Annotated in this window: 42 protein-coding genes; 14 read left to right on the top strand and 28 right to left on the bottom strand. The window is 58.9% G+C overall.

Features of this window, described 5'->3' with window-relative positions; genetic code table 11:
• On the bottom strand, positions 1 to 241 hold a 241-nt coding region (locus ABSG47_RS11915), incomplete at its 3' end, for a hypothetical protein (RefSeq protein WP_424169912.1).
• Positions 242 to 481: 240 nt separating this feature from the next.
• Here ABSG47_RS11915 and ABSG47_RS11910 point away from each other — a divergent pair.
• Positions 482 to 1246 (top strand): hypothetical protein, encoded by a 765-nt coding sequence (locus ABSG47_RS11910; protein WP_424169911.1) that lies wholly within the window; start codon positions 482 to 484, stop codon positions 1244 to 1246.
• Between the two features lie 563 nt (positions 1247 to 1809).
• Here ABSG47_RS11910 and kdsA read toward each other — a convergent pair.
• On the bottom strand, positions 1810 to 2637 hold the full coding sequence (gene kdsA / locus ABSG47_RS11905) for a 3-deoxy-8-phosphooctulonate synthase (RefSeq protein WP_424169910.1): 828 nt from the start codon (positions 2635 to 2637) through the stop codon (positions 1810 to 1812).
• 91 nt (positions 2638 to 2728) lie between these two features.
• Between kdsA and ABSG47_RS11900 the strand changes: the two genes are divergently transcribed.
• Both ABSG47_RS11900 and ABSG47_RS11895 read left to right on the top strand, forming a co-directional pair.
• Entirely contained in the window at positions 2729 to 2959 is a 231-nt protein-coding gene (locus ABSG47_RS11900; protein WP_424169909.1) for a hypothetical protein, read from the top strand.
• Entirely contained in the window at positions 2940 to 3368 is a 429-nt protein-coding gene (locus ABSG47_RS11895; RefSeq protein ID WP_424169908.1) for a TA system VapC family ribonuclease toxin, read from the top strand. The genes ABSG47_RS11900 and ABSG47_RS11895 overlap by 20 nt, the downstream gene beginning before the upstream one ends.
• 15 nt (positions 3369 to 3383) lie before the next feature.
• Here the strand turns inward: ABSG47_RS11895 and pyrG are convergent, their stop codons facing one another.
• The 14 genes from pyrG to ruvX all read right to left on the bottom strand — a co-directional run bounded on the left by pyrG (position 3384) and on the right by ruvX (position 16415).
• Positions 3384 to 5048, bottom strand: coding sequence for a CTP synthase (gene pyrG / locus ABSG47_RS11890; protein WP_424169907.1), 1665 nt, complete (start codon positions 5046 to 5048; stop codon positions 3384 to 3386).
• A gap of 254 nt (positions 5049 to 5302) precedes the next feature.
• A complete protein-coding gene (locus ABSG47_RS11885) occupies positions 5303 to 6139 on the bottom strand; it encodes a tetratricopeptide repeat protein (protein ID WP_424169906.1) in 837 nt (278 codons plus the stop codon).
• Positions 6140 to 6258: 119 nt separating this feature from the next.
• Positions 6259 to 6687, bottom strand: coding sequence for an ExbD/TolR family protein (locus ABSG47_RS11880; RefSeq protein ID WP_424169905.1), 429 nt, complete (start codon positions 6685 to 6687; stop codon positions 6259 to 6261).
• Positions 6688 to 6744: 57 nt separating this feature from the next.
• Positions 6745 to 7188, bottom strand: a complete 444-nt coding sequence (locus tag ABSG47_RS11875) for a biopolymer transporter ExbD (RefSeq protein ID WP_424169904.1) — start codon at positions 7186 to 7188, stop codon at positions 6745 to 6747.
• A 145-nt stretch (positions 7189 to 7333) separates the two neighbouring features.
• Positions 7334 to 8077 carry a MotA/TolQ/ExbB proton channel family protein gene (locus tag ABSG47_RS11870; RefSeq protein ID WP_424169903.1) on the bottom strand — a complete coding sequence of 248 codons (744 nt, stop codon included), beginning with the start codon at positions 8075 to 8077 and terminating at the stop codon, positions 7334 to 7336.
• Positions 8078 to 8302: 225 nt separating this feature from the next.
• A complete protein-coding gene (locus ABSG47_RS11865) occupies positions 8303 to 9028 on the bottom strand; it encodes an energy transducer TonB (protein ID WP_424169902.1) in 726 nt (241 codons plus the stop codon).
• Between the two features lie 205 nt (positions 9029 to 9233).
• Positions 9234 to 10205 (bottom strand): protein translocase subunit SecF, encoded by a 972-nt coding sequence (gene secF, locus ABSG47_RS11860; RefSeq protein ID WP_424169901.1) that lies wholly within the window; start codon positions 10203 to 10205, stop codon positions 9234 to 9236.
• 157 nt (positions 10206 to 10362) lie between these two features.
• Positions 10363 to 11973: a protein translocase subunit SecD gene (gene secD / locus ABSG47_RS11855; protein ID WP_424169900.1), complete on the bottom strand. Its 1611-nt coding sequence runs from the start codon at positions 11971 to 11973 to the stop codon at positions 10363 to 10365.
• Positions 11974 to 12013: 40 nt separating this feature from the next.
• The gene (gene yajC / locus ABSG47_RS11850) at positions 12014 to 12271 is read right to left on the bottom strand and encodes a preprotein translocase subunit YajC (RefSeq protein WP_424169899.1); all 258 of its coding nucleotides are present in this window, start codon (positions 12269 to 12271) and stop codon (positions 12014 to 12016) included.
• A 630-nt stretch (positions 12272 to 12901) separates the two neighbouring features.
• Entirely contained in the window at positions 12902 to 13624 is a 723-nt protein-coding gene (locus ABSG47_RS11845; RefSeq protein WP_424169898.1) for a hypothetical protein, read from the bottom strand.
• 114 nt (positions 13625 to 13738) lie between these two features.
• Entirely contained in the window at positions 13739 to 13906 is a 168-nt protein-coding gene (locus tag ABSG47_RS11840; protein ID WP_424169897.1) for a type II toxin-antitoxin system HicB family antitoxin, read from the bottom strand.
• Positions 13907 to 14034: 128 nt separating this feature from the next.
• A complete protein-coding gene (gene gatA, locus ABSG47_RS11835; protein WP_424169896.1) occupies positions 14035 to 15492 on the bottom strand; it encodes an Asp-tRNA(Asn)/Glu-tRNA(Gln) amidotransferase subunit GatA in 1458 nt (485 codons plus the stop codon).
• A 118-nt stretch (positions 15493 to 15610) separates the two neighbouring features.
• The gene (gene gatC / locus ABSG47_RS11830) at positions 15611 to 15922 is read right to left on the bottom strand and encodes an Asp-tRNA(Asn)/Glu-tRNA(Gln) amidotransferase subunit GatC (RefSeq protein WP_424169895.1); all 312 of its coding nucleotides are present in this window, start codon (positions 15920 to 15922) and stop codon (positions 15611 to 15613) included.
• A gap of 43 nt (positions 15923 to 15965) precedes the next feature.
• Entirely contained in the window at positions 15966 to 16415 is a 450-nt protein-coding gene (gene ruvX, locus ABSG47_RS11825) for a Holliday junction resolvase RuvX (protein ID WP_424169894.1), read from the bottom strand.
• Positions 16416 to 16546: 131 nt separating this feature from the next.
• Here ruvX and mltG point away from each other — a divergent pair, with 131 nt between their 5' ends.
• The 9 genes from mltG (at position 16547) to ABSG47_RS11780 (ending at position 26626) form a co-directional block, all read left to right on the top strand.
• The gene (mltG, locus tag ABSG47_RS11820) at positions 16547 to 17608 is read left to right on the top strand and encodes an endolytic transglycosylase MltG (protein ID WP_424169893.1); all 1062 of its coding nucleotides are present in this window, start codon (positions 16547 to 16549) and stop codon (positions 17606 to 17608) included.
• Complete coding sequence (locus tag ABSG47_RS11815; protein WP_424169892.1) at positions 17605 to 18453, top strand: hypothetical protein; 849 nt, start codon at positions 17605 to 17607, stop codon at positions 18451 to 18453. Before mltG ends, ABSG47_RS11815 begins: the two co-directional genes overlap by 4 nt.
• 415 nt (positions 18454 to 18868) lie before the next feature.
• Positions 18869 to 19924: a DUF7847 domain-containing protein gene (locus tag ABSG47_RS11810; protein ID WP_424169891.1), complete on the top strand. Its 1056-nt coding sequence runs from the start codon at positions 18869 to 18871 to the stop codon at positions 19922 to 19924.
• Complete coding sequence (locus ABSG47_RS11805) at positions 19921 to 20919, top strand: hypothetical protein (RefSeq protein WP_424169890.1); 999 nt, start codon at positions 19921 to 19923, stop codon at positions 20917 to 20919. Before ABSG47_RS11810 ends, ABSG47_RS11805 begins: the two co-directional genes overlap by 4 nt.
• Positions 20916 to 21911, top strand: a complete 996-nt coding sequence (locus ABSG47_RS11800; protein WP_424169889.1) for a hypothetical protein — start codon at positions 20916 to 20918, stop codon at positions 21909 to 21911. Before ABSG47_RS11805 ends, ABSG47_RS11800 begins: the two co-directional genes overlap by 4 nt.
• Positions 21911 to 23017, top strand: a complete 1107-nt coding sequence (locus ABSG47_RS11795) for a DUF4129 domain-containing protein (protein WP_424169888.1) — start codon at positions 21911 to 21913, stop codon at positions 23015 to 23017. Before ABSG47_RS11800 ends, ABSG47_RS11795 begins: the two co-directional genes overlap by 1 nt.
• Complete coding sequence (locus tag ABSG47_RS11790; protein ID WP_424169887.1) at positions 23014 to 24255, top strand: DUF4350 domain-containing protein; 1242 nt, start codon at positions 23014 to 23016, stop codon at positions 24253 to 24255. The genes ABSG47_RS11795 and ABSG47_RS11790 overlap by 4 nt, the downstream gene beginning before the upstream one ends.
• Positions 24252 to 25247 carry an AAA family ATPase gene (locus ABSG47_RS11785; RefSeq protein ID WP_424169886.1) on the top strand — a complete coding sequence of 332 codons (996 nt, stop codon included), beginning with the start codon at positions 24252 to 24254 and terminating at the stop codon, positions 25245 to 25247. Before ABSG47_RS11790 ends, ABSG47_RS11785 begins: the two co-directional genes overlap by 4 nt.
• On the top strand, positions 25247 to 26626 hold the full coding sequence (locus ABSG47_RS11780; RefSeq protein ID WP_424169885.1) for a DUF58 domain-containing protein: 1380 nt from the start codon (positions 25247 to 25249) through the stop codon (positions 26624 to 26626). Before ABSG47_RS11785 ends, ABSG47_RS11780 begins: the two co-directional genes overlap by 1 nt.
• 10 nt (positions 26627 to 26636) lie before the next feature.
• Here ABSG47_RS11780 and obgE read toward each other — a convergent pair whose 3' ends face one another.
• Complete coding sequence (obgE, locus tag ABSG47_RS11775) at positions 26637 to 27686, bottom strand: GTPase ObgE (RefSeq protein ID WP_424169884.1); 1050 nt, start codon at positions 27684 to 27686, stop codon at positions 26637 to 26639.
• A gap of 202 nt (positions 27687 to 27888) precedes the next feature.
• Between obgE and ABSG47_RS11770 the strand changes: the two genes are divergently transcribed.
• Positions 27889 to 31851, top strand: coding sequence for a carboxypeptidase-like regulatory domain-containing protein (locus ABSG47_RS11770; protein WP_424169883.1), 3963 nt, complete (start codon positions 27889 to 27891; stop codon positions 31849 to 31851).
• Here the strand turns inward: ABSG47_RS11770 and ABSG47_RS11765 are convergent.
• The 11 genes from ABSG47_RS11765 to ABSG47_RS11715 all read right to left on the bottom strand — a co-directional run bounded on the left by ABSG47_RS11765 (position 31848) and on the right by ABSG47_RS11715 (position 45175).
• On the bottom strand, positions 31848 to 34568 hold the full coding sequence (locus ABSG47_RS11765; protein WP_424169882.1) for a ComEC/Rec2 family competence protein: 2721 nt from the start codon (positions 34566 to 34568) through the stop codon (positions 31848 to 31850). The genes ABSG47_RS11770 and ABSG47_RS11765 overlap by 4 nt on opposite strands.
• Before the next feature lie 35 nt (positions 34569 to 34603).
• Positions 34604 to 35896, bottom strand: a complete 1293-nt coding sequence (gene rlmD / locus ABSG47_RS11760; protein ID WP_424169881.1) for a 23S rRNA (uracil(1939)-C(5))-methyltransferase RlmD — start codon at positions 35894 to 35896, stop codon at positions 34604 to 34606.
• A 2-nt stretch (positions 35897 to 35898) separates the two neighbouring features.
• Positions 35899 to 36600: a hypothetical protein gene (locus ABSG47_RS11755; RefSeq protein WP_424169880.1), complete on the bottom strand. Its 702-nt coding sequence runs from the start codon at positions 36598 to 36600 to the stop codon at positions 35899 to 35901.
• 10 nt (positions 36601 to 36610) lie between these two features.
• Entirely contained in the window at positions 36611 to 37417 is an 807-nt protein-coding gene (locus ABSG47_RS11750; RefSeq protein ID WP_424169879.1) for a type III pantothenate kinase, read from the bottom strand.
• A gap of 29 nt (positions 37418 to 37446) precedes the next feature.
• A complete protein-coding gene (locus ABSG47_RS11745) occupies positions 37447 to 38247 on the bottom strand; it encodes a biotin--[acetyl-CoA-carboxylase] ligase (RefSeq protein WP_424169878.1) in 801 nt (266 codons plus the stop codon).
• A gap of 23 nt (positions 38248 to 38270) precedes the next feature.
• Entirely contained in the window at positions 38271 to 39155 is an 885-nt protein-coding gene (nadC, locus tag ABSG47_RS11740) for a carboxylating nicotinate-nucleotide diphosphorylase (RefSeq protein WP_424169877.1), read from the bottom strand.
• Positions 39156 to 39253: 98 nt separating this feature from the next.
• A complete protein-coding gene (gene bamD, locus ABSG47_RS11735) occupies positions 39254 to 40738 on the bottom strand; it encodes an outer membrane protein assembly factor BamD (protein WP_424169876.1) in 1485 nt (494 codons plus the stop codon).
• Between the two features lie 82 nt (positions 40739 to 40820).
• Positions 40821 to 41489: a ribulose-phosphate 3-epimerase gene (gene rpe, locus ABSG47_RS11730; RefSeq protein WP_424169875.1), complete on the bottom strand. Its 669-nt coding sequence runs from the start codon at positions 41487 to 41489 to the stop codon at positions 40821 to 40823.
• 381 nt (positions 41490 to 41870) lie between these two features.
• Positions 41871 to 42470 (bottom strand): DUF4126 domain-containing protein, encoded by a 600-nt coding sequence (locus ABSG47_RS11725; protein WP_424169874.1) that lies wholly within the window; start codon positions 42468 to 42470, stop codon positions 41871 to 41873.
• 39 nt (positions 42471 to 42509) lie between these two features.
• Complete coding sequence (locus tag ABSG47_RS11720) at positions 42510 to 43763, bottom strand: excinuclease ABC subunit UvrC (protein WP_424169873.1); 1254 nt, start codon at positions 43761 to 43763, stop codon at positions 42510 to 42512.
• A gap of 14 nt (positions 43764 to 43777) precedes the next feature.
• Positions 43778 to 45175 (bottom strand): TldD/PmbA family protein, encoded by a 1398-nt coding sequence (locus tag ABSG47_RS11715; protein WP_424169872.1) that lies wholly within the window; start codon positions 45173 to 45175, stop codon positions 43778 to 43780.
• A 760-nt stretch (positions 45176 to 45935) separates the two neighbouring features.
• Between ABSG47_RS11715 and ABSG47_RS11710 the strand changes: the two genes are divergently transcribed.
• Positions 45936 to 46489: hypothetical protein (locus ABSG47_RS11710; RefSeq protein WP_424169871.1), on the top strand; the 554-nt coding region annotated here is incomplete at its 3' end.

Raw genomic sequence — 46489 nt, 5'->3', positions numbered from 1 at the left:
GTTCATTGAAAGCCTTGCAGCAATTAGCGAACTCGGCAAGCAGACCATCCCAAATTACTGGCATTTGTTCCGCAACAATGTTGCGGTTCATAGCTACTCTTTCCATTGCCCTGTTGGATTCGGCATGTTTGGCGTCTATGCTGGCCTTTAATGAACGCGCCCACTCTTCAGCACTGCCCATAACTCCTCCACGATCCAAAGAGACCGTTACAAACATGATACCGTTGTTTGTGATTTGCAACTACGCACACTCCATGCGATGATTCGCTTGAGTGCATCGAACCGACCCCGCTGGCAGGCGGGGTTTCCTCTATTTGTCAGTCATCTTATCAAGCTTCTTCAAAATGAGTTTTACGCCTTGAAGGATTGCCTGTAGGAAACCGACCACAATGATGAGAGCGACAACGCACACCCACCATTCAGCGTTTCTCATTGACCGTGATACCTCCGCTCCCAGCCTACTGTAAAGTAGTTCCGTCCAATGACCAAACCATTTCACGGCGCACGGCTAAAGATCAAGCGGGCCAACAAGCACATCAATGACCTCGCAACGGAGATTCGGAAGATCGGGAATAGTGACCCGTACAACATCACGGTTGAGGATGACTTGCATACGGGAAACAGCTTTCTTCACTTCAGCATGAAGCAGGCTGTTGATGACGACTTGTTGACCATCGTTGGCGATGCTCTCCACAACCTCAGAAGCGCACTTGACCATGCTATTAGCGACATTGAGTTTGACACTACGGGTAAAAGGGAAGACAAGACTTCCTTCCTCATGCGTGCTACCAGGGAGGGCCTTATAGGTGCCGTCAACGGAGGATTCAAAGAGAAAGCCCCCGAAGAGGTCCGCGACTTCATCGTGGATGAGATTCAGCCTTACGCTGGAGGGAATGGCGATGCACTCTGGAATTTGCACCGACTGGACATCGAGGACAAACACGTAATCCTGCTCGCTAAAAAAGAGCTGACGTACATTCGGAACATTCGCTGTGAGGATGGCAGAGGCGAACAATTCACCATTAATGAATGGGCCGTCAACTACCCCACTGGCAACACCTTTGTCTGCGATAGGAAAAAAGTGAAGGTCACAGACAAGGGACACGCGACCGTCGGTGTAGTTTTTGGCAACGGTTTGCCTTTCTACGGTCATAACGTCATTCCAACGCTTCGCGGCTTGTCGAATTTCGTTAGCCGCACTCTCGACAGCATCGAGCGCGTTTGGCTTGCATCGCGCAAGTCGTAGTTGCTGCCCTGTCACGGCAACTCCAACGCTACCGGAATGGAATTGGTTAGTCAAGTATATTTATACCCAGTTAAGGACCTGGGATACCACAAAGGCCAGCCTTGTCAGCCTGGCCGTAGCAGCTTTTGAGACAGAACAAAAGACCTGCTTTTCCAGCCCGCAATCCCTCGTCCCGCCACTGTGGAAAATCTTGTCAAGCCCTTTTCCAAAAAATATTTTCTAACCCGCTGATTCTAAAGCGCAAAAAACTTCTCCGACTTTGCACATTATTTCTCTCAACCTGTCATACTCATAATCAGCAGAAGAAACATCACGGCCCGAAATCCCCAAATGGATTCGGGCCGTAGATGTTTTGAGGGACGGTACGGTACCCCTCCCCCATCCCCGCTGCACCAAAACTTGTGCAAATGGCCGCATTTCCCCATGGAGCAGTTGCACAGTTGCGAAATGAAGATCGCATAAAGATTTCTGTAAGGACTGTGGAACCATCCGCAACTTGCACAAAATAAAACAACTTAGAAATCAGCCCCGCACAGGATAACTCCCAGAATTGCAAACCTGTGCTACTTCGCCGCAGACCTGTTTGCCGCAGAATGGATAGCCAGCAGCGTCTCCAGCAGCGGCTTCAACAGATCAAGCTTAAGCGCATTCGCCCCATCCGACTTGGCATTCGCCGGATCGTCATGGACCTCAAGAAAAAGTCCATCCACACCCGCAGCAACCGCCGCTCGAGCCAGCAGCGGAATAAACTCCGGCTGCCCACCAGAAACGCCATTAGCCGCCGAAGGCTGCTGAACGGAATGAGTGCCATCGAACACAACCGGCGCAAGCCGCCGCATCACCGGCAGCGACCGGTAATCGACAACCAGCGTGTTGTACCCAAAGCTAGCTCCACGCTCCGTAAGAAACACCCGCTCATTCCCCGTAGAGCGAACCTTCTCAACCGGATGGTTCATATCCCACGGCGCAACAAACTGGCCCTTCTTGATATTCACAGCACGGCCAGTCTTGCCCGCCGCCACCAGCAGATCAGTCTGCCGGCAAAGAAACGCCGGAATCTGCAGAACATCCACATGCTCCGCAGCAACCTCGCAATGCCTAGGCTCATGAACATCCGTAAGAACCGGAAGACCCGTATCCTTAGCAAGACGCCCCAGAATAGCCGCACCCTCAACAAGCCCCGGCCCCCGAAAGCTTTTCACACTGGTACGGTTAGCCTTGTCATAGCTCGCCTTGAAGATATAAGAAACACCAAGGTCAGCAGTAACGCGCTGAATCTGCTCCGCCATAAAGCGCACATGGCGCTCAGACTCAATAACGCAAGGACCAGCAATAAGAAACAGCTTGCCCGCGCCGATGTGAACGGGTCCGACTTCAAAGGAATGGGTCACATTATTGATTGTAAAGGCTCAGTAAGTTTTTGAGCCTTTCGTTGAGTTAATGCATATTTTCATAAATACATAAATATGCCATACTGAGCCTATGCGAGCGACTATAGACATTCCGGATGAGACCTTCCGCAGACTCAAGGTGAAGGCTGCGCACGAGGGCGTAGCATACCGCCAAATTGTGTTGCGAGCCATCGACCATGAGTTGTCGCCAGTAGAAACCAAAATCGCGCGACGCTTCATTGTGCCCGTCATTCCTTCGCGTAACCCAGGTTCGATCAACCCAACACAGGAACAGCTTGACGATGCGTTTTATTCTTCCTGACATCAATGTATGGCTTGCTCTCTCAGCCGCCGACCACGCGCACTTTAAGCCAGCGTGGGTCTGGTATCAAGCGCTTGAAAACGAGGAAATTCTTTGCTTTTGCCGCCAAACCCAACTTGGCCTCCTGCGCTTGCTGACAACCAGGAGTGTGATGGGGGAAAACACACAGACCCAGCAGGATGCCTGGCAAATTTACGAGATGTGGCGGGAGCAGGAAAGCGCCGGTTTTCTAGATGAGCCGGGCGAAATGGACGCCCTCTTGCGTGCAAGAGCTCTGACAACAGAAACCTCACCCAAGCTGTGGAACGATGCCTATCTATCAGCATTCGCGGAGGCAGCCAGTTTGACTCTCATCACATTTGACCGGTCATTGGCGGGAAAATCAAAAGGAGCAGTACTGCTACAGTAAACATCTGCTCTTGATCTACTTTGCCGCTGAAACTTCTTTTCCAACACTCGTCTGTTCTGCCGTCTGCCTGTTCTTGTAGCTGGCAGCGATGAACGAATGGAAGAGTGGGTGCGGCTCGAGTGGCTTCGACTTAAATTCAGGGTGGAACTGGCACCCGATGAAGAATGGATGACTAGGATTCTCCACGATTTCAACGTACGTTGCGTCGGGCGTAGTCCCGCTGATGCGCAGTCCCGCGCCCGTAAGAAGCGCCTCATATTCGCGGTTAAACTCATAGCGATGCCGATGGCGTTCGCTGATCTCGGTTTCGTTGTTGTAAATCTTTGACGCTAGAGTCTCCGGCGTGAGGATGCAAGCCCATGCGCCGAGACGCATCGTGCCGCCCATCTCTTCAATGCCGAGCAGCTCGCGAAGCTTGTAGATGACGCGGTGTGGCGTGGCGGGGTCGAACTCGCTGGAGTTGGCGTCCTTAAGGCCGCAGACATTGCGCGCGAACTCGATGCAGGCGGTCTGCATGCCGAGGCAAATGCCGAAGTATGGCACATGCTTCTCGCGAGCGTAGCGGATGGCGTTGAGCATGCCTTCAATGCCGCGCTTGCCGAAGCCGCCAGGAACGAGGATGCCGTCGAAGCCTTCGAGCTGCGACTCGTAGGAGCGGTCGTCGGTAGATTCACTTTCGAGACCCTCGGACTCGATCCAGGTAATGTTGAGCTTCAGGTTTTCGGCGAGCGCGCCGTGGGTGAGAGCTTCCTTGAGGGATTTGTAGCTGTCCTCATATTCCACGTACTTGCCGACAATGCCGATTTTGACTTCATCCTTCGGGTTGGCGTAGCGATGAGCAAGATCCTTCCACCGGGTGAGGTCGGCCTCGGGAGCTTCCCGGTGGAGGTATTTCAGGATGAGGCCATCGAGGCCTTCTTCAGCAAAGTTGAGCGGGACCTGGTAGATGGATGGGACCGTTGTGGCACCGATAACGGCGCGCTCTTCGACGTTACAGAAGGCAGCGATTTTCTGCTTGATGTCGCGCGAGAGATTGACGTCTGCGCGGCAGAGAAGAATGTCGGCCTGGATGCCGATGCTGAGCAGTTCCTTGACGGAGTGCTGAGTGGGCTTTGTTTTGAGCTCCTGCGCGGCAGCGATCCAGGGAACGAGTGTGAGGTGAACGAAAACGGTATTTTCGCGGCCGAGTTCCTGGCGCATCTGGCGGATAGCTTCAAGGAATGGGAGCGATTCAATGTCGCCAACGGTGCCGCCGATCTCAACGATGGTCACGTCAGCGCCGTTCGAGGAGACCTTGCGCATGGCGTTCTTGATCTCGTTGGTGACGTGCGGGATGACCTGGACGGTTTTGCCCAGGTAATCTCCGCGGCGTTCCTTGAGAATGATCTGCTCATAAATACGGCCGGTGGTGAGATTGTTGTCGCGAGAGAGCGGGGCGTGGGTGAAGCGCTCGTAATGGCCTAGATCGAGGTCCGTTTCCGCGCCGTCATCGGTAACGAAGACTTCACCGTGCTGGAAGGGCGACATGGTGCCGGGGTCAACGTTCAGGTAGGGATCAAACTTCATGAGGTTGACGCGAAGGCCGCGGCTTTCGAGCAGACAGCCGATGGAGGCGGCGGCAAGACCCTTGCCGAGGCTGGACACGACTCCGCCCGTCACAAAGACATACTTTGCAGACATTGATGCGACCTCTTGATTTGAATGTATGGATTGGACGTACCTGGTGGGCACAATCAAGTATGCCAAGAATTTGCCATTCGGGCAACCGCGCCTTCGGCGCATTTCGTGCAGGAAGGTGTTTCGGCGGTAACCCCAGCCTTGCAGCAGAAAAGGCCCTAACGGAAGTTGTGGCGGATGGCCGCAGCTAATAACAACACGGCCTCCGCCGAAGCGGAGGCCGTGGAAGTGCCGGACCGGAATGAGCCCGAGGGTTGTTACTTCATGTTGCCGCTGGAATCCATGACAATGCCGCCGGGACCCGCGTTCTTCTTCTCTTCGTTGGCCTTGCGGGCGCCTAGCGCCTTGCTGGCCCAGTCCTTGGCGGTAGCGACGTCCGTCTTTACCGCGTTCGGATCCTGGAAGTCCAGGTCAGCCTTGCGGCGATAGACGAGGTTGATGTAGACCATCGCGTCATCGTAGTTGGCGCGATTCTGGATGGCCTGGTTGAGGAACTGAAGGCCTTCGTCGACCAACGCCTGGTTCTTATCCTTGATGTCCTGGAGGACCTTCTTGCCGGCCTTGACGTTGCCTTCGCCATCGTCGGTCTGGCCCGCGGCTGAAAGAGCGTCCTTGGCGTTCTTGTAAGCGACTGTGTAGTCGATCACGCCGATGGTGTAAGCAGCCTCCGCGTCCTTGGGATCGATGGCAAGAACCTTCTTCTGCCAGTCCTTGGCTTTGTCGAACTCATTCAGGCTGAAGTAGATGGCAGCGATCTGCTTGGCGCTGTTCACGTCCGAGGGGTCCTTGTCGAGGACTTCCTGGAAGAGCGAGATCGAGTGATCTGCGTTCGCCAGATTTTCCTTGGAGGTGAGCCCGGGAACTACGTTCTGTGCGAGCGCCGTGGCCAAATAGGTCTTTGCCATGGGAAGACTGGGATCAAGCTGTGTGGCCTGCTGGAAGTGGTTGATGGCCTCTTCGTAGTGCGCGCTCTTGAATGCTTCCACGCCTTTGTTGAGGTGGTCACGTGCGGCAAGCCGATTGCAGCCGCCTAACGTAAGCACCATTCCGCCCAGGGCAACCGCGAGCGCCATTATACGTGCGGATCGAATCATGTCTCTGTTCTTCTCCTTGCAGGGCGTACCTGGCGGTTGCGCGCCTGGAACCTCATAACGGCTGGCCGCGGAAAGGTTATTCCGCGAGCCAGCGTAAAATTTGTGACTCGAACGCGACGTTACTGACCAGCGAGGATCTTCGGCGTCATAAGGCCGATGTGATCCGCGTTGGCAGCGTGCCCCATGTCGATGATCTCCGCGATGTACGAGAAGTTCACGTCATCGTCGCCCTTGACAAACATGACGCGCTCGGCGCGGTTGGCATAGATGTCGGTCAACTTCTGCAGCAGCTCAGACTTGGCATAGGGCGCCTGGTTGATCTTGTAGATCGGAGCGCCGCCCTTGTTGGAGTTGACCTCCACGACGATGGTGCGGTCATTGGGCGGCTGCTGCTGTGGGTTCTTGGGCGGCTGCGGCACGAGTGCATCCAGACCCTTGGGGGTTACCGGAACAATCACCATGAAGATGATGAGCAGCACCAGCAGAACGTCGATCATCGGGGTGACATTGATGTCGCCCATCGCGCCACCCTTACCACCGGTTGTCATTGCCATGGCTTCAAACTCCTCGTTTTATGAAAAACGTATACAAAAATTACCGAAGGACTACTCGCCGCCAGCGCCGCCGGCGCCTTCCTTCTTGTTGGTCAACAGTCCAACTTCCTCCACTCCAGCGGTGCGCACAGCGTCAATTGCGTTTTCCACGTCAATGTACTTAGCGCGCGCGTCGGCGCGGAAGAAGACCATCTTGCCAGGCTTGTCCGCCAGCTTCGACTGGACGGTAGAGCCGAGTTCACTGAGGGCGATCTTGTTCTGGCCGAGATACACGCTGCCGTCGCGGGTGATGCCCACCACAATGGCGTCTTCCTTGTCGGCGTCCGGCATATTGGTCGGGTTCTCGACCGTGGCCATATCCAACTGCACCTTGTTGTTGAGCATCGGCGTGATGACCATGAAGATGATGAGCAGCACCAACATGACATCGACCATAGGGGTGACGTTGATGTTGGAACTGACATTGGCTGCTTCGTTACGAACTGCAACTCCCATCGCGGGGCTCCATCTTTTGGATTTCTTGAACCGTACTTAATACCGGTTCGGGTGCGCTTCAGGGAACCATTCAAAACTGGCAGCGGGGAAGGGAGACGATCCGCTCCCCGCGCCAAAATATCCCGCTCAGCTCAGGCAGATCCGGTTACTTCTTGTGGCTCTGCTTGATGAAGTAGTCGACGAGCTCGCTCGACGAGTTGTCCATCTCAACGTCGAACGACTCAACGCGGCCAGTGAAGTAGTTGAAGGCCATAACAGCCGGGATAGCCACGAGCAGACCGAATGCCGTGGTCACCAGAGCTTCCGAGATGCCACCGGCGACTGCGCCGATGCCGGAGGTCTTCTGGGTGGCAATCTGCTGGAAGGCGTTCAGGATACCGATGACGGTGCCGAAGAGGCCGACGAACGGAGCCGTTGCGCCGATGGTGGCGAGCACCGAGAGGCCGCGCTTCAGCTTGGCATGTACGATGGCCTCGGCACGCTCAAGAGCGCGCTCAGAGCTGGCAATCGTCTCTTCGGTCGGATTGCCACCGGAGACGCGGAACTCCTGCAGGCCGGCGGTGACGACCTCCGCAAGGTGCGACTTCTTGTTGCGGTCGGCAATCTTGATGGCCTCCTCGAGCTTGCCGTCCTTGAGAGCGCCGGCGACCTTGGGAGCGAACTCGCGGGACTGCTTGCGGGCTGCCGAGAAGTACAGGTAGCGGTCGATCATGACAGCCAGCGACCAGACGGATTCGATGAAGAGAATGATGGCCACACACTTGGCCATCCATCCCATGTTTCCCCAGAGGCCGAGGAGGCTGAAACTTACCGTGCCGCCCCCTTCCTGAAAGAAGGCCAGGCTGTTGACCGAGTGCGAAGCAAAATGTGCGAGCTGAGCGAGAATCACTGAATCGTTCCTCCTAGGGAGTTTGCTTTTTAGTACGAGGGTTACAAAGTTTATAAGCGCGTCTACAAGGGACTCCAACAGTTTGACGCCAGAAATGGTTTCCAGTGCCGCTGCTGCCGATAAAACCGATTGTAGCTGCAGTAAGGATGAGGTCCTATATGCCGATCCTCATCCGGCTGAAAAAACATGCGGCCCTTTCCCTATCGGAAAAGGGCCGCGGAAACTTCATCCACCGAGACTGAAGATCACGTTGACGGTGGTATCGACTTCGACCGGCTCATTATTGAGCAGGTAAGGGCGATAACGCCAGCTTCGAACGGCGTCCAGAGCCGACTGACGCAGCATGGGAGGACCGTCGACTACCTGGAGGTTCTCGATGGTGCCGCTTTTGGAGATGGTGGCGCGGAGCACGACAGTGCCGGAGACGCGGGCGGCCTTCGCAATAGCCGGATAGATCGGCGACGGACGGCTGATCGCCAGACCCTGGGCAACGCCCATAGAGATGGTGACCTTCTTCGGGGCTTCCTGCTTGACCTTGGGTGCGGGAGCGCCGGAGAAGAGACCGCCGATAACGCCGCCAGGCGCGCCGTTGCCGAGGCCTTCCATGCCGGCCACGCCGAAGCTCTGCGGCGGGGCTTCCTGCTCCTTGACGTTCTTGATGTCCTTAGGAATCTTGGTGGGAGCAACGAGCTGGTTGTTCATCATCTCCGACTGCACGTGAACAACATGCACGGGCGCTGCCGGTGGCGGCGGAGGTGGCGGCGGAGGAGGTGGCGGCGGCGCAACTAGAAGCGTCTGCATCATTGCCTTGGGCAGCGCCTCGGGATAGATCAGCGGAATCAAGATGATGACCGTGATGATCGACAAGCAAAATGGAAGCGTAACCATCATCCAGAATTTTGCTTTGCTCTTGATCTTGCCGCCTGATTCAAATGTGGAATCTTCAAACATAGCCAGCCTCGAATTGGGTGTTGGTTTCCTCTATTTAGACACCGCGGAAACCTTGAATGTTCCCGGAGCATCCCGCCAACTGCAATCAGCGTGCTCAACCTATATCAGACCGAACATACAGGTTGCAAAACGCTGCCTCAAAACCGGTGCAACTTTATACCAACTTCATGCGTGGCCAAAAAATCGATTTGCCGACTACACATGCCTAACGAGCGCGACGAGCAGCCGGAAGCACTGCCGCCTTGCCGTTCTTTCCCCGCCACTGCTGATATGCCACCAGCATGGGCGCGGCTACAGCGATGGATGAGTAGGTGCCGATCAGAATGCCGATCACCAGAGCGAACGAAAATCCATGTAAAACCTGACCACCGAAAATATACAACGAAAGCACAGTAAGGAAAGTTAATCCTGAGGTGAGGACGGTTCGGCTTAACGTCTGGTTGATGCTGCGATTGACGACGTCAACGAGTTCCTCACGGCGGTTCATGCGCAGATTCTCACGAATGCGGTCGAAGACAACGATGGTGTCGTTCATGGAGTAACCGACGAGGGTGAGAATGGCCGCGATGACGGTAAGGGAGATTTCCTTGCCCGTGAGCGCGAAAGCGCCGATGGTGATAAGCGTGTCATGGAAGCAGGCGATGACGGCGGCCACACCATAGATAAGCTGGAAGCGGAACCAGAGGTAGATGAGCATGCCGAGCAGCGAGTAGAGCGTGGCCATAATGGCCTTGTTCTGGAGCTGCTTGCCGACGGTGGGGCCCACCACATCGACCTTGACGCCTTTGGCCTCATCGAAGGGGTTGTTGTAGTGCGTCTTGAGGGCGCTGACGATGGTCTGGCGCCCCTGATCGAGTGAAGTCTCATTCTTCTGCTCCGGCAGGCTGATGAGAACCTCGTTGCGGCTGACGTCGCCGCCATACGATTGGATCTTGGCGTCGGTGATACCAGCAGAGCTGACGGCCGAACGGATCGCACCAATGTCCGGCGGGTTGGCAAACTGAATCTGTAGCTCTGTGCCGCCGCGGAAATCCACGCCCAGAGGTACCGGGCTGCCCGTTTGCGCGAGATGGATGCCCATGGAGATGAGGCCAGCGACGCTGAAGATCAACGAGAAGGCGAGGAAGTACCACTTCTTTCCAAGCCAGTCGATGTTGACACCGTGAAAAAGTTCCACTGATTGCTTCCCTCAGGGGCTAAAGCCCCGAAATCTTTTTGCTACTCGTTCCGGAGCCGGGGATAAATCCCCGGCCTACCAACCGTGCCCTGTTACAAAATTTCTCAACCTTGCGGCACGGATGAAACCATGCCGTTTCAAAACCAGTTCCGTGCCGTTAGATTGAGACCATCTGCCCGGACTTGAGCTTGTTCAAGTGCGCGTCAAAGATGGTGCGAGAGACAAAGACTGCGGTGAATAGGTTGGCCAGCAAGCCGAAGGTCAGCGTGGTAGCGAAGCCCTTGACCGGGCCGGTGCCGAAGAGGAACAGGATGGCTGCCGAGACGATGGTGGTGACGTGCGTGTCCACGATGGTGATCCAGGCGTGGCCGAATCCCTGTTCAATTGCAGCGGCTGCGGATTTGCCTTCGCGGATTTCTTCGCGGATACGCTCGAAGATCAGCACGTTCGAATCGACGCCCATACCGATGGTGAGGATGACGCCGGCGATGCCGGGCAGCGTAAGGGTGGCCGTGGAGAAGCCCATGAAGCCGAGCAGAATGAGAAGGTTTAGCAGGAGCGCGAGGTCCGCGTTGATGCCCGATCCCTTGTAGTAGACAAGCATGAAGAGCATGACGACGAGCACGCCGACGACGGCTGCCGTAACGCCTTCCTTGATGGAGTCCGCGCCGAGGGATGCGCCTACAGTGCGGGTCTCAATCTCCTCCAGCGAAGCGGGCAGAGCGCCGGTGCGGAGGAGCTTGGAGAGTGAGGCCACCTCATCTTCGCTGAAGGAGCCTGAGATATCGCCCTGATCACGGATGCCGCTCTGAATGTTGGCGACTTCGCGGATGGTGCTGCCCATGACGATGGCCATGGCTGAGCCGACGTTGTGGCTGGTGTACTCGTAGAAGGTATCGCCGGCATCCGTGGTCAGCGTGAAGCGAACCATGCGCTGGCCGGTATCGGGGTTGGTGGCCGACTCGGCGGAGCGGAAGTCATTGCCCTTGACCACTGCTGCACGCTGGAGGATGTAGACGCTGTCAGCCTCCGAGCGGGTGCCAATGGCGCCGGGGGCGTGGAGCATGACCTGGTCGGGCGGAATGACGCCGCCGGGAGATGCTGCGAGAGCAGCCTGCTCGGTTTGGTACGGGCCGCCGACGACAGCGTGAATCTCAAGACGCGCCGTTTCCTGCAGAAGCCGCTTGATACCCTCAAGGTCCGATACGCCGGGCAGTTCGACGAGGATCTGATCGGCGCCGAGGTTGTACTCCTGAATCACAGGCTCGCTGACACCGAGCGTGTCGACGCGATCCCGGATGGTCTCGATGGATTGCTGGAGGGTACGCTTCTCAAGGTCGGCCAGGTAAGTCGGCTTCATGGTGAGCGTGTAAGTGCCGTTTTCGCTCGAGTAGTCGTACTCTATGCCGTATTTTGTGTCCAGCGTGGTGCGAAGCTGGCTGGCGCTCGCGGCGGGCACGCCGTCGATGGTGATGACGGTGGGCTTATTTGGATCGAGCTTATGCGGCTGGCCGGCGATGTTGGCCTTCTTCAAGTCCTGCTGGAGTTGCGCGACGGTGTTGTCGGTCTCAGCGGAGACGGCTTCCTGCACCTTCACGCGGAGGATGAGATGCGCGCCGCCCTTGAGGTCGAGGCCCAGGTGAATGTTCTTGGTGAGTGCGTCACGCAGCGCTGAGCCGCTCAAACCTTTAGGAATGCCAAGGATGCCGTAAATGCAAACCAGAAGGACAGCGACAATCAGCAAAACTCTGTTTCTAACGTTTTTCATTTCAGTTCTCTAGTCCAAAGAATAAAAGCGCGGAGCGCCCTTAAGATGCCTTGTCTTCCGTGGTGACGGAGCCGATGGCGCTCTTGGCTATTTCCATCTTGATCCCGTCGGGAGCCACCTTGATGATGATGCCGTCGTCCTTGATGGACAGAATGGTGCCGCGGATACCGCCGGAGGTGGTGATCCTGTCGCCGGGCTTGATGTCGGCGAGCATCTGCTGCCACTGCTTTTGCCGCTTCTGCTGCGGACGGATCATTGCGAAGTACATGATCGGGATCAGGAGCAGAATGGGGAGCATTCCAAGAAGGCCTCCACCAGCCGGCGCCGGACCTGCATAAAGTGCCAAAGCGATTGCCACACTCATCCTTTACTGCCCTGCCTCTGGGAGGCACGGGGCTTCCGGCGTATCAGCCGGACTCGAACGCGAAATTTGTCTCCGGGAACATTTCCTCACCGGGCAGGCGGATGGCGCACCCGGGTTCAGACTCGGCAGATTCGGGCGCAAATTACGTCCCGCTCGCCGTCGGCTTCCTGTTCGACACGGCTTGCTCTGAGGAGACTTGTGGCCAGCAAGCGCGGTTCGCGCAGGCGAAAAGCTAAAGTTCTCCCGAAAGATTGCCTAGCACGATAAGAAACGGCAAGACGCTGGCGTGTCAAGGTGCTGAGAGCGCCGCTTTGCAAAAGCCTTATGGAAGCATTGGCGCGGGTTTACGGCGTGGGAGTTCTTCTTGAGACACCATGTTGTTGCATTTGGCCGCAGCGATGTTTTCCATGCCGTCGGAATTATGGTTGCTTCTACTGATTCCATTCGTGCTGGCAGAGGCAGCGATGTTGTGGATTCTGTGGCATCTGTGGCAGGACGGGCATAAGCGACGATAGGCAAATGATTCCCTGCTGAGACGAGAAACTGTGGGCATTGTGGACGGATTCAGTTGGATGGCGCTGAAGCAGCGGGCGTTTCCGGCTCGTCGCCGGAGTCTTCGACAAGAACAGCTGAGCCGGGGACGATCTCGTACATGAAGTCGCCTTTGCCCACCTGATGAAAGGTGATGCGTAAAGGGTCGCGCTGCCAGTCGGGCGGAATGCAGGCCGGATCGGAATGCGCTGCTGGATCGGAATCATAGGCGTCAAGCTTCTTGACGAGAATGGGTTTGCGGGCGGCTAACTGAGCCACGACCGCGTAGAGGCCTTTGCCGCTGGAGGTGAGGCCGCAGTAAGCTCCGTAGTCGCGAAACCATGTGACCTGGCTGACGCCGGGCTCATAGTCAGGGAGCCTGAGGGCGGTAACGCGGCCCGTGAGGCGGTCAATCATGAGCCAGGGGCCGCGCTGCCAGACCCAGTGCTCTTTCTGCGCGCCGGGCTTGTCACTCGGCAAGGCGTCATTGAGGCGCACGGCGCGGCGGACTACAAAGGTGCGGTCGGTGACGTCGTGAGAGTCGCCGGCAGTCCATTCCTTGATCTGGTCATCGACGACGAGAGGGCGGATTTTCAGCCACTCTTCGCCGGGGAGCGCGCCGGATGGATCTCCGGCTTTGGAATAAGAAACCTTTTTGGGTGCGCCGAGCGCGATGACATGCTGCTTGCGGGGCGCGGCAAATAAGCAGGGGCTAAAGATAACGGCGAACAAGGCTAATCGGATCCCAAGGCGCATGACTGCACGCTCCGGTTGCGGAGATTGCGCAGGAATCTGGGAAAAAATACTTGCTAAGACTGTGTTTTGTTGTTTGCGAGGAGTGTAGCAGAGAGGGTTAGTTTCAGGAAGAGGCTAACTTGCTTTCTGGCCTTCGGCCCAGAGCCAGCCCGTGATGGCTTCGCGAATATTTGAAATGGCCTCTCTTTCATTGCGGCCCTGGGAGACACATCCGGGCAGTGCTGGACACTCGACTACAATCCAGCCGTCCTCATCTTTTTCGAGAGTCACGTGGAAGATCATGTTGAAGTTTGAAAAGCAATTATCTCAGAGGCTAAAGTGTCAAATGTTTTTGCCGCTGGTTGCGGGAATAAATCCCCGGCCTGCCAATCGCGCCGTATCACGAAATCATTCAAATTAACTCACTACCCTCAACCCTGCGCGGTTTCTACAGCGCGTGCTACGCGGAAGGCGGTGCTCTCGCCGAGGTGCGTGGCGAGTACCTGCATTCCCACCGGCAGGCCGGACGAAGTGGCACCGCATGGCACCGTAACGCCGCAGATGCCGGCGAGCGAGGCCGTGACGGTGTAGATGTCGGCGAGGTACATGGAGAGCGGGTCGCCGGATTTTTCGCCTAGCTTGAATGCCGGCACGGGCGAAGTGGGCGTAACGATGGCGTCGACTTCTGCGAAGGCGCGGAGGAATTCTTCGGCCAGGAGGCGGCGAACCTGCTGCGCTTTGCCGTAGTAGGCGTCATAGTATCCTGCGCTGAGCGCGTAGGTGCCTAGGAGGATGCGGCGCTTGACCTCGGGGCCGAAGCCCTCGTCGCGGGAATGACGGTACATGGCGGCCAGGTTCTCGCTGGCTGGTGAGCGGAAGCCGTAGCGGACGCCGTCGAAACGGGCGAGGTTGGCGCTGGCTTCGGCGGTGGCGACGAGGTAGTAGACCGGAATGGCGTACTTTGTGTGCGGCAGCGAGATGGGCTTGATGGTGCAGCCGGCGGCCTTGAGTTCTTCGATTCCCTTTTCGATGGCGGCGCGGACCTCGGGATCGAGGCCTTCCGCGAAGTACTCGGCGGGGACGCCGATGCGAAGACCTGAAACGCCCTTGTCGCTTTCGGCGGCGTAATCGGGGACAGGAGCGGGAGAGCTGGTGGCGTCTTTCGGATCGTGGCCGGCAAGAACGGTGAGCAGCGTGGCGGCATCGCGGACGTTGGCCGCGAAGGGGCCGATGCGATCGAGCGACGAAGCAAAGGCGATGAGGCCGTAGCGCGAGACGCGGCCCCAGGTGGGCAGCACTCCGACAACGCCGCAAAAGCTGGCGGGCTGGCGGATGGAGCCGCCGGTGTCCGTGCCTAGCGAGGCGACGGCGAGATTGGCGGCTACTGCTGCCGCTGAACCGCCCGAGGAACCGCCGGGAACGCGCTCTGGATCGACGGGGTTTCGGACTGGACCGTAAGCGGAGTTCTCATTCGAGGAGCCCATGGCGAATTCATCGCAGTTGAGCTTGCCGAGAAGGACGGCCCCGGCGGATTCGAGCTTTGTGACGGCGGTGGCGTCGTAGGGCGGTTCGTAGCCTTTGAGGATTTTGGAGCCGGCTGTGGCGGGCGCGCCCTTCATGACGAGGACGTCCTTGATGCCGATGGGAATTCCAGCGAGGGCCGGCAGCGCGTCGCCTTTGGCGGCGAGCGAATCGATGCGGGCGGCCTGCTCGATGGCGCGGTCTTTGGTGAGGCTCAGGTAGACGTTCAGCGCTGGGTTTACGGCCTCGATGCGGTCGTAGTACGCGGTGGCGAGATCGGCGGCTTTGGTAGCGCCGGATGCGATTTCGCTCTTGAGAGCCGCCAAGGTCTTCGGCTTTTCGACGTATGATCCTGCTGAATTCGTCATTTCTAATCTTGCCTCAGGGGCTAAAGCCCCGAAAATCTTTTTCTCGTCTGCGGTTGCCTACCAGTCGTGCCCTGTTACAAAACTTTTCAGGCTCATGCACAGACGAAGCTGCGCCCTTTCAGCGTTCGATCACTTTGGGCACTTTGAAGAAGCGGCCGTCGGACTCAGGCGCCTCCGGCATGACGACGGCGCGGTCAAGTGAGGGCTGAACCGCATCTTCGCGCAGCGAGGCAGAGCCGCCCGCGCCAGGAAGCTCACTGATCTGGGCCAATGGAGCAATGCCGGTGGTGTCGAGCTCATTCAACTCGGCGATGTAGTCCAGGATGGCATTGAGATTGCCGACCATGCCGGGGATTTCCTCGGGGGTCAGCTCCAGGCTGGCCAGCTCAGCTACGCGGGCTACTTCTTCAGTGGTTACTTTGGCGGTCATGTGTTTTTGCCGAAGCTCCAGTATAGAGGGTGAGACGGAGGGACTATGGGACTGAGGGACTATGGGGACTTGGCCTGAGCCGATCATCCAGAAAGGACTGGAGGATGAGAGTGGCGGCGACCTGATCGACGATGGGCGCATGCTGCTGGCGGGCATGGCCAGCCTCATAGAGAATTCTGTGGGCTTCTTCCGTGGTCAAACGTTCATCCCAGAGATGGATGGGCAGGCCAGTCAGCTCGCCAAGCTCAGCGGCGAAGGCCTGGACTTTCGCGGCCCGAGCGCTCTGATCGCCTGAGAGGTGAAGCGGGTTGCCGACGACGATGCCGATGACGGAGAACTTGCGCGCCAGCCGGGCGATGGAGCGGAGATCATCCCGGCGATTTCGGCGCACTTCAAGCGTGAGCACCGGTTGTGCGGTCAGGCCGAGCTCATCGGAGACAGCGATACCGATGCGCTTTGTGCCGACATCGAGAGCAAGATAGCGGGTAGGCATAGATCAAAGATAAGGGACGAGGGATAAGGAACAAGGGATAAAGGAGGGCTTTGCGCCCGATACAATAAGACAATTCAGAAGCATCTCCCGGCTGTCCGGCGCGTCTGATGAAAGAAGGCTACGGAGGCAGATTGGGCAGCAGGCAAAATACGAGCAGAAATGGCGGCAAAAAAAGAAGCCGGTTTGGCCGGTTCGTCGGCTGGATGCTGCTTCTGCTGCTTTTGTGCGGAGCCGGCGCGGCGGCTTTTGTCTGGCTGGCGCCGTACGGGCCCGCGCAGGAGACGTTTGTGGAGATCGTCCCCGGCTCGCCTACACTGGAGATCGGCAAACAATTGCAGCAGGCCGGCGTGATTCCGAGCCAGTATGCCTTTGATGCGCTGCGCATCCTGAAGGTCGGAGTGCTCAAGGCAGGCACGTACCGCTTTGCGGGGCCGGATACTACGGCAAATATCTATGAACGAATTCATCGCGGCGACGTATACACCATTGCAGTGACGATTCCGGAAGGCTCAACGGTGTTTGAAATTGCGGCGCGGCTGCAGGGAGCGAAGCTGGGTCAGGCGGCGGATTTTCTGACAGCCACGAAGACCGAGACGGAGTTGATCAAGGATCTGGACTCCCAGGCCACGAGCCTGGAAGGGTATCTATTTCCCGACACGTATCGCTTTGCCCCGAAAACAAAGCCGATTGAGATTGCGGCGTTGATGGTGAAGCGCTTTCGTACCGCGGCCACGCAGCTTGGGCTTCATGGAAATGTTCACGATGTGGTGACGATGGCCTCGCTGGTGGAACGGGAGACGGCGGTTGACAAGGAGCGGCCACTCGTCGCCAGCGTGTTCGAGAACCGGCTTGAAAAGAATATGCCGCTGATGACGGATCCTTCGGTCATCTACGGGCTGCAACTGGCGGGTGCGTGGCGCGGAACTATCCGTGCCAGCGATCTGCAGCGCGATACGCCGTACAACACTTATCTGCATCAGGGTCTGCCGCCGGGGCCGGTGGCAAATCCGGGAATGAAATCGCTAAAGGCGGCGATGGAGCCGGCGGAGACAAATTATCTTTACTTTGTTGCGGCGGGGTCGAATGCCCAGGGCCAGAGCCTTTTTGCCGAGACGCTGGAGGAGCATAACCGGAACGTGAGCGAGTATCGCAACGCAGTGAAAAAAGCGGGTGCGCGATGGCGATGGCGATGACGATTCTTCCGCTCTCCGGATGCCTTTTCAGTACGCGAAAGCTGCCGGTGCCAACGGCGCCGGCTGTAACTCAGACAGCGTCTGCGGAAGACCTGGTGAAGAAGCTGAATGAACACTGGAACGGACTGAACACGCTGTACGCAAATGTGGACGTGCAGTTGACTACCACCAAATCCAAGGAAGGCGTGGCGAAGGACTACAGCACCTTTCCGGGGATCATCATGATGCGGAAGCCGGAGATGCTGCGGGTGTATGGACGCGTTCCGGTGATTAAGTCTCCTATGTTCGACATGGCGAGCGATGGAAAGACGTTTACGCTCTATGTGAATTCAAAGGACATGGCTTACAAGGGACCGAATGTTGTGACGCACAAATCGCCCAACGTGATTGAGAACATCCGTCCGGGATTCTTTCTGGATGCGCTGATTGTGCGCGGACTGGCTCAGAATGACGAATACATGCTGACGGCGGATACGGATACCGTGGAAGATCCCAAGCGGAAACATCTGCTGCTGACTCCCGAATATATTTTGAGCGTAATGGAGCACAAGCCGGGAAGCCAGGAACTGCGGCCTATGCGGGTGATTCACTTCCATCGAGATGACCTGCTGCCATACGAGCAGGATATTTACGACGAGCAGGGGAGCCTGGAAACAGAGGTGACCTACGGCAGGTATGCAGACTTTGGCGGCAGCAAATACCCGAGTACAGTGACGATTAAGCGGCCGCTGGAGGAGTTCCAGATTGTGCTGACTGTGAATACAGTAAAGGAGAACATGGACCTGAAGGATAACCAATTCCAGATCCAGATTCCGCCTGAAGTGAAGATTCAAACTCTGCAATAGCGGCTGCCAGAGCAGCTTCCAGCTTTCTAGTTGCGGGTGATATCGTCTTCCAACCGCCGGGTGGCAAGCACCAGGAAGGCAATGGAAAGCGAGACAACCAGCCAGCGTTTATAGTGTTTTTGCATCGCCTTTATGAACCTCTCTCATCTTCTATCGATATAGGCGCTGCTGTCCGCGTATAGTGCGTCCGGAGCGGCGGCTGCCTGCAACGGTTAGATGCATCTGAGACACCAAACGAATTCTGCTGCAACGGCAGAAGATACGGGTGTTAACCACATCTGGGCCCGTAAAAACTACGCGCGGCGAGAAAAATGCGCGCTCACGCGGAAGGCCAGATTTATGTAGCCGGATCTATGTGCTAGTATCCGGCCAAGTACGCGATTCCTGATTCCATTCTGCTTCGAAGGACGCCTTCATGGACACCCAGATGCGGCCAATGTCGCTCGGCGAAATTCTTGACCGCACGGCGCAGCTTTATCGCACGAATTTCCTGCTCTTTGCGGGGATCGCGGCAGTGTACGCCGGCGCGCTGATGGTACTGGGACTGGTGCGCATCGGGCTGGACGCGCTATTGGGCGCGATGCACTGGGCGCAACTGGTTCTATGGCTGAATATCGGCACGGTGCTGTTGCAGTGGGCGGTTATCTTTCTCATTGGCGGGTTGGCAATAGCTGCCAACAACCGCGCCGTAGCGTGGGTGCATCTGGGCCAGCGGGCCACCATCCGCGGCGCCTATATGAGCGTAGTGCCGCGGCTGGGGCGCATTCTGTGGCTGATGACGATCATTACGTTTGTGGTGTGGACGCCGCTGGCGCTTTGCTATGGGGGCTTCGCATCCCTGGCGTTCTTCTGGTACAAGCCACTGGCCAAGGCCGGCGGTGGGCAGGCGAACCAACAGGCGACCATTTTGTTCGGGATAATGGCGCTGATTTTCTTTGCGGTGGCATTTTTAGCGCTTGTGTATGCCGTATTGATGGGGCTGCGCTATGCACTGGCAATTCCGGTGTGTGTGGTGGAAGACTTGAAGGCGCGGACGGCTCTGAGGCGCAGCATCGATCTCAGCCTGGGATCGCGCGGGCGCATCTTTGTGCTGGGACTGCTGGTGGCTGTGATTGAGATTGCGCTGGTGGGCATTACGCAGTCGTTTTTCATCTTTCTCGCATTCAAAAATCATCTGGTGCTGCCCACGTGGGCGGCGGTGGCGCAGCAGATTGTGAGCTTTGCAACGACCTCTTTCATTGCACCGATGTTTTCAACGGGACTGACGCTCTTCTACTATGACCAGCGCGTGCGTATGGAAGGCTACGACATCGAGTGGATGATGCAGGCGGCGGGCATGAATGCCGGTCTTTACGCGGCTGCCGCGCCATTGGAACCGCTCGTGAGTGCCGCACCGGTAGAGAGCGTTGCGGAGACATTGCCGATTGAAGCAAACGGAGCAGAGCGGCAGGCACACGGAGAGCAACCGTGATCGATGCACTGCGCCCCATGCACCTGGGCGAGATTCTGGACCGGACGGCGCAGATCTACCGTCGGCAGTTTCTGCTCTTTGCCGGGATTGCGGCGGGACCGTCCGTGGTGGTGCTGGGATGCTTTGCGGCGGGGTTTCTGCTGTTTCTTTTTGCGCACGGTGAGGGTACGGCTGCAAACGTGATCCTGGGGTTGGGATTTCTGGTTCTGCTGGCAGCGGGGCTGCCGCTTTACATTGTGGCCAGCGCATTTGGCTTTGCGGCGCTGAGCGAGGCGGCGAAGAAGCGATTCTTCGGCGAGCAAGTGACGATTCGCGGCATGTACCGCGAGGCATGGCCGCATGGCTGGCGCTATCTTGGGCTGTTTGCGCTGGACTTTGCGATTCTGGGTGTGGCTCCGTTCACATTGCTGTTTTTCGGAGTTCTTGGATATGGCATGTTGTCGGTAGCTATGGGCCGCTCGGCCGGCGGTGCGGGCATGATTGCGGGTTTTGCTGTGCTGGTCTTCTTTGCGCTGCTGATGGTTTACGAGCTGTGGATGCTGCCGCGGTTGAGCATGTCGTTTGCTGTGTGTGTGGCGGAGAAAGCGGGCGTGGCGGAGTCATTGAAGCGCGGATGGTCGCTGAGCGGTGGAACGCGCTGGAGGATTCTGCTGCTGTTTGTCATGGGCGCGGTGTGCGGCTGGATGCTGACGTGGCTGGTGACGCTGCCGGTGATCATCGCGGTATCGCTGATTCCGGGCATGAACTCGCCGCAGCATGCGCAGATGATGGGGTCCATCATGCTGTTTGGCATATACGCGGCGGGATTTGCGGTGCAGGCGCTCGTGCGGCCGGTGTATGGCATCGCACTGGTGCTGTTTTATTACGATCAGCGGATTCGCAACGAGGGTTATGACATTGAGTGGATGATGGAGCGGGCCGGGTTGACGGCTGATGCGGCGGCTGCGAATCAGCCACTGCCAAATTCCGAGATTCTGCCGGGGGCGCAGGCATGAGCACATATCCTTACGGAGCGTTTGTTTCGACGACGCCGTTTCCGATCAGCATGGGCGAGGTACTGGACAAACTGTGGAAGACGCTGCGCGGCAACTGGAAGCTGTACTTATGGCTCGGCGCGCCGCTTGCGGCAGTTGGCATTCTGTTTATGGCGGCCTACTTCGGGGCTCTCTTTGCCAGTGGGGTCTTTCCGTTGCATCCGGGAGTAGCGCCTGACCCGACGCGCTTGTCTCCGTGGCTCTTCGGCGTCATGCTCATCGGATATGTTCCAAATCTGATCGTCTTTGCCTTGTATCAGGCGGCTACAGCATTTGCCACGCTCAGGGAAGCCAGCGGGCAAAAGACCACCGTGCGCGAGGCCTATGCTGCGGCATGGCGTAAGGCAGGCCGCAACTGCTGGCTGATGATTTTGCAGTACCTGTGCGTTGCGGGACCGATCCTGGTCTTCGCAGTAATTGCCAGCATCCTGACGATGGTATTTGGTTCCGGCGGTACTCCAAACCCGGCGGCAATGTTTGTGATCGTTCCGCTGATTTTTCTGCTCGTTTTGGGTGCATTTGCGTATGCCATCTGGATGGCGCTGTGCCTGGGAATGGCCTTTCCGGCCTCGGTGGCCGAGGATCTGCCCGCTATCGCGGCGCTCAAGCGCAGCTCGCGGCTCAGTTGCGGAGTCAAGGGCAAGCTGTTTCTGGCGCTGCTGGTGGTCCTTGCCATCAGCTATGCGGCTATCTTCGCGCTGGAAATCGGCGGTGGGGGCATCATTGCAGTGGGTGCACTGCTCTTCCAGTTGCTGCACCTGAGCGTAGCGCTGGGCATCGCATTAGGAGTGATTGCAGCTCTGGCTTTCCTCGTGCTCATGTTTGCATGCACATCCCTCATCTGGGCGGCGTACTCCATTAGTTTCACGATTGTGTACTGCGATCAGCGGGTAAGGCTGGATGGGCCTATCGGCGGATTCAGCCAGATTCAACCGGAGGCTCCGCTGGCATAATGCGAAGCAGGATGCAGGCGCGGATCACAATCTTTGTAACGTTGCTGGCTGTAACCGGCACGGCTCGATGTTTTGCGGCTGTGCCACAGCCGGTGCAGGCTGCGGCGCAAGGCAACACGGCTAATTCCTCGTTCGAAGACTACAGCAAACATCTTGAGGGGCTGATTTCGCTGACGCAGAAGTGCGCGAAGGGGCGCAACGAAGAGAGCTGTAATCCGCAGAGCATCGGGGCGGATGAGCACGTACGGCTTGGTTCCGAACAACGCGTCATGAGCTATGAGTGGCTACGGGTGTTGTTTGCTCACGCGCAGGAACCGGATAAGGCGCAACAGGCTGCGGGCGTGATGGGAAATGCTCAACTGCAGAATGATTCGTCTCTGCCGAAGCCGAGGACTACCACGCAACTGCTTGAAGCGGCGCAGATGCGGCTGGCGGATGATCTGCGACAGGCGGGTGGGCAGGTTTCGGCAGTTGCCGGACATCCCGCTGAGAGCGATGCGATGCAGAAGGTTCTCTCGGAGCGCGAGTTTCGCAGGCTCAAGGGGCGGAGCGCTACCGATTCGATCCTGGAGCATGTCAACGACTGGATCAACTCGGTATTTGGTGGAATCAGCCGCTTGACGCAAGGGGCAAAGTGGCTGGGGCGCGCGCTGGTATGGGGCTTTGTTCTTTCGGTGGCGATTGGATTGGCGTGGGCTTTGCTGCAACTGGAGCGGCGCTGGAGGGTACGCCTGGTTCCGGAGGCGGAAGCGCCGGCTCCCGAAGCGGCCTCCGCGCGAGACTGGCAGCTATGGCTGGCGGATGCGCACAAGGCGGCGGCGGCAGGGCTGTGGCGCGAGGCAATTCACTTTCTGTACTGGGCGGCAATCTCGCGGCTGGAATCAAAACGGCTTTGGCCCGCGGATCGGGCGCGCACGCCGCGTGAGTACCTGGCGCTGATGGCTCCGGAAGACCCGCGCAGGGCGGGGTTGGCTGCGCTTACGGGGAGCTTTGAGCGGACATGGTATGGCGGGCGGGCTGCGGCGGAAGCCGATTACCGGCAGGCCGATGAGTTAGCGGCGGCGCTGATTGGCGCGGGTGTGGCGGATGGGGGACGGGCGCGATGAAGTGGCTGTCTCGACTGATGCCAGGGCTAGACGCCGGCGACCGCAAGCTACTGCTCTGGTGCGTGGGGATTGCGCTGGTGCTGGCGATTGCCGCTGGAGTGCTGACGCCGAATACCGAGGACGAGAATCGTCTGCCTTCGAGTTACCTGAGCGGGCAGCATGGCGCGCTGGCGGCTTATGAGACGCTGCTGCGGTCGGGCTATCCGGTGGAACGCTGGGAGCGGCCTTTAAGCGAGTTGGCTGAGACTGCGGGACCGGAGACGGTGATCCTTTTTGCAGAGCCAATGTCACACGACATTGCGGACATACGGGCGATACGGCAGATTCTGGAGCGCGGCGGGCGGGTGGTGGCTACGGGTTATGTGGGAGGATTTTTGCTGCCACAGGGTACTCCGGCACCGCCATCCGACCTAACCTTTGCGGCATGCAAGCTGGAGCCGAATGGGCTGGACGCACTTGCCAGCACCGGCGAAATCTGGATGGTTCCGCAGGCGAGCTGGCAATTCGGCAATCCGACAGACCGCGTGCAGTACACCTGCGCGGGCAAGCCCGCAGTGGTGGAGTTCGTCTGGGGCAAGGGCCATGTGGTGTGGTGGGCGAGTTCGACGCCGCTCGAAAATGGTTCGCTGAGCCGCGCGCAGAATCTTGATCTGCTGCTGAACTCGCTGGGACCAAAGGCGGGGCACAAGTTTTACTGGGATGAGTCTCTGCATGGGGAGATTCGCTCGATATGGACGTTTGCGTGGGGGCCGGCGATGGCGATCCTGTGCTGGAGCCTTCCGGCGCTGGCCCTGCTGGTGATCTTCAGCTTTAGCCGGAGAAGCGGGCCGCTGCGCGCGCTGCCGCTGCCGGCGCGGGCAACGCCAATCGAGTTTATCGAGGCGCTTGGGTCGCTGTATCGTGGCGCGGGAGCGTCTTCAACGGCGGTGGCGATTGCGTGGGAACGCTTTCGGAGGCAGGCGCTGGCGCTGTGCGGCATACGAGCGCCGAAGATGGAAGCGGCGGAGCTGGCCGCTGTGCTGCGGCGGCGGTTTCCGCTGGCAGACGAAGCGCTGGAGGCCGATCTGACAGCATGTGAGCAAGGCGCAAAAGAAGAGGTATTGCAGCCTCGCGAGGCGCTGCGGCTGATCCAGCTGCTCAACGCACACTGGGATAAGTTGAAGGCTGCTGCCGGATCGCAAAGTGTTGCGACTGAACTCAAGATTAATAATGGGGTAGTTCACGAAAGGGCTTCATGAGCGAGGAAATCTCATTTACACACGCGGAGACGCTGCGCGCCACGCAGGAATTGATCTCACAGGTGCGCACGGAGCTGGGCCGCGTGATTGCCGGGCAGAACGATGTCATTGAGCAGGTCATCATGGCCGTGCTGTGCCAGGGCCATGCGCTGCTGGAAGGCGTGCCGGGCATTGCCAAGACGCTGACGGTGAAGACGCTGGGACGGCTGCTGGGACTGGGCTTTCAGCGTGTGCAGGCGACGCCGGACTTGATGCCGGCTGACATTCTGGGTACGACGATTCTGAAGCCGGGCACGGATACATTTACGTTTCATCACGGGGCGGTGTTTACCGATCTGCTCCTTGTCGATGAGATCAACCGCATGCCTCCGCGCACGCAGGCTGCGCTGCTGGAGTGCATGGAAGAGCGGCAGGTAACGGCAGATGGCGTGCGACACGCGCTGCCGAGTTGGTTTACGGTGTTTGCGACGCAGAATCCGGTGGATTTTGAGGGTACTTATCCGCTGCCGGAGGCGCAGTTGGATCGGTTTCTGCTGAAGATTCGGGTGTCCTATCCCTCGGAATCTGAGGAGTTGCAGATTTTGCAGCGTCACCATGCAAGCGGCGGAGCGGGATTGCTGGAAGAGGCTGCGATTGTGCCGGTTTCCGAGGGATTGCTGGCGGCGGCGCGGGCTGAGGTGCGGGCGATTCGCGTGGAGCCGGAGCTGTATGGCTATATTGTGGCGATTGCACGGCGGACGCGCGAATGGCCTACGCTGCTGCTGGGCGCGAGTCCGCGCGCGGCGCTGAGTTTGATGCTGGTGGCGCAGGCGGCGGCGGCGTTTGAAGGGCGCGACTATCTTGTGCCTGACGATGTGAAGCGGGCTGTGCTGCCGGTGCTGAGGCATCGTGTGATGCTGAAGCCGGAGGCGGAGCTGGAGGGATTTGACGCGGATCGGGTGCTGACGGATGTGATTGCCGGAGTGCCGGTGCCGAGGGACGCCGCGAAGTAATGATCTCGCCTTCGCTTCATCCTGAGTCTGTGCGGGCTGCGTGCGAGCCGCGGCGGCGGTGGGCCTTTGCGCTTACGCCGCGAGCCATTGTGCTGCTGGTGGCGGGATTTCTGCTGCTGATTCCCGGGTTTTATGTGGACCGATTGAGTTATGCGATGCCGGTGTGGGATGGACTCGTGTTGCTGGCGTGCCTGCTGGATGGAATGAGACTGCCGAAGGCCGGGAAGATTGTGACGGAGAGAAGCTGGTCGAATGCGCCCGCGCTCGACAGCGAGACTGAGATCGAGATTGCCCTTGAGAACCAGGGCCGCATGGTGCTGGACTGCCATATCGTGGACGATCTGCCTGCGGCGCTTGCCAGCGAACCTGCAAAGCTGAGGATGCAGGTATTTCCACGCGTGGCGGCGAAGAAGCGTTATCGTGTGAAGCCGCAGCAGCGCGGCGATTATGAGACTGGATGGCTCTACCTGCGCTACCGCTCGCCGCTGGGGCTGGCCGAGAAATGGGCCAAGGCGAAGCTGACGCAAACAGTGCGCGTTTATCCGGCGCTAAGGTCGAGCGAGGAGCAGCAGATATTTCTTGCGCGCAGCCGGCAGATTGAGTTGCTGCTCAGGCAGGCGCGGCAGCGCGGGCTGGGGCGAGACTTTGAGAGCCTGCGCGACTATCGCGAGAGCGACGATCTGCGCGATATCTGCTGGACTGCAACGGCGCGGCGCGGAAGCCTGATCACGCGGCAGTATCAGACAGAGCGCAGCCAGGCTGTTTGGATCGTGCTGGACTGCGGACGGCTGATGCGATCGCAGCCGGATGGGAAGCACTCAAAGCTCGATCATGCGTGCGCGACTGCGGTGGCTCTGGCACAGGTGGCGCTCTATTCCGGCGACCGCGTGGGGCTGCTGGCTTATGGGCAGAATGTGCAACAGAGATTGCTGCCGGGGCGGGGTGCATCCCACCTGAGACAGATGATTGAGTTGCTGGCGCAGGTGCGGACGGAGATTGGCGAGGCCGATCATCTGCGCGCTACGGCGGTGCTGAGCCGGTTGCAGCCACGGCGGTCGCTGATTCTGTGGATTACGGATCTGGCGGAGACGGCCATGCGGCCGGAGGTGATTGACGGCGCATTGCAGTTGCTGCGGCGGCATGTGCTGCTGTTTGTGGCGATGGCCCAGCCCGAAGTGGAGCGCATTGCACATGCCAGGCCGAAGAATGTTGAGGATATGTTTCGATCCGCGGCGGCGCAGGAGATGGCGGGACGGCGCGAGCTGCTGCTGGCGCAACTGGCTGAGCAGGGTGCGCTGACGCTTGATCTTGATCCGGAGGTTCTGACTTCGACGGTGCTGAACCAGTATTTGAAGGTGAAGGAACGGGCGATGGTGTAGCCGTTCTGATTTATTCAGGCCTGCGCAGGCGCTTTGCGAGCGCCCACTTGAGATCGTCAATTCCCTGCCCGGTGACTGCCGAGATGGCGTGGAATTCCAGTTTGCGGCGCTTGGCGTGCGCGGCAAGTTTTTTCAGCTTTTCCGGATTGGCCACATCGATCTTGGTGGCGACGACGATCATGGGCTTCTTGTCCAGTCTGTTTTCTGGATCGTTGCCAAAGCTTTCCAGTTCCTTGTTGTTGCCAAAACTTTCGAGTTCCTTGTTGATGACCTTGAAGTCTTCTACGGCGTCGGGACGGCCTGAGGCGTCGGAGACATCGACGAGATGCACCAGTACGCGTGTGCGCTCAATGTGACGCAGGAACTGTACGCCGAGGCCCTGGCCGAGATGCGCGCCCTCGATTAAGCCCGGAAGGTCCGCGACAACGAAGGATTCCTGATCGGGCTCTTCGCCAACGGTGACGACGCCGAGATTCGGCTCCAGCGTGGTGAAGGGATAATCGGCGATCTTGGGCTTTGCGGCTGAGATGCGCGAGATCAGGGTGGATTTGCCCGCATTGGGATAGCCGACGAGGCCGACATCGGCCAGCAGCTTCAGTTCGAGGCGAAAATTGTGCTCTTCGCCGGTGCGGCCCATCTCATGCTCGCGGGGAGCCTGGTGCGTGGACGTGGCGAAGTGCTGATTGCCGCGGCCGCCACGGCCGCCTTTGGCGACAACGACGCGCTCGTCCGGCTGCTGGAAGTCATGAATCAGTTCGCCGGTCTCCTCGTCGTAGACCGCGGTGCCGACGGGTACCTGGAGAACGATGTCATGACCATCGGAGCCGGAGCAGTTGGAGCCCAGGCCGTGCTCGCCACGCTCCGCCTTGTGCTGCGGATTGTAGCGGAAGTGGATCAGCGTGTTGTGGCGCTGCGAAGAGACCATGATAACGTCGCCGCCGCGGCCGCCGTCGCCGCCTGAGGGGCCGCCACGGGGGACAAACTTCTCACGGCGGAAGGCCATGCAGCCGTTGCCGCCGTCGCCGGCTTTCGCCAAAATCTTTACTTCATCGATGAACATGTTTTCTTACCTTGCGGCTCATTGGAGTTGCTCAGGCCGCGCTCACTGTCGGTTCCAGAACGAAAATGCCGTCATTTCAGTTTACCGGATGATTGATTCGGAATAAAATCGGAGCAACTTCCCAAAGTATTTCCCGGAGCCGGCCTTTAGAGCGGCCCGATCCTACATTTTTCCTTCCGATCTGCCACGCCCAGGACGGTGCATGGCAGTAACACGATTGAAGTGTATTCGATGGCTGGCAGCAGCGGCGCTATGTGGCGCAGCGTTGGCGCATGCGCAGACAGCGCCTACGGGCGGCGTGGCGGGCAGGCTCACGGACCTGCACTCAAAGCCGCTTGGCGGCATTACGGTGATTCTCCGAAATGCGCTTACGGGGGTCGAGACACGCGCAACGACTGCGCGGAATGGCGCTTATCGTATCTCCGGACTTACGCCGGGCGAGTACACGCTCGTAGCGGACAGTCCACAACTTGGGCAGGGACGCACAAGCGGCATTGAGATCAGCGCCGGATATGAAGCGCGGGTTCAGACAGCCGTGCAGTTTGAGGCCGCTTCTGCGTCATCGCGTGTTCTGGCGGAATCATCGCCGCCGATTTCGGCACCGGTGCAGCCGACTGCGACTTCCATTGCGTCTCCGCCACGCATGAGTCCGGCAATTGTTTCTGAAGCGCGAGAGATTCCCGCTGCGCATGCGCCGCCGGTTGAGGCTGCTGCGACATCGCAGCCGATCGAAGCGGTTCATCCGCAGACGCTTGCACTGGCTCCGCATATCGAGTCTGCCAAAGCGTCACCGACGGCACGGGCTACGGACACTGAGACGGCTGCATCGATTTCGAATGCGGCGGCTTCAGCTCCATCTGCTTCTGCGGAGAACGCACCGGTAGTTCCTGAACAGCCTGCGATTTTCATGGCGAAGGCAGCATTGGCGGCTCTGCCATTGCCGCGCATCTCGCCGGCGATGAGTGCGATTGTGCCGCAGCCGCTTGCAGTTGCCTCACTGGAACCGGGTAATGCGGAAAATGCTGCGGAGATGGCTGCGGCGTCGGATCGCGTGCGCGCGAGCTTTGCCAATCTGACTACAATCCAGGGCGCGCTGCGAGCTATTGGCGCGGCAGCTCCGGCTCTCGAAACGCCGCCGATCTCGGCTTCGCAGGCGACGTTGACTGGCGAGGAGATACGCTCGCTGCCTGTTGCCAGCCGCGATTGGCGACAGTTCACTTTGGATGCTCCGCCTGCCGGAAATCAGCCGAACGGGGCTGAGGGATCGGAGTTTGGCGAGGAAGCGCGCGGAGCCAGCCGGGTTCTGGTAGATGGAGCCAACACGCGCCTCGCCTTTAGCGCCAAAGACACGGGCAACCCCTCCGAAACCATGATGGGACCGGCAGGAAACGAAGCCGCAATTCATACCGTGGCGGTGACGGACCAGAGCGCAGCAGGCATGGGGCGCACAAATGTGGAGACCCGCAGCGGCGGGCGCGAGATCCACGCAGAAGCATCTCTATTTTCTCGCCAGAGCCTTTGGGATGCGCAAAACCCCTTCTCGCAGTGGACTCAGCAGAGCGCGCCTGCGACGCCTACTACTGTGCCGGTGTTCACGACAGTTCCCTACACCCCTGCCAATCACGAATTAACCTGGAGCGCGAGCCTGAGCGGCCCGCTGCGGCGATATCGGATGACGTGGTTTGCAGCAGTGCAGGGCGAAGATCGCAGTGACCCCGGCATGGCGACGGTGAAGCATCCATATCTTTGCGAGGATGATCCATGCACCGAACAAACCGGGTTCTTTGCCCAGCCTTCAAACGATGAGATGCAGGTGCTGAGCGCGCGGCTGAATATGAGCAGCACCAACCCGGTGGTTGAGGGGCTGTCGGCTTATTCCACGATACTGGATTCGCTTGCCGGATTGCTGGGGCCTGCGGCGCGCTCAACGAAGCGCTGGTCAGGTTTCGGGCGCATTGACTGGAATGCCGCGGAGCGGCACCGCTTTATGCTGGAAGGCAGCGGCTCACTGCTGGATGCTCCCGGCGGTGGGCTCACGAGCGCCGCAGAGAGCTATGGGAGCCACAGCTTTGGCACACAGCACGTAAGCGGCGAGTGGATGCTGGGGCGCTGGGAGGCATTTCTTACGCCGAACCTGCTGACCGTGACCCAAGGTTCCATCGGCCGGCAGATACTCTCGCACCCGGCTGAGACGCCTTCGCCATTCGAACAGACATTCAATATCAATACGTGGGGGCAACTGCCGCAGATCGTCGTGGATTCGCAGTATGGTTTCACGATCGGCAATCCTTCGCGCTTTGGCGCGGGCAGCTATCCGGATGAGCATCTCTACGAAGCACAGGAGGGTATCGACTGGGTGCATGGCAAGCTGCTGGTGAAGGGCGGCTTTGATCTGCGTCACAGCACCGACGCCACGAGCCTGCTGCGGAACCACACCGGCACTTATTCCTATTCACGTATCGAGAATTTTGCCTCAGACGCGCTGGTCTTTGCGCAATACGGTATCGCCGGACAACTGAATCCATACAACCAGCACAACTGCGATCAACGCGGCAAGGCATGGCGCGATGCAAGCGGACAGTTGGAGGGGCTTGGCTATTTGCCCTGCTATTCCTCGTATTCGCAGACTCTTGGGCCGACGGAATGGCACCTGAGCACGAACGATTGGGCTGGATTTGCGACGACGCAGTGGCAGGCGGCTAAAACGCTTGTGTTGACTGCATCCGTACGGTGGGAACTGGAGCAGATGCCGCCTCCGATTGCGCTGGTGAATAATCCGGAGCTTCCGCTCACGCAGAAACTTCCCGGCATGGGGAGTGAGTTTGCGCCGCGAATTGGGCTGGCATGGGGAATGCGCGAAAGCCACTGGCCGGTACTTCAACTGGGCTATGGAATGTATTACGGGCGCACTGGAAACTCGGTTCTGGAGACAGCGCTGACGCAGACCGGTTCTCCCAATGGCGATCTCAACTACTTTTTCCGCCCGACGGACAATTTGCCGGGAGGCACTGGCGGCGCGCCGCCGTTTCCATACGTGCTGGCCGGGCAGCCGGGCACGTTTGTGAAATCCGGCGCGGTGGAATTCGCGCAGCGATTTCGCAATCCGGAGATTCATCAGGCTGTAGCGGGCCTGGAAGAGGTGCTGCCCGGACATGTGCGGCTGAGCGTGAGCGCGCAGGCGAGTCTGGCGCGCCGGTTGCCGATTACGATCGATGAGAACTACGATCCCTCGGTCAATCCCGGCACGATTACGTATTCAGTGCTTGATGCGATTGGCGCTGGTCCGATCAAGGCGCCTACAATTACGGTTCCGTTTTATGCATCGTGGCCGACGGCGACGGGCGGCAATGGGCGGCTCAATCCCGATTATCAGCAGATCGTGCAGCTCATGAGCCGAGCCAACTCGACTTATGAGGCAGGCTCTGTGCGGCTTTCGCGTACCGTGGCGAAGGGCCTGAGCCTGCACCTGCTTTACACGTATGCGCATGCGATGGATTGGAACCCAAATGAAACTGCGCAGGTGTCAGGACCGAGTGTGCTGGACCCGAATGATTTTCAGCAGGAATATGGCACGGGCAATCTGGATATGCGGCATTCGGCCTCAGGGATTGCTCTGTGGGAGGCTCCATGGAAGCTGCGCGGAACTAGCGGCAGGCTGGCGAATGGATGGACGCTTGCAACAACCGGACATTACAACAGCGGACTGCCATATACCATGCGCGTGAGCGGTTCGATCCCGGAAGAGTTTCTCACTTCCGGCGCTACAATCGTCGGCCTCGGCCCCGGCATGAATGGCTATGGCGGAGATAACCGCGTCTATGGAGTGGGACGGAATACTTACCGCTATCCAGCCACGTGGAAAGCCGATGTGCGCCTGGGCAGGCGATTCACGCTGCGGCATGGAAGTGTATTGGAGCTGATGGCCGAGAGCTTTAATCTCTTCAACCACCAGAACGTCACTGAGGTGGAAACGACCGGCTACTTCATTGAGCCGGGAAGCACATCCGGCGGTCTGCCAACGCTGAACTTTATGACAGGCCTCACGACGGGCCAGACCGAGTTTGGCCAGCCGCTGAATGTGAACGCTACTGACTATTATCGTCCGCGGCAGATTGATTTTGGCGCGCGATTCCGCTTCTTCGTCGAGCCGGAGATTGTTCCCTAAGGGGAAACCCCGCACCCGGCCTGCGCTGTCACATTTTTTCCGTCGAGAGCAAAGCATGAGGCGCCGTGAATGTCGGTGCTAAGAGTCTTTACGCCTGCATCCTGAAGCTCCTGCAATGTCTCCTCGTGCGGATGCCCGTAGGTGTTTTGCAATCCGCAGGAGATGACAGCCCACTGCGGCGCTACGCGCGAGAAAAACTCCGGAGTTGTGGAAGTGTGACTGCCGTGATGGCCTACTTTGAGCAGCGTGCTGTTGAGCAGATCCGGTTGCCGCAACATGGCGCGTTCTTCTGGCGCTTCAGCATCGCCGGTAAGCAGTACCGAGGTTGCACCGTAGGCCACTCTCAGGACTAGCGAATCGTTATTCGATGGTTCATCCGAAGGCTGATAGTCCACCTGCGGAGCAAGAACGCGAACCTGCGCCGCGCCCAGTGGCATTTCATCGCCCGCATGAAGCTGCCGTATGCGGATGTGCAACTCTGCGGCTTCCTTCAGCAGCGCATCGTACTCCGGTCCATGCGGATTATTGCCGACCCATAACTCACCTGGATGAAAGTTCCGCAGCACTGCGGGAAGGCCGCTGATGTGATCGGCGTGCGCATGGGTGAGCGCCACCGCGTCAAGCCTGCGTATGCCACGCGCCCAGAGTACCGGCGACACAACCTCTTCGCCGATGTCGATCGGTTGCGCGGCGTGGGACTGGCTCGCGCCAAAGGCTCCACCAAAACCGCCGCCATCCTCAAGAAGCGTTTTACCGTCAGGTGTGATGAGCAAGAGAGAATCGCCCTGGCCCACATCGATGGCTTCCACCAGAAGCGCATCGTGAGGATGCTGAATTGCTCGCGGAATGACTGCGAAGAAAGCTGCTGCAACCATTGCTGCCCAGACTTGCGCTATCCACAAGTTATTGCGCTGCCTGCGGCTCCATGATGCGAGCGCGAGCGCAAGCCCCAGAAGCGCACAAAATGCCGCCACCTGCCATGCCTGCGGCGTTGCAATGCGCCAATCGCCAAGCGGAAACGAGCCGAAGAAATGTACGATGCCAACGCCAATATGCAGTAGGAGCGCGGTGACCGCAGCGGGGATTGAGGCTATGCCAGGCCCTGCGATCAACGCGGCCCAGGTGAGCATCGCCAGCGGGACCAGCAGCACAAGAAGCGGCAGAGTGAGGAGATTTACCGGCAGCGCAAACAGGGTGACGCGATGAAAATACACGGCCATGGGAAGCGCCATGGCAAGCTCTACGATTGCTGTGACGATTAGCATTTCTGCAACTCGCAGTGTTGTGCGGACGGCCCACGGAAAGACAGTCCACCCAATCCATTTGCCTGCCAGGCGTTGCAGTTGAACGGCAAACATGCGCAGAATGACGCGATACTGCGCGAGGTTGGGCGAGGACCGAGCATCGAGGACAACGGCAGAGAGATCTTCGGTTGCTATGCGGTAGGGCTCGATTGTGGCCTGCAGGATTGGCGCGGCGATGCCGCCGATGGAAATTACGGCAAGTAACGTCATCTGAAAGCTGGTTTCAAAGAGACTGCGAGGACTGGCTGCGAGCATGATGAGAGCGGCAAAGCCGATGGTGTTCAGCACGCTGCGATCGCGAAAGAAGAGCCTGCCCACCAGATAGAGGCTCACCATCCACAGGGAGCGCTGCACCGGCGCGGCAAAGCCTGTAAAGAGCGCGTACGCACATGCGGCCGCAATCGTGAGCAGTGTGGCCGGTATGCGGGGCGCTCGTAGTTTGCGCACAAGCCAGAAAATAAAGCCTGCGACCAAACCAAGATGAAGTCCGGAGACGACGAGCATGTGGAACGAACCTGTGCGCTCAAAGCCCGCTCGCAGAGAAGGGGTGAGCAGGGTGCGGTCGCCGGTGATCATCGCTGTCAGAAGGATTGCGTCGTTGTCGCTCAACCGCAGCAGAGCGGGAAAGCTGTGCGTGGCCGTAGGCAGCGCGAGCAGACGCGCACTGGACTCATGCTGCCACTGGCTCAGGCGGCAGGAAAAGAAATTGCCGGGAGCCGCACCTAGCCGCTCCACGCGCTCGATGCTCACGGATGCTGTCGATGTAATGCCCTGATCGAGCAGATATTCCTGACGGCTCCATGTGCCGGGATCGCGATACAGCTCAGGCGGGCTAAGGCGCACCTGCGCGCGAATGCTCTCGCCGCAGTGGAAGGTCAACGGTGGAGTTTCGGCTGCATCCGGCCAGCGCACGGTGAGACGCACGCCGCCTGATTCGGGTTGTTGCGCATCATGCGTATCATCGACAATTTCCAACGAGCTTATGCGCAGATCGATGCGCTGCGAGGGAGTATTCGATGTGGTGCCGGTCTCACTTTGCAGGGCTTCCGTTCGAAGCATGCCTACATCGGTGACGGCTCCCTCGACGGTACGCAGCAGCTTATCCGAGGCCTTGAGCAGCTCAGGCGCTGGCGCGGGTGCCGGCTGCATCTGGGCGCACCATAGGCCGAGAAGTATCCACAGCGCGCTGAGAGTGAGCCACCGGAGACGCAGCGCGGAAAATGCGGCCCATGCGCAGAGCGCCATGATGATGAGCAGGCCAGTAAAGAGAATTCCGGGGCGCAGCCATATTGCGCGGCTCAATAGAATGCCTGCTGAAAAGAGCCATGCCGCATGAAAGAGCGGCGTGCCGGTGCGCGGCGAGAGACGCAATGCGGCGGCAGGCTGTCCGGAGATGGGGGAATCCGGTGGCATGGCGGAGGATGAGTGGAATCTTGCTCTTGAGCGTATCAGAGATGGCGCAGGCGGACCACGGTTTCCAGATGAAATGTCTGCGGAAAGAGATCGGCCAGTGCGACGGATTCCATCGTGTAGCCCGAAGCTATCAGTGCGCGCAGATCGCGGACGAGCGTAGTGGGGTCACAGGAGACATACACGATGGATGGCGCAGCGATGCGGGCAAGTTCGGCGGTAACCTCTGCGCCTAGTCCTGCGCGTGGAGGATCGACGACGATGAGATCAGGACGAGTTTGGGAGCGCTGGCGGCGCAGAAAATCGAGAGTGCTGGCGCGGATGGCTTCGCTTGAGGTTCCGGCAAGATTGGCCTGCAGGGCTTGTATGGAAGACGGTGCGGATTCGACAGCGATGACCTGCTTAAACCGTGACGTGAGCTGGCGCGCGAAGAGGCCCACGCCTGCGAAGAGATCCCAGGCGAGCGCGCCGCTCTGGCCGTTCACGACTCGATCTACCAGTGCATCCACCAGCCAGCGATTGACCTGAAAAAATGCGCCGTGGTCTACGCGATAGGCGAAGCCGGATGCGTTGTAAAAGAGTGAGCCTGCGCCCCAGCGTGACAATGTGCGTGGTGGCTCGGCTCCGGTTGCTGTGATTGCGAGTTCCGCGCCTGTGAGTGCGGGCGCTTGCTTTTTCAACGTTGCGGCGAATTGATCCAAACGCAGCTTTGCCGGTGCTGCCAGGACGACCGTCGCGAGTAACTCTGTTTCTTCTGCATTGCAGAAGAGTGCGATTTCACTGACGCGTGGCTTCGGCTGCGTAGCGCGCAGGATTTCTGCTGAGGCTAACGCGGCGCGGACGAGCAACGGCGCGGCGATGGGACACTCTTCAATGGGTACGATGGCGTGCGAGCCGTGCGAGCGATAGCCGGGTTTGCCTGATGCGTCAAAGGCTAGTCGGATGCGATTGCGATAGGCCCACGGTTCGCCGGCAAGCACATCGATTTGTTCCGGAGCGGGTACGCCGCCGCGCGTAAATGTCTCGCGGAGAATCTCCTGCTTGTAGCGCAGTTGGGCGGCATACTCCGCGTGCTGATAGTGACATCCGCCGCAGGGGCCAAAATGCGGGCAAGTAGGCTGCACTCGCTCCGGCGCTGCGCGCACAATCTCATCGACTTCTGCAGTCACATAGCCGCGCTTGCTCCTGTCCTGCACGATGCGAATGCGTGCCTCTTCGCCGGGCAGCGCCGTGGGGATGAAGATTGCATTTCCTGCCTCGCGCGCAAGAAATGAGCCGCCGTAGATTGGCTTTTCGATATGGACGAGCTGGGTAGGGACTGAAGGCTTCATTGCTAACTCATGTAAAAAAGGCTAAGACGTGGAAAGTTGTAGTGCGCCAGCAGTTGTTTTTGTGTAAATTGGCGCTCCACCTGCCGCAACTGTACCGCGCCCATGCGGCTGCGATATGGCGCGAGTTCGCGCGCGGCCTGCTCTTTCAGCCCGACAAGCAATTCTTCCGGCGCGGCGGCGATGAGCGCTGTAAAGAATTTCTCTTCGAGCACGATGAGCGTGCGCTCGATCGATTCCATATCGAATTTTGCACCGCCTTCTGCGCGGAGCACCGATGCCAATTCGCTCAGCCGCGTAGAAGTGGATTGAGCGGCTTCAGGAGCGATACCCGATGCATGGTATGCAACGGCAACGGATTGCAGATGCGCTACGACCCGCTCGCGTTCAAAGCCGGTTTCGGCTTCAGCGGTGAATGCTTCGGTATTTGTGCCTGCGGAGGCTTCGGCGATCTCTTCGGCGGCTTCCATTACGGCTTGTGCGCACCATGCGAGGCCGTTGATGCGCCGCGCTCGTCCGCGCGTCTGACGGGTCTCATATTTGTCGAAAGCTGCATCAATGCCGCGCAGCACTGCGTCGAGTGGGATGCCGGCTTCGCGCCAGGTTTCAATCAGCGCCCAGTCAAGCGTGGATAACAGAAGCAGCGATCCGCGCCGCTTTTGAAAGCGTTCTTCGATCTCAGTGAAGTAGTTGAAATAATTACGCACTGCGTGCGCCTCAGTGCGGGCGCGTGCGGGGACGCGCGATGCGGTTGCGCTCAAAGAGAATCTTGAGCCCGTCGAGTGTGAGCATGTCGTCGATCTCCGTGATGAAGCGCGAGTCCTCGCTGATCTGGCGCGCGAGACCTCCGGTGGCGATTACCTTTGCCTCTGTTCCAAGCTCCGCAATCATGCGATCGAGAATGCCATCCACCAGGCCGATGTAGCCGTAATACAGGCCGCTTTGCAGATGGGTCACTGTGTTGGTGCCGATGACCTTTACCGGACGCTTGATGTCAACGCGGCCCAGCCGCGCTGCGCGCGCGAAGAGGGCATCTGCGCTGATGCCGAGGCCGGGCGAGATGGCGCCTCCGAGATATTCTCCCTTAGCTGAAACCACATCAAAAGTTGTCGCGGTGCCAAAATCGACGACGATACACGGGCCGCCGTAACGCTCGAATGCGGCGATGGCATTGACGAGCCGATCCGCGCCCAGTTCCGCTGGATTGTCCACAAGGACGGGCATTCCGGTCTTGATGCCCGGCTCCACAAAGAGCGGCTTCAAATGAAAATACCGCTCACAGACACGGCGCAATGTGCTCTCCACTGGCGGCACCACGGACGAGATCATGATGTGCTTCACCTCGTCCACACTTAAGCCGCTCATGGTGAAGAGATTTACGAAGAGAACGCCGTATTCATCTGCCGTCTGCGTGCGATGTGTTGTGACACGCCAGTGAGCGGCTAACTCGCCGGCCTTTTCATCTTCAAGGCGATAGAGGCCCAATACCGTGTTGGTGTTTCCCACATCGAGAGCAAGCAGCATTTCCGTGGTCTCCCTAAAATCTGCGTACTTCAGGCGGAGCGAATGCCGCCGGTCTGCACATGCACCAGACTTCCCGTTGTGCCGTTTGCAGCGCGGACGAGTAGAAAACCGTGCTCGTCCAGCCCTTCTGTCATGCCCACACAGGCCTGCGGGCCGTGTACTTCCACGCGCCGTCCGCGCACCCATGTCGAAGCCTGCTCTACACGCGAGGGAATGGCTGCGGCTGCGGCAGAATCGAGCAGTGCAAGCGCCTCGCGCTCCAGCGATTCTAGCAGGGCAACAAGCAGCTCCTGCCTGCTGATGTAGCGGCCAGATTCAAGATCGAGCGACGTGGCGGGCGTGGCTAATCCGGACTGAAAGCGGCTCTGATGCACGTTGATGCCGATACCGATTACGGCATAGCTCAATATGGCAGCGCCGGGCGTGTTTTCGGTCTGGGCTTCCGCCAGAATGCCGCCGGTTTTGCGTTCATCGAGGAGCAGATCGTTTGGCCAGCGCAGATCGACGGCTAGCCCACTGACAGCGCGAATGGACTGTGCGGCGGCTAAACCTGCAGCAAGCGGCAGTAGCGGCAGGCGCTCGACAGGCAGCGCGAGCCGAAAGAGCACGCTTACATAGATGCCTTGCGCGGCCACTGAGAGCCATGCATGATCGCCGCGTCCACGCCCGGCTGTCTGCTCATCGGCAAAGTAAACGGAACCATGCGGAGCGCCGCTACGCGCGGCAGTCAATGCGTCTGTGTTGGTGGAACCAGTAATAGGCGCGTAATGCAGTTTGCCGGCGTAGATGGAAGTTGCGAGCGAGGCCTCAAGGGCGGCGAGATCGTACATAGGGCCTGTTCACGCTCCTGGGGTTACTCCGCCACGATGCTCATGGAAATATCAGCGGCGATGGCGGAGTGTGTGAGCGCGCCGACGCTGATGAAGTCGACGCCGGTCTCCGCATAGGCGCGGATGTTTTCGAGCACGATGCCTCCGGAGGCTTCGGTGGGAATCCAACGCTTTTCTGTCTTAATGCGATCGATGCAATCCTTCACCTGCGCCGGCGTCATGTTGTCGAGAAGAATGGCCTCCGCGCCGCCTTCAATAGCTTCATTCAGCTCATGCGCGCTGCGCACTTCTACCTGCACGCGCTGCGTACCTTCGCGCTTTTCAAGGGCGTTGCGCAAGGCGACGGGCAGACCGCCGCCGAGCGAAATGTGATTGTTCTTGATGAGGATTCCGCTTGCCAGATCGAGCCGGTGATTGGTGCCTCCGCCGCAGAGCACGGCGTACTTTTCCAGCGCGCGCAGGCCTGGGACGGTCTTGCGCGTGTCGAGCACACGCGCGTGCGTGCCGCGAATTTCGTCCACAAAACGGCGCGTGTTGGTGGCAATGCCGCTGAGATGCTGCATGAAGTTGAGGATGACCCGTTCGCAACTCAGGAGCACTCGGGCATTGTGACGCGTGACGGCCAATACTTGGCCCTTTTTGACGCGCACGCCATCAAACATCTCCGGATGGCTTACCACCTCAAAGCGCGTCTGTGCCTGCGGACGCCTGTCCTGGCGAGCAAAAATTTCAAGAATGCGTGGCACGGCCCCGAGACCGCAGACAACCAGATCCTGCCTGGCAAGAATGGATGCGGAGGCGCGCAGGTTGGGGTCGATGGTGAGGTTTGTCGTCAGGTCGCCTGCCGCCCTGTCTTCTACCAGGGCCTGCTCCAGCACGGCATCGATGCGGCTGCTCTTCCAATCCATGTTCGTTCAATTCACAAGTGAAATTCCTGTTGCGCTGAACAGGTAAGGGCCGCGTTACGTTAAGAAACGCGACCCTTGAAACATTAGAGCAGATTCGCTTAGAAGGGATTCAGCTTGGCAAGACCCTTCTTTTTCTTCTTCTTGCTGGACGACTCGTTGTTCAAATCGGTCTTGGGCTTGGCGTCTGCTGCTGTGGCGGGAGTCTGCTGCGCCGTTCCGGGCTTGATTTCATTGACCTGCGCCGGAGCAGCTGCCGGAGCTTCCGCTGCCGGGATATTTCCAGGATTGTCAGGAACAACGGGCCTGACCAGCGCGTTGGGGTCTGCTGCCACGCCGGAAGGAGCATTCAACACCTGCACGCCTACACCTGAGCCACCACCCGGCGCACCGCCACCCTGTAAAGGAGCCGTGGAAGGCTGATCGCTGCGCGGAGGCTCATTGGGGCCGGTCGGCGTTGCGGCTGTTGCCTCGGCTGCGGGCCTGCCGGCGTTGCGCGCTTCCGTAAAGAGAGCGATATTTTCCTTGGTGATATCCGGAGCCACCGTGCGCTTGGGCGTTTCAAGGGTCGGCTCGCCTACGTGCGCTGCTTCCACCGTTGTAGGACCGTGCTTGATGATGTCCAATGTGCGATCGGTGAAGCGGATCGGCTGACGGCTGGCCTCTTCGGCCTCGTTCTCGGCGACAACCTCTTTCGTGGGCTCAGGTACCGGGCGGTTCATCGCCACCAGGCGATCCTTTGCGTCTTCCACGCGCGGAGCCATGGGATAGTGCGTGATCACCTTGTCGTAAGCGGCGGCGGCCTTATCTGAGTACAGTGATGCGAGCCGTTCGCGCATCGCGCCGGGCATCGCAGTCGCGGCACGGTAAGCCTTGGCCTCGCCTGCATAAGCATCGCCTATGGTCAGCATCGCCAGATCGCTCTTGGAGTAAAGCGGATATGCGTCCACCACCGTCTGCAGGCGAGCAATGGTAGCTGGATAATCCGCGCGGCTCTGGTAATAGAGGCCAATCTGCATCTCGCGCTCGCCCAGAACCTCCTGCACGTTCCGCAGCTTCTGCTTGGCACGCGGAATCAGTGTGGAATCCGGGAACAGGTTGATCATCTGGCGGTAGGCTTTTTCGGCTTCGAGCGCATTGGTGAAGTCCCGGTCGGGCTTCTCCATCTGCTGGTAGTAGATGTCGCCCACCTTCATCTGCGCCTCGGCGGCCTCAGGGGCGTCCGGAAAGAAGGTGATGAAGTCCTTGTACTCGGCCTCGGCCTGGGTCAGCGCAGCTGTGCCGCCTTCCTTAAACCATGTGTCGCCCACGGCGAGCTTGGCGCGCATCCGGTACTCGGAGTCCGGATAGGTATTCAGCATGGTCTGCAGGTCCAGGCGCGCCACGTCGAACTTGCCCTTCTTCAGGGCGGCCATTGCCTTGTCGAAGAGCTCCTTGTCCGGCTGCTTTGAATTCAAATCTGCCAGCGGATTGGCGCTTAAGTCCTGATCCTTCTTGGGCTTCTGATCGCTTGCAAAGGCAAGCACGCCTGGCACGATGAGGGCGGCCAGCGCGGCCGCGACAATCCTGTTGGACAACCGGTTCATAACACCTCTTTGCAGCAGAGCATTGCTTCCGCTCCGCCTCATTTCATCCACCCATTTCGGGCAATTCGGGGAAAACTAAATCTTACTCACCGGCAGCCTTGCGCGCCACTGCCAGCAGCGCCCGGGCATCCTCTTCCGCCCTGCCTGCGCCAAAAACAGCGTTGCCTGCGACTAACAGCTCCGCACCAGCTTGGACGACTCGCTCCACCGTATCGTGAGCCACGCCGCCGTCCACTTCGATTTTAAACGCCAGGCCCAGCCCTTTTCGCAAGTCGGCCAGATGCCGGATTTTATCCAGCGAAAATTCAATGAATTTCTGCCCGCCAAAGCCCGGATTGACGCTCATGATGAGGACGTGATGCAGCATGGGCAGGATGTCGAGGATCAGATCCACGCGGGTAGCCGGGTTAAGAACAACGGCGGGCTTCATTCCGTGATGGTCGATCAGTTGCAGGGTCCGGTGCAGATGCCGGCAGGCCTCGTAATGCACGCTTACCCAGTCCGCACCCGCATCGGCAAAGGCGGGGATGAACTCATCGGGGTTTTCGATCATCAGATGGCAATCGAGCGGCAGTTTGGTGTGCTTCCGGATACTCGCCACCACGGGCGGCCCGATTGTAATGTTGGGGACAAAATGCCCGTCCATCACATCGACATGGATGACCGTGCCGCCGCCGCGCTCTGCCGCGGCGATTTCGTCCGCGAGCCGCGCAAAGTCTGCGGAAAGAATGGATGGCAGCAGTTCAACCATGGTTCGGGATCGAAACTCCATTAGCAGGGTTAGTGTATCAGCCGGAGGAATTCTGCCGTGGCTACCCGAAATAGAGAAGTCCTGAGAAAAGCATATGGTAAATTGCCGCGCAATTTGCCAGAGCCGCAATCAGGCTTAGGCAGGCGTCTATGCGAGTGGCTCGTATTTGTTTTCCAAGAACGAAGAAGAAAATTGACCCGACCAGAAAAAGCGGGATGGAAAGTACGATCCATACGAAGTCTGCTCTGAAGCCGGAAAACCTGAGACTGGCAAACAAATGATCTGCGAAACCAGCGTGTTTTTCGTTCCCCTCAAACCACGTTGACCAAGTTAAAGCGGCAAGAAGTACATTCCCAAATGCAATGATGCGAAATAGCCGAATCATTGCGCGAAGACTCGTTCTGCGCCGCGAAAGAGGCTCTTGATTGCCTTCCAGATCAATCCGATGAGTAAGACGGCTACCACTACACCGGCGAGGGCAATGCCGCCTGCGACATAAGGATGTGCTGTGGCGAGCCAGGTGAGTCCCACGGCGCCTATATCCTCAACTGAGCTGAGGGCGATATTGGAGAGCGGCTCGGGTGAGGGTGTGATTGCGGCGCGAACCGCGGTTTTGCCGCCGTGCGCGGCGAGGGCGATGGTTCCGCCAATGGCGGCGGCGGCAGCCTGCTCCAATGGCGAGAGGCCGGAAGCGGCCTGGTACGCGAGCAGTGCGGCTACCGGCACGCGGATGAAGGTGTGGAGGGCGTTCCAGACGAGATCGAAGGCCGGGACTTTGTCCGCGAAGAATTCGACGGCGAAGAGTGCGGCGGCTGCGCCGATGATCCACCAGTTGCCGAGCAGTTGCAGCGAGGGCGGCAAGGCCAGCCAGTGCGTATGCGCAAGCAGGCCCAGTGTGGCCACGGTGGCGTAGACGTTCAGTCCGGCGGCAAAGGAGACCGCTATCAGCAGGGCGACAAGTTCCTGCGGGGGAATGGCCAAAACACTCACGGAGCAAGTATAGGCGCGGTTGCGTTCCAGCTAAGAAGATTTTGCGACAGACAGGCCCTTTGCTGCGATGCGGCCGACGCTGCGCAGCATGGCTTTGATGGGCCAGTGGCCTTCGGCGTCTGGAAGACATATCTCTCCTGGGCGCTTGACCTCTGGGCGGTAGTACCAGCGCTTCAGCAATGCGAGATGGCCCTGGCGGGTTGTTGAGTCAGGTTGTTCTGCGGGCGGGGTGAGTTCCGTCAGAACCGTCTGCATGCGCTCTTCCAGCATGTTGCGCGATGCCAGTTGCGGAATGGCGACGCCTTCGGATGGGTTCTCTGGAGTGGGTGCGAGCGCCATTGGCTGGGCGAAGAGCGAGCTTGAGCCTGACTGCTCGTTTTGAATGCGCATTCCGAGTGTTGAGAACGCGGCGGGGCCGCATAGCCGGCCCTGGTTAAAGAGGAAGACTGCTACCTCGTCGGGCTGGGCGGATTCCTGCAGGATTATGGCTCTTAGCTGGTTTAGTGGCCGCACTAATTCGGGCGCGAGGGCGCGGACGCTTTCGACCTTTTGCACCTGCGTGTGAATGGCTGCTGCCGACTCGAAGTCGAGAGTCATCGAAGCCTGCTCGCGTTGGGTTTTGAGGGTCACCAGACGGCTCTCTCCACGTGTGGAGAGGAAGTTTTCTACCTCGCTGGACTCTTCGGCATAGCGTTCATCGCTGCAGCCCTTGTAGCAGGGGGCAAGACACATCTTCATCTCGGAGTAGACGCAGCCGGGGTGGCTGGGATCGGGGTTCAGATCGTCTGTGCAGCGGCGGAGAAGAAAGAGCTTGAGCATTTCGTCAGCGAAGCGCTCCGCTGAGGCTCGCGAGGCGAATGGGCCATAGGACCACTCCGCTTCGCGCAGGCTGGGGCGGTTGGTTATGGTGATGCGCGGATAGGGATTGCCGCCAAGAAACCTTACGAAGGCGGGCATGCGCAGGTGCATCCGCTCAAGGGCCTTCGGACCATATATCTTTTGGAGCAGATTGAACTGGATCAGGAGCGACTCAAAGTCCGATCCGGTCAGCCGCCATTCGATTCGCCGGACGCGGCTGGCGAGTTGTAATCGCCTGGGGTGGTTTGGCGATGGGATGAGCAGGCGTTCGAGACGTCCGCGAAGGTTTGGCGTGCGGCCAATGTATGGCTCCGCGTGCGCGGCTTCGCCATAGAGTGCGAAGACTGCTGCTTCATGCGGAAGATCGCTCAGCGCCGCTTTCGGTTCCGCGGGATTGAAGGCGATGGATTGGAATTCAGCCTGCACGACTTTAGTTTGACCTACGCGCCTGCGAGTGTCATGCCGTCTATGCGCAATGTGGGCGCGGCGACTGAGCTGCGGAAGAGGAGATCGTTGCCGATGGCGGAGATATTTTGCAGCATTTCGGCCAGATTTCCGGCGATGGTTACTTCTTCCACGGCATGGGTCAGCTCACCGTTTTCAATCCATAGGCCGGTTACACCGCGCGAGTAGTCGCCGGTGACGAGATTGACCCCTTGCCCCATGAGGCTGGTCACATAGAGGCCCTTTGGGATGGCGGCGATGATGGATTCCGGCGTTTGCGTTCCCGGTTCGAGATACAGGTTTCCTGCGCCGATGCCAGGCGTTCCGGCGAGTCCGCGGGCTGCATTGTGCGTGGACTTCATGCCGAGCTTGCGGGCGGTGTAGGTGTTGAGCAGGTAGCTTTGCAGGATGCCGTGCTCGACGATGACGGTGCGTAGTGTTGGCAGGCCCTCGTCGTCAAAGGGCGAGGTGCCGAAGCCGCCGACTCCGCTGGGAAAGACCATGATGTTGTCGTCCACAATGGTGAGGCTGGATGCGGCGATTGTTCCGCCCAGCTTGCCTGCGAGGAACGATGCACTGCGCCAGACGGAGTCGCCGGAGGCTGCATTGAAGACGGAACCGATGATGGTTTGTGCTGCCTCTGGAGCAAAGACGATGGGAACCTGCTGCGTGGGCATGCGCCGCGCGCCCAGGCGGCGCAGAGTGCGCCGGGCGGCTTCGCGGCCTACGGACTCCGGTGATTCAAGATCGATGAGGCGGCGGGCGCTGGAATGCCAGAAATCGCGCTGCATCTGGCCGTATTCATCCCTGGCCAGAGGAACGACCGAAATGCCTGCGTAGCTGGAGCGATAGCCTCCCACGAAGCCGCGTGAGTTGGCGAGCACCTTGCGTCCGGTGGATGCACTGAAGCTTGCGCCATTCGAGTTGGTGATGCGCTTGTCGTAGGCGAGCGCTGAGGACTCAGCCGATCGGGCCATCTCGATGCGCTGCTCATTGGGCAGCGAGTAGACATCCTCGAAGTAAAGGCCCAGATCGCCTTGGATGACACCAAATTCATCCGTTTCCGGCAGACCGGTGAATGGATCCTCTTCGGTGATGTGAGCCAGCGCCACTGCGCCATCGACGAGCTGGCGGATTCCGTCCGCTGTGAGGTCGCTGGTGGAGGCCGAGGCCGACCGCTTGCCGAAGATCACGCGCAGGCCGAGTGCGCGCGAGCCGGATTCGGTCAGCGTTTCCACCTGGCCCATGCGCACATCCACGCTGAACTCGTCGCCCTCGCGAGCTACGGCTTCTGCGTCGCTGGCTCCAGCCTTCACGGCCATTGCTACGACATCCGCGGCCAGCGATTCGAGGTTTAATTCCGTCTGCTCCGACTTTGCAAGCATTTCCGGCATGAGTTGAAGCTATCAAATGCGGCGATGCGGGTGACGATGCCTAGATGTACAGGTGTTTACTGGATAATTAACTGAAGCAGGTTACCAAATTTATAAAAAAATTTGCACTTGCGCCTGCAAGTTGATGATTTTCATGCTACTTGAGGGTGAAAATTCGTGCGCCCGGATGTGTTCTCCTTTGATTCGCCTTATTCCATGAAATCAATACGTTAGGACGTCGCATAAGTAATTTCCGGCGAAATGTTTGTGGCCTGTATCGTTTGCATGGTCACTCCAAGGACTGCGGTGATTGGTGCGTTTTGCATCGATCCTGGTGCAAGGGGGATGGGGGAGGGGTACCGTACCGTCCCTGAACGAAACGGCCCGAATCCCAGAGGATTCAGGCCGTCTTTTGCTGCTGAGTATGAGTGTGGCACAAAACCCCTTAATTTTATGCAAACTTTCTGAAGGGGTGGGACGGTACGAAAGGACAATGGACCAAAGTAATGTCTGTCGGTCAGCTCTCGCACGCTACGGCCTGACAGTTTGAACGCGGAGGCCAGGTAGTGCCTGATGAATCCTTTTCGTGTGCATTACCACGCAGGAAGCATCCCTCAGGGGCTAAAGCCCAGCCAATTTTGGCTATTTCCGGCACGACTGAAGTCGTGCCCTGTTACAAAACAATTCAAATTGAAACCTGCCGATTTTCAATCGCGTCTACTTAAATCTGTTATCGTGGTGGGCGCAGTTCGTCAGGGTCTTTCTATGGCGGAGCGGTGACTTGAAGATTCGAGCATTCATCCCGATCGCTATGTTGGCTGCGTTGAGTGCAGCGGTTACAGCTCAGAGCATTCCGGCGAGCGTTCCGCCGCCTATCTCAGTGAGTGAGCTCAAGCTAAAGGTTGCGGATTTCCTGCCGGCTCATTCCAACCAGGGGACGGACCCGGTTGCGAAGCTTGAGGATGACAACGTGGCAGAGAAGATTAACCGCCTTCAGCTCTCAGAACGGCTGACTGGTGCCACGCTCAAGGATATCGAGGCAAAGAACGCGGTGGGGCCGCAGGCGAAGCAGGCGCTGCGGCTGCTTGCGGATCGCTCCGCTCTGCTCGATCCGCCTACAAGCGAGTGGCCGGATATGCCGCCGCCGGATGCGAGCCATCAGCAGCAGATGCTGGAAGATGCGCGCGTTTATGTTGCGCAGACACTGGCACGTCTTCCGAACTTCTTTGCCACGCGGACAACGGAACGGTATTACGGCATTCCACCGGGATTGAATGAGGCCAGCCGACCGGCGCTGACCGGCCTGTTTCCACGCGGCAGCTATAGCCGGGAGAT

This window comes from Occallatibacter sp. (genome assembly GCF_049510455.1).
Lineage (GTDB): Bacteria > Acidobacteriota > Terriglobia > Terriglobales > Acidobacteriaceae > Telmatobacter.
Note: the sequence above shows the minus strand (reverse complement) of the source record. Positions and strands in the feature narration are given on the sequence as shown.

What these genes read in the sequence shown, in the direction of transcription:
- ABSG47_RS11900 (WP_424169909.1), top strand. Translation starts at nt 2,729, where the DNA reads ATGCGAGCGACTATAGACATTCCGGATGAGACCTTCCGCAGACTCAAG.
- ABSG47_RS11800 (WP_424169889.1), top strand. Translation starts at nt 20,916, where the DNA reads ATGAGCACATATCCTTACGGAGCGTTTGTTTCGACGACGCCGTTTCCG.
- ABSG47_RS11745 (WP_424169878.1), bottom strand. Translation starts at nt 38,247, where the DNA reads ATGTACGATCTCGCCGCCCTTGAGGCCTCGCTCGCAACTTCCATCTAC.
- ABSG47_RS11765 (WP_424169882.1), bottom strand. Translation starts at nt 34,568, where the DNA reads ATGCCACCGGATTCCCCCATCTCCGGACAGCCTGCCGCCGCATTGCGT.
- ABSG47_RS11865 (WP_424169902.1), bottom strand. Translation starts at nt 9,028, where the DNA reads ATGTTTGAAGATTCCACATTTGAATCAGGCGGCAAGATCAAGAGCAAA.
- ABSG47_RS11875 (WP_424169904.1), bottom strand. Translation starts at nt 7,188, where the DNA reads ATGGGAGTTGCAGTTCGTAACGAAGCAGCCAATGTCAGTTCCAACATC.
- obgE (WP_424169884.1), bottom strand. Translation starts at nt 27,686, where the DNA reads ATGTTCATCGATGAAGTAAAGATTTTGGCGAAAGCCGGCGACGGCGGC.
- ABSG47_RS11810 (WP_424169891.1), top strand. Translation starts at nt 18,869, where the DNA reads ATGGACACCCAGATGCGGCCAATGTCGCTCGGCGAAATTCTTGACCGC.
- ABSG47_RS11910 (WP_424169911.1), top strand. Translation starts at nt 482, where the DNA reads ATGACCAAACCATTTCACGGCGCACGGCTAAAGATCAAGCGGGCCAAC.
- rlmD (WP_424169881.1), bottom strand. Translation starts at nt 35,896, where the DNA reads ATGAAGCCTTCAGTCCCTACCCAGCTCGTCCATATCGAAAAGCCAATC.
- ABSG47_RS11795 (WP_424169888.1), top strand. Translation starts at nt 21,911, where the DNA reads ATGCGAAGCAGGATGCAGGCGCGGATCACAATCTTTGTAACGTTGCTG.
- ABSG47_RS11845 (WP_424169898.1), bottom strand. Translation starts at nt 13,624, where the DNA reads ATGCGCCTTGGGATCCGATTAGCCTTGTTCGCCGTTATCTTTAGCCCC.
- nadC (WP_424169877.1), bottom strand. Translation starts at nt 39,155, where the DNA reads ATGGATTGGAAGAGCAGCCGCATCGATGCCGTGCTGGAGCAGGCCCTG.
- gatA (WP_424169896.1), bottom strand. Translation starts at nt 15,492, where the DNA reads ATGACGAATTCAGCAGGATCATACGTCGAAAAGCCGAAGACCTTGGCG.
- ABSG47_RS11895 (WP_424169908.1), top strand. Translation starts at nt 2,940, where the DNA reads ATGCGTTTTATTCTTCCTGACATCAATGTATGGCTTGCTCTCTCAGCC.
- ABSG47_RS11880 (WP_424169905.1), bottom strand. Translation starts at nt 6,687, where the DNA reads ATGACAACCGGTGGTAAGGGTGGCGCGATGGGCGACATCAATGTCACC.
- ruvX (WP_424169894.1), bottom strand. Translation starts at nt 16,415, where the DNA reads ATGCCTACCCGCTATCTTGCTCTCGATGTCGGCACAAAGCGCATCGGT.
- ABSG47_RS11750 (WP_424169879.1), bottom strand. Translation starts at nt 37,417, where the DNA reads ATGCTGCTTGCTCTCGATGTGGGAAACACCAACACGGTATTGGGCCTC.
- bamD (WP_424169876.1), bottom strand. Translation starts at nt 40,738, where the DNA reads ATGAACCGGTTGTCCAACAGGATTGTCGCGGCCGCGCTGGCCGCCCTC.
- ABSG47_RS11885 (WP_424169906.1), bottom strand. Translation starts at nt 6,139, where the DNA reads ATGATTCGATCCGCACGTATAATGGCGCTCGCGGTTGCCCTGGGCGGA.
- ABSG47_RS11780 (WP_424169885.1), top strand. Translation starts at nt 25,247, where the DNA reads ATGATCTCGCCTTCGCTTCATCCTGAGTCTGTGCGGGCTGCGTGCGAG.
- ABSG47_RS11815 (WP_424169892.1), top strand. Translation starts at nt 17,605, where the DNA reads ATGACGATTCTTCCGCTCTCCGGATGCCTTTTCAGTACGCGAAAGCTG.
- ABSG47_RS11715 (WP_424169872.1), bottom strand. Translation starts at nt 45,175, where the DNA reads ATGCCGGAAATGCTTGCAAAGTCGGAGCAGACGGAATTAAACCTCGAA.
- rpe (WP_424169875.1), bottom strand. Translation starts at nt 41,489, where the DNA reads ATGGTTGAACTGCTGCCATCCATTCTTTCCGCAGACTTTGCGCGGCTC.
- gatC (WP_424169895.1), bottom strand. Translation starts at nt 15,922, where the DNA reads ATGACCGCCAAAGTAACCACTGAAGAAGTAGCCCGCGTAGCTGAGCTG.
- pyrG (WP_424169907.1), bottom strand. Translation starts at nt 5,048, where the DNA reads ATGTCTGCAAAGTATGTCTTTGTGACGGGCGGAGTCGTGTCCAGCCTC.
- ABSG47_RS11840 (WP_424169897.1), bottom strand. Translation starts at nt 13,906, where the DNA reads ATGATCTTCCACGTGACTCTCGAAAAAGATGAGGACGGCTGGATTGTA.
- ABSG47_RS11785 (WP_424169886.1), top strand. Translation starts at nt 24,252, where the DNA reads ATGAGCGAGGAAATCTCATTTACACACGCGGAGACGCTGCGCGCCACG.
- secD (WP_424169900.1), bottom strand. Translation starts at nt 11,973, where the DNA reads ATGAAAAACGTTAGAAACAGAGTTTTGCTGATTGTCGCTGTCCTTCTG.
- yajC (WP_424169899.1), bottom strand. Translation starts at nt 12,271, where the DNA reads ATGCTCCCCATTCTGCTCCTGATCCCGATCATGTACTTCGCAATGATC.
- ABSG47_RS11790 (WP_424169887.1), top strand. Translation starts at nt 23,014, where the DNA reads ATGAAGTGGCTGTCTCGACTGATGCCAGGGCTAGACGCCGGCGACCGC.
- ABSG47_RS11770 (WP_424169883.1), top strand. Translation starts at nt 27,889, where the DNA reads ATGGCAGTAACACGATTGAAGTGTATTCGATGGCTGGCAGCAGCGGCG.